Annotated in this window: 43 protein-coding genes and 2 tRNA genes; 2 read left to right on the forward strand and 43 right to left on the reverse strand. The window is 40.7% G+C overall.

Features of this window, described 5'->3' with window-relative positions; genetic code table 11:
• Positions 1 to 398 precede the first annotated feature (398 nt).
• From lysS to spoIIE, 16 genes are all read right to left on the reverse strand, one after another.
• Complete coding sequence (gene lysS / locus AB1471_RS13965; RefSeq protein WP_437342370.1) at positions 399 to 1886, reverse strand: lysine--tRNA ligase; 1488 nt, start codon at positions 1884 to 1886, stop codon at positions 399 to 401.
• 187 nt (positions 1887 to 2073) lie between these two features.
• On the reverse strand, positions 2074 to 3072 hold the full coding sequence (gene dusB / locus AB1471_RS13970) for a tRNA dihydrouridine synthase DusB (RefSeq protein ID WP_367780388.1): 999 nt from the start codon (positions 3070 to 3072) through the stop codon (positions 2074 to 2076).
• Between the two features lie 106 nt (positions 3073 to 3178).
• Positions 3179 to 3736, reverse strand: a complete 558-nt coding sequence (gene folK / locus AB1471_RS13975) for a 2-amino-4-hydroxy-6-hydroxymethyldihydropteridine diphosphokinase (RefSeq protein ID WP_367780389.1) — start codon at positions 3734 to 3736, stop codon at positions 3179 to 3181.
• Between the two features lies 1 nt (position 3737).
• Complete coding sequence (gene folB / locus AB1471_RS13980) at positions 3738 to 4100, reverse strand: dihydroneopterin aldolase (protein ID WP_367780390.1); 363 nt, start codon at positions 4098 to 4100, stop codon at positions 3738 to 3740.
• Positions 4093 to 4923: a dihydropteroate synthase gene (gene folP, locus AB1471_RS13985; protein WP_367780391.1), complete on the reverse strand. Its 831-nt coding sequence runs from the start codon at positions 4921 to 4923 to the stop codon at positions 4093 to 4095. The genes folB and folP overlap by 8 nt, the downstream gene beginning before the upstream one ends.
• Positions 4924 to 4938: 15 nt before the next feature.
• Complete coding sequence (gene pabC / locus AB1471_RS13990) at positions 4939 to 5802, reverse strand: aminodeoxychorismate lyase (protein ID WP_367780392.1); 864 nt, start codon at positions 5800 to 5802, stop codon at positions 4939 to 4941.
• Positions 5799 to 6395, reverse strand: a complete 597-nt coding sequence (gene pabA / locus AB1471_RS13995; protein WP_367780393.1) for an aminodeoxychorismate/anthranilate synthase component II — start codon at positions 6393 to 6395, stop codon at positions 5799 to 5801. The genes pabC and pabA overlap by 4 nt, the downstream gene beginning before the upstream one ends.
• Positions 6392 to 7807: an anthranilate synthase component I family protein gene (locus AB1471_RS14000; RefSeq protein WP_367780394.1), complete on the reverse strand. Its 1416-nt coding sequence runs from the start codon at positions 7805 to 7807 to the stop codon at positions 6392 to 6394. The genes pabA and AB1471_RS14000 overlap by 4 nt, the downstream gene beginning before the upstream one ends.
• A 246-nt stretch (positions 7808 to 8053) precedes the next feature.
• Positions 8054 to 8980, reverse strand: coding sequence for a cysteine synthase A (gene cysK, locus AB1471_RS14005; protein WP_367780395.1), 927 nt, complete (start codon positions 8978 to 8980; stop codon positions 8054 to 8056).
• A gap of 183 nt (positions 8981 to 9163) precedes the next feature.
• Positions 9164 to 10069, reverse strand: a complete 906-nt coding sequence (locus AB1471_RS14010) for a peptidyl-prolyl cis-trans isomerase (protein WP_367780396.1) — start codon at positions 10067 to 10069, stop codon at positions 9164 to 9166.
• Positions 10070 to 10075: 6 nt separating this feature from the next.
• The gene (gene hslO / locus AB1471_RS14015; protein ID WP_367780397.1) at positions 10076 to 10954 is read right to left on the reverse strand and encodes an Hsp33 family molecular chaperone HslO; all 879 of its coding nucleotides are present in this window, start codon (positions 10952 to 10954) and stop codon (positions 10076 to 10078) included.
• Positions 10954 to 11739, reverse strand: coding sequence for a type III pantothenate kinase (locus tag AB1471_RS14020; protein ID WP_367780398.1), 786 nt, complete (start codon positions 11737 to 11739; stop codon positions 10954 to 10956). The genes hslO and AB1471_RS14020 overlap by 1 nt, the downstream gene beginning before the upstream one ends.
• A gap of 148 nt (positions 11740 to 11887) precedes the next feature.
• Positions 11888 to 13936, reverse strand: a complete 2049-nt coding sequence (ftsH, locus tag AB1471_RS14025) for an ATP-dependent zinc metalloprotease FtsH (protein ID WP_367780399.1) — start codon at positions 13934 to 13936, stop codon at positions 11888 to 11890.
• Between the two features lie 120 nt (positions 13937 to 14056).
• Positions 14057 to 14605 carry a hypoxanthine phosphoribosyltransferase gene (gene hpt, locus AB1471_RS14030; RefSeq protein ID WP_367780400.1) on the reverse strand — a complete coding sequence of 183 codons (549 nt, stop codon included), beginning with the start codon at positions 14603 to 14605 and terminating at the stop codon, positions 14057 to 14059.
• A complete protein-coding gene (gene tilS, locus AB1471_RS14035) occupies positions 14599 to 16020 on the reverse strand; it encodes a tRNA lysidine(34) synthetase TilS (protein ID WP_367780401.1) in 1422 nt (473 codons plus the stop codon). Before tilS ends, hpt begins: the two co-directional genes overlap by 7 nt.
• Positions 16021 to 16119: 99 nt before the next feature.
• Positions 16120 to 18567, reverse strand: a complete 2448-nt coding sequence (gene spoIIE, locus AB1471_RS14040) for a stage II sporulation protein E (RefSeq protein ID WP_367780402.1) — start codon at positions 18565 to 18567, stop codon at positions 16120 to 16122.
• Between the two features lie 633 nt (positions 18568 to 19200).
• On the opposite strand from spoIIE, the gene AB1471_RS14045 reads away from it, so the two are divergent.
• A tRNA-Met gene (locus tag AB1471_RS14045) sits at positions 19201 to 19277 on the forward strand.
• 4 nt (positions 19278 to 19281) lie between these two features.
• Positions 19282 to 19353, forward strand: a tRNA-Glu gene (locus AB1471_RS14050).
• A gap of 93 nt (positions 19354 to 19446) precedes the next feature.
• On the opposite strand, the gene AB1471_RS14055 is transcribed toward AB1471_RS14050, so the two are convergent.
• From AB1471_RS14055 to AB1471_RS14185, 27 genes are all read right to left on the reverse strand, one after another.
• Positions 19447 to 19674, reverse strand: a complete 228-nt coding sequence (locus tag AB1471_RS14055; RefSeq protein ID WP_367780403.1) for a hypothetical protein — start codon at positions 19672 to 19674, stop codon at positions 19447 to 19449.
• Between the two features lie 334 nt (positions 19675 to 20008).
• A complete protein-coding gene (locus AB1471_RS14060; protein ID WP_367780404.1) occupies positions 20009 to 20440 on the reverse strand; it encodes a S1 domain-containing RNA-binding protein in 432 nt (143 codons plus the stop codon).
• Between the two features lie 107 nt (positions 20441 to 20547).
• A complete protein-coding gene (locus tag AB1471_RS14065) occupies positions 20548 to 20967 on the reverse strand; it encodes an FtsB family cell division protein (protein WP_367780405.1) in 420 nt (139 codons plus the stop codon).
• Positions 20968 to 21024: 57 nt separating this feature from the next.
• Positions 21025 to 21561 carry a spore cortex biosynthesis protein YabQ gene (yabQ, locus tag AB1471_RS14070; protein WP_367780406.1) on the reverse strand — a complete coding sequence of 179 codons (537 nt, stop codon included), beginning with the start codon at positions 21559 to 21561 and terminating at the stop codon, positions 21025 to 21027.
• Positions 21558 to 21851 (reverse strand): sporulation protein YabP, encoded by a 294-nt coding sequence (yabP, locus tag AB1471_RS14075; RefSeq protein WP_367780407.1) that lies wholly within the window; start codon positions 21849 to 21851, stop codon positions 21558 to 21560. The genes yabQ and yabP overlap by 4 nt, the downstream gene beginning before the upstream one ends.
• 98 nt (positions 21852 to 21949) lie before the next feature.
• A complete protein-coding gene (locus AB1471_RS14080; protein ID WP_367780408.1) occupies positions 21950 to 22216 on the reverse strand; it encodes an RNA-binding S4 domain-containing protein in 267 nt (88 codons plus the stop codon).
• 16 nt (positions 22217 to 22232) lie between these two features.
• Entirely contained in the window at positions 22233 to 23699 is a 1467-nt protein-coding gene (gene yabN / locus AB1471_RS14085) for a bifunctional methyltransferase/pyrophosphohydrolase YabN (RefSeq protein WP_367780409.1), read from the reverse strand.
• A gap of 50 nt (positions 23700 to 23749) precedes the next feature.
• Complete coding sequence (locus AB1471_RS14090; protein ID WP_367780410.1) at positions 23750 to 25351, reverse strand: putative polysaccharide biosynthesis protein; 1602 nt, start codon at positions 25349 to 25351, stop codon at positions 23750 to 23752.
• A 249-nt stretch (positions 25352 to 25600) separates the two neighbouring features.
• Complete coding sequence (gene spoVT, locus AB1471_RS14095) at positions 25601 to 26137, reverse strand: stage V sporulation protein T (protein ID WP_367780411.1); 537 nt, start codon at positions 26135 to 26137, stop codon at positions 25601 to 25603.
• A 280-nt stretch (positions 26138 to 26417) separates the two neighbouring features.
• On the reverse strand, positions 26418 to 29966 hold the full coding sequence (gene mfd / locus AB1471_RS14100) for a transcription-repair coupling factor (protein ID WP_367780412.1): 3549 nt from the start codon (positions 29964 to 29966) through the stop codon (positions 26418 to 26420).
• 98 nt (positions 29967 to 30064) lie between these two features.
• Positions 30065 to 30295 (reverse strand): anti-sigma-F factor Fin, encoded by a 231-nt coding sequence (gene fin / locus AB1471_RS14105; RefSeq protein ID WP_367780413.1) that lies wholly within the window; start codon positions 30293 to 30295, stop codon positions 30065 to 30067.
• Positions 30296 to 30360: 65 nt separating this feature from the next.
• A complete protein-coding gene (gene pth, locus AB1471_RS14110) occupies positions 30361 to 30924 on the reverse strand; it encodes an aminoacyl-tRNA hydrolase (protein ID WP_367780414.1) in 564 nt (187 codons plus the stop codon).
• Between the two features lie 105 nt (positions 30925 to 31029).
• A complete protein-coding gene (locus AB1471_RS14115; protein ID WP_367780415.1) occupies positions 31030 to 31659 on the reverse strand; it encodes a 50S ribosomal protein L25/general stress protein Ctc in 630 nt (209 codons plus the stop codon).
• A 201-nt stretch (positions 31660 to 31860) separates the two neighbouring features.
• Positions 31861 to 32820 carry a ribose-phosphate diphosphokinase gene (locus AB1471_RS14120; protein ID WP_367780416.1) on the reverse strand — a complete coding sequence of 320 codons (960 nt, stop codon included), beginning with the start codon at positions 32818 to 32820 and terminating at the stop codon, positions 31861 to 31863.
• A gap of 12 nt (positions 32821 to 32832) precedes the next feature.
• On the reverse strand, positions 32833 to 34206 hold the full coding sequence (gene glmU / locus AB1471_RS14125; protein ID WP_367780417.1) for a bifunctional UDP-N-acetylglucosamine diphosphorylase/glucosamine-1-phosphate N-acetyltransferase GlmU: 1374 nt from the start codon (positions 34204 to 34206) through the stop codon (positions 32833 to 32835).
• Positions 34207 to 34486: 280 nt separating this feature from the next.
• Positions 34487 to 34780: a septation regulator SpoVG gene (gene spoVG, locus AB1471_RS14130; protein ID WP_367780418.1), complete on the reverse strand. Its 294-nt coding sequence runs from the start codon at positions 34778 to 34780 to the stop codon at positions 34487 to 34489.
• 323 nt (positions 34781 to 35103) lie between these two features.
• Positions 35104 to 35949, reverse strand: coding sequence for a pur operon repressor (purR, locus tag AB1471_RS14135; protein WP_367780419.1), 846 nt, complete (start codon positions 35947 to 35949; stop codon positions 35104 to 35106).
• Positions 35950 to 36010: 61 nt separating this feature from the next.
• On the reverse strand, positions 36011 to 36880 hold the full coding sequence (ispE, locus tag AB1471_RS14140; protein WP_367780420.1) for a 4-(cytidine 5'-diphospho)-2-C-methyl-D-erythritol kinase: 870 nt from the start codon (positions 36878 to 36880) through the stop codon (positions 36011 to 36013).
• A gap of 482 nt (positions 36881 to 37362) precedes the next feature.
• Positions 37363 to 37536, reverse strand: coding sequence for a small, acid-soluble spore protein, alpha/beta type (locus AB1471_RS14145; protein WP_367780421.1), 174 nt, complete (start codon positions 37534 to 37536; stop codon positions 37363 to 37365).
• Positions 37537 to 37644: 108 nt separating this feature from the next.
• Positions 37645 to 37908, reverse strand: a complete 264-nt coding sequence (gene veg, locus AB1471_RS14150; RefSeq protein ID WP_367780422.1) for a biofilm formation stimulator Veg — start codon at positions 37906 to 37908, stop codon at positions 37645 to 37647.
• An 89-nt stretch (positions 37909 to 37997) separates the two neighbouring features.
• Complete coding sequence (gene yabG / locus AB1471_RS14155; RefSeq protein ID WP_367780423.1) at positions 37998 to 38930, reverse strand: sporulation peptidase YabG; 933 nt, start codon at positions 38928 to 38930, stop codon at positions 37998 to 38000.
• A 193-nt stretch (positions 38931 to 39123) separates the two neighbouring features.
• Positions 39124 to 40002, reverse strand: coding sequence for a 16S rRNA (adenine(1518)-N(6)/adenine(1519)-N(6))-dimethyltransferase RsmA (gene rsmA, locus AB1471_RS14160; RefSeq protein WP_367780424.1), 879 nt, complete (start codon positions 40000 to 40002; stop codon positions 39124 to 39126).
• Positions 39995 to 40555 carry a ribonuclease M5 gene (rnmV, locus tag AB1471_RS14165; RefSeq protein ID WP_367780425.1) on the reverse strand — a complete coding sequence of 187 codons (561 nt, stop codon included), beginning with the start codon at positions 40553 to 40555 and terminating at the stop codon, positions 39995 to 39997. Before rnmV ends, rsmA begins: the two co-directional genes overlap by 8 nt.
• A gap of 224 nt (positions 40556 to 40779) precedes the next feature.
• Complete coding sequence (locus tag AB1471_RS14170; RefSeq protein WP_367780426.1) at positions 40780 to 41991, reverse strand: resuscitation-promoting factor; 1212 nt, start codon at positions 41989 to 41991, stop codon at positions 40780 to 40782.
• A 246-nt stretch (positions 41992 to 42237) separates the two neighbouring features.
• On the reverse strand, positions 42238 to 43002 hold the full coding sequence (locus AB1471_RS14175; RefSeq protein ID WP_367780427.1) for a TatD family hydrolase: 765 nt from the start codon (positions 43000 to 43002) through the stop codon (positions 42238 to 42240).
• Between the two features lie 429 nt (positions 43003 to 43431).
• Positions 43432 to 45417 carry a methionine--tRNA ligase gene (gene metG / locus AB1471_RS14180; RefSeq protein WP_367780428.1) on the reverse strand — a complete coding sequence of 662 codons (1986 nt, stop codon included), beginning with the start codon at positions 45415 to 45417 and terminating at the stop codon, positions 43432 to 43434.
• 570 nt (positions 45418 to 45987) lie between these two features.
• On the reverse strand, positions 45988 to 46104 hold the full coding sequence (locus tag AB1471_RS14185; RefSeq protein ID WP_367780429.1) for an FCD domain-containing protein: 117 nt from the start codon (positions 46102 to 46104) through the stop codon (positions 45988 to 45990).
• Between the last annotated feature and the right edge of the window lie 23 nt (positions 46105 to 46127).

Below are 46127 nucleotides of genomic sequence, written 5' to 3' on the forward strand. Positions count from 1 at the left end.
ATCAAGAATTAACGTTGACGTTTTAGGTTGTTTAGTTTTCAAGGTTCAAGGTGTTTCGTTTTCGTTGCGTCGTTTTTAGCGACCTTTTAATCATAACACTTTTCAAATGCTGTTGTCAACAACTTTTTTTAAAATGTTTTCGGTGCTTGTTGTTTCCTTAGCAACGAATAATAATATAACACGCTTAAAACACTATGACAATAGTTTTCTATAAAAAAGATTAATTTAATTTTAAGAGTGATGAGATCGAACATCAAAAATGATAAACATCCCTTTTATTCATCTCAAACCTTCCAAAAACCTTACAGCTATCAAAACTCCTCTTCTTTTATATAGAAGAAATCTCTCCACAAAAAAAGACTGCCCCGCGAAGGACAGACTCTTAGATGTTGGAACGCTTAGTCGCGATGACGCATTAGCGGGAACAGCAATACATCTCTAATCGACGGTGAGTTTGTTAGTAGCATAACGAGACGATCGACCCCTATGCCTAGTCCACCTGTAGGCGGCATGCCGTATTCAAGTGCTTCTACAAAGTCATCATCCATTTCGTGCGCTTCGTCGTTCCCAGCTTCTTTCTCTGCAAGTTGCGCTTGGAAACGTTCACGTTGGTCGATTGGGTCGTTCAGCTCAGTAAAGGCATTTGCGTATTCACGACCTACAATGAATAGCTCAAAACGGTCCGTGAAGCGTGGATCTTCTGGGTTTTTCTTTGCCAAAGGAGAAATTTCTACTGGGTGACCGAAAATAAACGTCGGTTGTACCAATGTTTCTTCAACTTTTTGTTCAAAGAATTCGTTTACGATATGTCCGTATTCCATTGTATCTTTCACGTCGATGCCATGTTCTTTTGCGAGAGCGTGAGCTTCTTCGTTAGTCATTTCTTTCCAGAAATCTACACCTGTTACGTCTTTGATTGCATCGACCATGTGGAGACGAGCCCATTTAGGTGTTAAGTCTACTTCATGACCCCCGTAAGGAACAACAGTTGTACCGAGTACTTCTTTCGCGATATGAGCAATAAGGTTTTCTGTTAGGTTCATGATGTCTTGGTAATCAGCGTATGCTTCATACAGCTCGATCATCGTGAATTCTGGGTTGTGACGCGTTGATACTCCTTCATTACGGAATACACGGCCGATTTCATATACTTTTTCTAGACCGCCAACGATAAGTCGTTTTAAGTGAAGCTCGATTGCGATACGTAGATACAACTCCATGTCTAGTGCATTGTGGTGCGTGATAAATGGACGTGCTGCAGCACCACCTGCGATTGAGTGTAGCATCGGTGTTTCCACTTCAAGGTAGCCGTTGTTATCTAGGTAACGACGCATCGCTTGGATGATTCTGCTGCGCAAGATAAATGTGTTTTTACTTTCTTCGCTTGTAATGAGGTCAAGGTAACGCTGACGATAACGTTGCTCAACGTCTTTAAGACCATGGAATTTTTCTGGTAGCGGGCACAGTGATTTAGATAGAAGATCAAAGCTTGTCACTTTAATTGAAAGTTCGCCTACATTGGTACGGAACACAATCCCACTAACACCAACGATATCACCTAGATCAGAAGTGTTAAATAGTTCATATGCGTCGTCTCCGATCATATCCTTGCGTACGTATAATTGAATTTGTCCTTGTAGGTCTTGAATGTGGGCAAATCCCGCTTTCCCTTTACCACGCTTTGTCATAATACGTCCGGCAGTTGATACCGTGATTGGTGTTTCTGCTAGTTGTTCTTTTGTATGCTCACTGAATTGAGATTTAATATCTGCAGAACCATGCGAGCGGTCGAAACTTTTACCAAATGGATCATTTCCTTTTTCGCGGATGGCTTCCATTTTGTCGCGTCTTACGCGAAATTGGTCATTCATTTCTTCGTGGCTCATTCCTTCACTCCTCATACTTAGTTTCTATGGATCAAGGTCTATCGACCGGATTCACAACTTTACTTATCTATTTTACACAATATAGAGAGTGGGTACACCCCTAAAGTCTATCTATCCAGAACTTGCTCCCTAATATTAAAAAAACTGCCGATAATGAGATCGACAGTTTTTTGCGTTTAGGTTTCGATTAACTTACGCTGATAGCTGCTTCTTTGGCCATTGATTCATCAGCAAAATCATTTAGAAGAGTGACAAGTTCACTGCGTGTATCGCAAAGGTTGATACCATTGCGGACTTTCGCGTTTCCCCGAATACCTTTTAGGTACCACGATGCATGTTTGCGCATTTCGCGAACAGCAACGTCTTCGTTCTTTAACTTGATTAGTCGATCAAGGTGTAAAATCGCAACATCCATCTTTTCGCGAATGGATGGTTCAGCAGCAAGTTCGCCAGTTTCTAAATATTTCACTGTACGGTAGATCATCCATGGATTGCCTAGTGCTGCACGTCCGATCATCACGCCATCTACACCTGTTTCGTCAAGCATGCGTTTCGCATCTTGTGGTGTTTGAACATCTCCGTTACCGATGACAGGAATATTCACAGATTGTTTTACTTCGCGGATGATGTCCCAATTAGCATGACCTTCATACATCTGAACACGTGTACGTCCGTGAAGCGCAACAGCCGATCCTCCAGCCGCTTCAATTGCTTGCGCATTACGAACTGCGTAAATATGATCCTCGTCCCAGCCCATGCGCATTTTTACGGTAACAGGTTTGTCTACTGCCTGAACAGTAGCTGAAACCATTTCATAAATTTTGTCTGGATCAAGTAGCCATTTGGCTCCTGCGTCACATTTCGTGATTTTCGGAACTGGGCAACCCATATTGATGTCGATAATCGCCGCATTCGAGTTTTTATCAACAAACTGAGCTGCTTGAGTAAGTGTTTCTTTTTCTCCGCCAAAAATTTGCAAGCTTAGCGGATACTCACGCTCATCTATATAAAGCATGTTCATCGTTTTTTCGTTTTGAAATACGATTCCTTTATCGCTAACCATTTCAGCACATACAAGACCTGCGCCAAATTCCTTCACCGTTAAACGGAAAGCCGAGTTACATACACCGGCCATCGGTGCAAGAACAACTTGGTTATCCATTTTAATATCGCCGATTTTAAGCATCGGACGTTCCTCCTTCTGCATGCATCTCTCTACATGCTTTCTATCGATTTTCACGTGGCTCAAAGCATTTAGTCAGTATTACTTATATAATAACAAACGATTCATTCTAAAAAGTTGCCTCCGCCTTAGAATGAAACCTTTTAGTCTTCAAAAACTCAGATACATTCCCCTCGTTGATCGTTTTCCATAACCGAATCCCATCTTGGTCACCTAAAGACTGTTGAATGTCGATAATCGGCTCATTTAAAACAGGATGGATGATGGAAGAATTAAGATCAAGTAGTGGAATTAGAACAAAGCTACGCTCATGCATTCGCGGATGCGGAATGACTAAGCTCTCTGTTTTCATATTGTCGGCATTATACAATAAAATGTCAAGGTCTATCGTACGCGGTCCCCACCTGATGACGCGTTTGCGCCCTAGTTTCCCTTCAACTGAAAGGCATTTATCCAACAACGCTTCGGCCGAAAGATTTGTTTCCACTTCTACCACCATATTCAAAAATGCTGCTTGATCTGTTAATCCAACAGGATCTGTTTCGTATATGGACGATACACGCGCAACCGTAATTTCCTCTGGTTGAGTTAAATAATGAACCGCTTGTTTTAAATAGGAAAAAGAATCTCCTACATTTGACCCTAAAGAAAGATATGCTATCGCCATCTTACCCGCGTCCTCTTGTAATTTCTATCGCAACCGAATTGTAGTGACCTGGGATCGGCGGGTCTGGTTTGATGACTTCAATTGTGCATTGCTGAAGTTTCTCAAATTGAGCAAACAAGCAAATAGCAATTTGATCCGCTACGGCTTCAACTAAATTGAGCGACTCACCTTCAACAATTTCTTTACACACATTGTAAACATCAGCGTAATTGATGGAGTCTTCAACATTATCAGAAGCACCCGCTTTAGTTAAATCAAGTTCCAGCGTCGCATTTACCCGAAAACGCTGTCCAAGCCTATTTTCTTCCTTAAATACACCATGATAACCATAAAACTCCATGTTGTTGACTTTAATTTTATCCATCCGACTCAACCTTTCCGATTAGTGCGTCCATCACTTTGGACATACGGCTCATTTCCTTGACATCATGCACCCGAACGATATGACAACCTTTTTGAATGCCAAAGCATACAGTGGCCCCCGTCCCTTCCATGCGTTCCGTCGTTGGCAAATCTAAAATATTTCCGATCATTGATTTTCTTGACGTACCGAGCAAAACAGGATAGCCCATTTCGACTAGGCAATCAAGACTGCGCATCATTTCTATATTTTGTGCATGTGATTTAACAAAGCCAATACCTGGATCTAAAATGATCTGTTCCTTTTGCAAGCCTGCTCGCTCAGCAATGGCAATACTTTCTTGCAAATCTTTCCACACTTCGTCTATAAATTGTTCATAGTTGCGATTTTTACGATTGTGCATGAGTACGATCGGTACGCCAAACCGAGCCGCCACTTTTGCAATGTCAGGATCACGCTTTGAACCCCACACATCATTAATAATGGTGGCGCCTGCTTCAACAGCTGCTTCAGCCGTACTCGCTTTGTATGTATCGATCGAAACCGGCACATCAACTTCCTTTACTATCGCTCTTATGATTGGCACAACACGACGTATTTCTTCCTCTGCAGATACAGGTTCATGTCCAGGGCGAGTCGATTCACCGCCAATGTCAATAATATCAGCCCCGTCAGCAACCATTTCTTTTGCTCTCGCAACCGCTTGGCTCACTTCATCAAACTGTCCGCCATCTGAGAAAGAATCAGGTGTTGCATTTAATATGCCCATAATGATTGTTTTTTTCGATAAATCTAGTGCATAATGCCCGCACGTCAAAACTGTCATGTCGTCTACCTTCTTTCATAAAATCGATCTTTCTTCGACGCGCAAAAGAGAGTGGTTATATTTTCTGTATCGCTGATGAATCGCCGTTGTCCATTTCCCATCAAAACCCGCAAATCCACTGTCCTCAATGGAATGAATCGGAACAATTTCTTGAACTGAATTCGTGACAAACACTTCATCCGCCGCCATAACTGTATCCTTCGTGTATAGCCCCTCTTTAATACTTAAACCCAAATCACCAGCGATCGCTAACACCATTTTCCTCGTCACACCAGCTAAAATACCTGTCGAGAGTGCCGGCGTATATAGACAATCTTGGCTAACCCAGAAAATATTCGATGTCACACCTTCTGCCACATACCCTTCTTTCGTCAAAAATACTCCTTCAATCACAACACCGTTTGCAATTTCTCGTCGCCCTGCAATGTTATTAAAATAATGATGAGACTTTAGGCGAGTCGCTGTTTCCGGTGTATTTCGTGGCGTCGAAAGCCACTGTCCACTTTTTCCGCCTGTTAATTGAGTGGGCAATGTTTTTTGTAACAGCATGACAGTCGGTTTTTCATATGGTTCGGGAAATAACCCCACTTGTCGTACACCCGCAGATACATTTAAACGAAAATAACCATCCTCACCGCCATTCGCTGTCTGAAGTTCCCTTACTAAACGAGTCGCATCTTCCACTTTTAGCTCAAACTGAATCTCCATTTCCTCCAGTGATTGGTGTAACCGTTCTAAATGGTCCCCAAGCAAAAATGGATGCCCATCATACGTTCTGAAAGTTTCAAACACACCAAGCCCATATAAATATCCATGATCAAACGGTGAAATGGTCGCTTCCTCTTCCTTTACGATCGCTCCATTTAGCCAAATGTTCATGTCACATCAACTGTCGGGACAAATGATTGGTATGTTTTAAGGAAGTTTCGCAAAAGCACCTTGCCTTGTTCGGTCATAATGGATTCAGGGTGAAACTGAACGCCTTCCACAGCTAGTTCGCGATGTCTCAAGCCCATGATTTCCCCTTGGTCTGTCCAAGACGTAACAATAAGTTCATCAGGTACACTATCTTTTTCCACGATCAACGAATGATAACGTGTTGCTGTAAAAGGACTCGGCATATTTTGATATACCGTTTGTGCATTATGATAAATAAGCGACGTTTTACCATGCATCAAGCGTTCCGCTCGAACCACTCGCCCACCGAAAACTTGTGCAATCGATTGGTGACCAAGACACACACCAAAAATCGGAATCACGCCTGCAAATGTTCGAATCACTTCAAGGCTAACTCCCGCTTCGTTCGGACTGCAAGGACCAGGTGAAATCATCAAGTATTTAGGATTCATTTCAACGATTTCTTGGATCGTAATGTCATCATTTCGACGAACAACAAGTTCTTCTCCTAGCTCCCCTAAAAATTGCACAAGATTGTACGTAAACGAATCGTAGTTATCGATCATTAAAATCATGGTTGGTCCTCCTCACTTTCCGCTAAGTCCATTGCATGCCATAACGCTTTTGCTTTTTTCAATGATTCTTTGTATTCTCTTTCAGGATGCGAGTCAATTACCACACCCGCTCCCGCTTGCACATGACCAATGCCTTCTTTAACAAGCATTGTTCGGATCACAATATTTAATTCCATATCACCATTAAAGCCAATCCAGCCAATCGATCCTGTGTAGAGCCCCCTTCGAACAGGCTCTAGTTCTTCAATAATTTCCATTGTCCTCACTTTTGGTGCACCTGTAATCGTGCCACCAGGGAACACCGCTCGAATTACATCCGACTCATTGTAGGATGGATCTAATTGCCCTTGAACATTCGACACGATGTGCATCACATGTGAATATTTTTCAATGACCATAAATTCATTTACTTCAACGGTGCCGTATTGACTTACTCGCCCAAGATCATTTCGTTCAAGATCAACAAGCATGACATGTTCTGCTCGTTCTTTTTCATTATGAATGAGCTCATCTGCTAAAAGTTGGTCTTCGATTTCGTTTTCCCCTCTTGAACGGGTGCCGGCAATCGGCCGTGTGCTAAGCTGTTGATCGGCTTTTTTTATTAAAAGTTCTGGTGAAGCTGAAACAATTTGGACGTCAGGCCATTTCATAAAGGACATGTACGGCGATGGATTAAATGAACGCAGTTGCTTATAAATATCAAGTGGTGTTGTAGCCAGTTTTTTGGATTGACGTACAGAAAGGTTCACTTGGAATACGTCACCTTGAGCAATATAAGAACGAATCGCTTCAGCAGCTTCACTAAATGATGGTTCATCCATCGATACCATCATGTCATCACTTGGTTGTAGGTTCGTTGCCGAATGCTCATTGTTCGCATTATCTTCCGTTACTTTCTGCCAACCTTTCACCCATTGATCCAACGCAGAATCAACATTACTTTCTACGTCATGTAACATCATAAAATAAAGTTCATTCGTTTGTTGATCAAAAACAAGCCACTTGTCAAACAACATAAAGCAAATATCTGGTAAACCATGATCATCTTCAGCAAGCGTTGGTAATTTTTCAATTGAACGAACGTAGTCATAACTAATGTAACCAATTGCACCTCCTTGAAAATCAGGAAGCGAAGGAATACGGTCTATTTTATATTGTTTCATCCAGTCAATTAAACTGCTGAGCGGATCACCTTTTAAATGAAGTTCCTTGCCTTGTTCAAATACAGTTAGCTCGTCCTCTTTGCCAATCGCCCAAGCAAACGGATGAATACCCGCCATGCTGTAACGACCTCCACGACCACTTTCTAAGAAAATGTGTCGTGTTTCACCTTTGCTCATGTGTGTATATGTATTAAAAAACGATTCACGATTCGTTTCGATCGTTCGATAGGATAGTGTGTAATGATTCATAGATGATGTCACTCCTAAGCTCTAGTCTCACCCTTAATCATACACGATACCGGCGGTGGATTCATCGAAAAAACTCTCCTGTTCTAAAGCGATTACGGGTCATAGGTCGTTTGGAAATGCTCTATCCTTCAGTGATGACCTTCTACCTTCTCGCAAAAAGTTCTTCCATTCTAATCAAAACTTTTTTCCACTCTGTTTTTAACCATAAAAAAGATCCCCAACAAATTGAGGATCTACCAAAATGTACTACTCTTCAAATTTATAAAGAGGTGTGCTCAAGTAACGTTCACCATTACTCGGAATAATCGCTAACACTTTTTTTCCTTTACCTAACTCTTTTGCAACTTTTAGTGCTGCAAAAATTGCTGCACCAGATGAAATACCACATAGAAGCCCTTCTTCTTTTGCTGCTTTTCGTGCCATTTCAAACGATTGATCATTTGTTATTTGAATAACACTATCATAAATTTTTGTATTTAAGATATTAGGAATAAACCCGGCGCCGATCCCTTGAATTTTATGTGGTCCCGGCTTTCCACCTGAGAGAATAGCTGAATCAGCGGGTTCAACCGCATAAATTTTAATGTCGCTATATTTTTCACGAAGAACCTGACCAGCACCTGTAATCGTTCCGCCAGTACCGATACCAGATACGAAAGCGTCTAGCTGATCACCCATTTGTTCAACGATTTCTTTCCCAGTTGTTCGTCGATGAACTTCAGGGTTTGCTTCATTATTAAACTGCTGTGGCATAAAATAGCCTTTCTCTTGTGCTATTTCTTCCGATTTCGTAATAGCGCCTTTCATACCTTCCGGCCCTGGAGTTAATACAAGTTCTGCACCATAAGCACGCAACAAATTACGGCGTTCCATACTCATCGTTTCAGGCATAACAAGTACGGTTCGATACCCTTTTGCTGCAGCAATCATCGCAAGTCCAATGCCAGTGTTACCACTTGTCGGTTCAATAATTGTGTCTCCTGGCTTTAAATCACCTGATTCTTCAGCAGCTTCGATCATCGCAAGTGCAATGCGGTCTTTTACGCTACTACCTGGGTTCATGTACTCAAGCTTTAAATAGACATCTGCTGAATCTTTATCCACCAGTCTATTCAATTTAACAATTGGTGTTTGGCCTACTAATTCTGAAATGTTATTTGCAATACGTACCATCTCTTCACTCCTAATCCCTAGTATTATGATCGGCATTGTGCCATATGCCAAATTTACCAATTTTTCAGAATGACTTCAACTGATTTGTTTGTAAAACCCTTCTTTCGACAAAATTACTTATTACCTTCAAATAAAAGAGACACTGAGTCGTGTTCCCCAAATCACATACCAGTGTCTCTCTTATTACTCCATCGATCCGTAAAACCATGAGATCGGAAAATCACCCCAAAATGACTCAGCAGTAACCGGAACATTTAATTGTTCAAGTGCAAGCTGACGTTCAATGCGCGACTTCACATCTTCAAAACTGAACTCGGCACCTTCTGTTTTTTCATGCAAAAACGAAATAACAAATCCATCTTCCGTTTGCACCGGTTGAGACCATTCATCAGTCTTTAGTGAACGAATCGCAGTTAACACATTTTCATCAACAGACGTTGAGTTGTCTAATACATAACCAAGCTCACCACCTAGGCTTGCTGTTCCAGGGTCAATTGATCGTTCACGCGCAAGCGCTCCAAATGAAGAATTATTCTTTAACTCACCCATCACTTGCTGAGCTTCATCTTCATCCGCCACCACAATTTGCGATAGTCTATACGTCACCGGAATCGAATACTGTGATTTATTCTCTTCATAGTACGCTTGAAGATCACTTTCTGAAAAATCAACTTCACTCGTGATCAATTTTTCTAAAATAAGCTCAGTTTTTAACTGCTCTTTTAATACCTCTTCATCTTTTAAAGAAGCTTGGTCGTTCACATTTAAAACAGGACGCAACAATGAAAATTCTTGATCAAGCTCTTCTTGTGAAATTTCCAAGCCATACTCTTGGGCAGATTGCTCCATGACCGACTGGTTGATGAGATTTTGCAAGACTTCCTTTCCATGACTCAGCTCAATGGCATGAAGCCATTCTTGGCGAGAAATTTCTTCTTCTCCGACTGTCGCAACAATTTCTGAAGAATCTTGTGTACCATCCTTTGAGACCCAAGCTATCAGCGTGAGGAAATTTGTGACAAGTAAGAATCCTATAATATATACGAGAGGCTTAGCTTTTAGACGTCTATTACGCAATTCTGTCAACATCGTCGATTACTTTGCCTTTTGAATAAAGTTTGCTAATTCTTGTTTATCAAAATGATACGTTTCATGACAGAAGTGACACTGCGCTTCTGCTTGTCCATCTTCATCGATCATTTCTTGAATTTCTGTTACACCTAGGCTGATAATCGCTGCACCAAATCTTTCTTTTGAGCATTTGCATTGAAACGCAACAGGTAGCTTGTCGAGTATACGCACGTTTTCTTCTCCAAGAATAGTGTATAAAATTTGTTCAGGTGTTAGTCCTTGTTTGATCAGGTTTGAAATTGGCGGGATAGTGCTCAAACGCTTTTCAATCGCATCAATTGTTGAATTGTCCGCACCAGGCATGAGCTGAACAATAAAACCTCCAGCTGCTAAAATAGTGTTGTCTGGATTCACCAAAACGCCAACTCCCACTGAAGATGGCACTTGTTCGGACGAAGCGAAATAGTATGTGAAATCTTCTCCAAGCTCACCCGATACAAGTGGTACTTGCCCTGTAAAATTTTCGCGCATACCCAGGTCTTTGATAACGGTAAGAGATCCTTCTGTACCAACTACGCCTCGTACATCAAGCTTTCCTCGTTCATTTAAGTCCAAATGAGTTTGGGGGTTTGTCACGTAACCTCTAACTTCGCCCTTTGCGTTGCTGTCAACAAGGATCGGCCCAAGCGGACCATTTCCTTCAATTTTAATTGTAATGCTGTTGTCACCTTTAAGCATAGCACCCATCATAACCCCAGCTGTCATTGTACGACCAAGAGCAGCTGATGCTGTTGGCCATGTATAGTGACGGCTCTGTGCTTCTTGCACTGTCGCGGTTGTATTTACTGCATAAGCACGAACCTGATCGTTGTAACCAAGCGCGCGAACCATATAATCTTTCATCAAGCATTCTCCTTTCGATCTTCCATATTCCGTTTATAAATCAACTGCAGTCCTTTTAGAGTTAAAAAAGAATCCACGTGATCGATGATGTCTGATTCTTTCGCGATAAGTGACGCTAAACCACCTGTTGCGATTACTTTGACTGAACAGTTCGCTTCTTTTTTCATTCTGGAAACAATACCTTCGACTTGTCCAACATAGCCATAAACAATTCCTGCTTGCATCGCTGCTACTGTGCTTTTACCTATAACTTGCTCTGGACGAGCAATTTCAATACGAGGAAGCTTCGCTGCTTTTGAATAAAGCGCTTCAGTCGAAATACCAATACCAGGCGCAATTACACCACCCATATATTGACGCCGCTCATTGATATAGCAATACGTTGTCGCTGTTCCGAAATCAACTATAATGAGTGAACCGCCATGATCTTGAATACCAGCAACAGCATTCACAATACGGTCGGCACCGACTTCTTTCGGGTTTTCATATTTAATATTTAAACCTGTCTTAACGCCTGGCCCAACGACCAATGGCTTCAGATTAAAGTATTTTTGGCACATTCGTTCTAACGGAAACATAATGGGCGGAACGACAGACGAGATGATCACTCCATCAAACTGATCAAACGTAAGACCTACGTATTCAAATAAGTTTTTTACTAGCATACCGTATTCATCTTCGGTTTTATTGCGATTTGTTTCGACACGCCAATGATGACTTAATTGATCTTCCTCATATACACCAAGTACGGTATTTGTGTTCCCAACATCCAATACAAATATCATTTTTTTCACCACGCCTAAAGAATTATTCACACTGCAAATATCATACCATTTTGAAAAGAAAAGCAGAAGTGTGAGACGTTCTACAGTTCAATCGAATTCATCGACACTTAGGCAAAAAAAGACGCCGAAATATTCGGCGTCTTTTGAATTAATCTTCTTTTTTATCAGTTGGTCCTAATTTCTTAGGGTGTTCACTATCAGTTGTTTGATCAACTTTGGATTCTTTTAAAAGTTGTTCAGAAGATTTTTCAGATGGATCCGCTTCAAGCGATTCGACTACATCATCATCTTTAGATTCAGACGTTTCTGTTGTCGCAGGTTCTTGATTGGTCTCCTCATTGTCCTTACCATAATCTCGTTCTGGAAGCTCACCGTGATCAAATAGATGCTTAATTTGTTCGGCATCTAATGTTTCAATTTCTAACAGTGTTTCTGCGATTAGCTCTAGCTTTTCACGATTTTCTGTTAGGATCGTTTTTGCTCTTTCATAACACTCTTTTATAATGGCTTGAATTTCAACGTCAATTTCATAAGCAATACGATCTGAGTAGTTTTGCTCATTATTAAAGTCACGTCCCAAGAACACTTGTCCTCCTTGAGCTTGACCAAATTGCAGTGTACCAAGCTTTTCACTCATACCAAATTCCGTAACCATCCGACGAGCGATTCCTGTTGCACGTTGGAAGTCGTTCGAGGCACCTGTAGAGGCTTCACCGAAAATGACATCCTCTGCAACACGACCACCAAGTAAACCAGTGATTTTATCCAGGAGTTCAGGTCTCGTCATAAAGTAACGATCTTCTTTTGGTAGCATAACCGCGTAACCGCCCGCTTGACCACGTGGAACAATAGTTACTTTGTGAACGATGTCTGCTTCGTCTAGCACAACACCAATGATCGTGTGTCCCGCTTCATGGAAGGCTACAATTTTGCGTTCTTTTTTCGAAATCACTCGATTTTTCTTCGCTGGTCCCGCAATCACACGATCAGCAGCTTCATCCATGTCGCTCATATCAATCGTTTTTTTATCGCGTCTCGCAGCAACAAGTGCAGCTTCATTTAACAGGTTTTCTAAATCAGCACCCGAGAAGCCTGGTGTTCGTTGTGCAATCGCTTTAAGATCAATATGGTCTGCTAACGGTTTGTTTCGAGCATGCACTTGCAATACCGCTTCACGACCTGTTACATCCGGTCGTTCAACCGTAATTTGACGGTCAAAACGTCCTGGACGTAGTAAAGCCGGATCAAGAATATCTGGTCGGTTAGTTGCAGCAATCATAATGATTCCTTCATTCCCACCAAAGCCATCCATTTCAACTAATAGCTGGTTCAAGGTTTGCTCACGCTCATCGTGACCTCCACCAAGACCTGCTCCACGTTGACGACCTACCGCATCGATCTCATCAATAAAGATAATACACGGTGCGTTTTTCTTTGCATTTTCAAACAAATCACGAACACGAGATGCACCGACCCCAACAAACATTTCAACAAAGTCAGAACCCGAAATCGAGAAGAACGGTACGCCCGCTTCACCAGCTGCAGCACGCGCAAGTAATGTTTTACCTGTACCAGGAGGACCTACAAGCAGAATCCCTTTTGGTATACGTGCACCAACATCTGTGAATTTACGAGGATCTTTAAGGAACTCAACAACTTCCACAAGTTCCCCCTTCTCTTCATCGGCACCTGCCACGTCTTTAAAACGAACTTTTTTCTTTTCTTCTGTATAAAGCTTTGCCTTACTCTTACCAAAGTTCATGACACGGCCACCGCCGCCACCTTGAGCTTGGTTCAATAAGAAGAAGAATAAGATAAAAATAATAACAAAAGGAATAATGGCCGTTAAGAACGTCACCCATCCACTTGTCTCAGGAGCCTCTAAGTAGTTAACTTCTGTTTGATTTTGAGAGGCCACATCTTTTACACTCTGAAGTACTGATTGATCCTCTAAAGGAATGTTTGTGATAAAAAATTCATCTTCACCGTAGCTTTTTAATTGTCCACTAACATTAAAGACACTGCGGTTCGGTTGTATGTCAATTTCCGTTACCTCACCATTTTCTAGTGAATTAATAAATTCACCGTATGTGAGTTCATGGTTTGGTTGATTTCCATTATTAAACAAACCAACAATTCCAATAATAACCAAAAATACTAATAGATAAAAAATCGTATTACGAAATATCCGGTTCATCCCTTACCTCCTCCCACGTCAAAGAAACTAATACCAATAGTATCATAGTGAAATAAAGCATGACAACCATTTAGAACCGTGGTTGCACACTTTGTTTTCGATGCATTCCAGCAACGTTTATTACTCTGTATCTGTATAAATTTCAGGCTTTAAAATACCGATATATGGGAGGTTTCTATAGCGTTCTGCGTAATCCAATCCATATCCAACAACAAAGGCATCCGGCACAATAAACCCAACATAATCTGCTTTAATATCCGCTTTTCTGCCAGAAGGCTTATCAAGAAGCGTTACGATTTTAATTGATTTTGCTTTACGGTATTTGAAAAGGTCGACTAAATAGCTAAGCGTAAGTCCGCTGTCGATGATATCCTCTAAAATCAGGATGTCTCTGCCTTCTACTTTTGTATTTAAATCTTTGATGATCTTGACTTCACCTGACGACACAGTTGAATTTCCGTAGCTTGATACATCCATGAAGTCCATTTCCAAATAAACATCCATGCGCTTGATCAAATCAGCCATAAAAGGAAGTGCACCTTTTAATACGCCAATTGCCAGCGGATAGCTGTCTTTGTACGCTTCTGTTAACTCACTGCCAAGTTCTTTAATTTTTTCTTGAAGCTGTTCTTCGGTATACAATACTTTTTCAATATCTTGATTCAACACAAACTATGTCCCCCTAGAAGATCCTTATAATAAATTAACGTAAATGCACGGTTTCCTTTTAATGGTTTATCGACACCATGTGCGGTGCGGATCCCCGGAATCCAGAGTACCTTTCCACTTGCATCTGTTACAATCGGCCATTGCACCCGAAGATGGAGTGGGATTTTCGCCTCCATAAATACATCTTTGATCTTTTTTGAACCGCTCATTCCTTTAAGTTGAATACGATCGCCATCTCGTCTGTTTCGGACAATTAGCGGCAACTCAACTTGTGATAAGTCAATCCAACAACAGTCAATCGAAGAATCTGGTGGCCCCTTCACACCCTCTACTAAACGCATTTTAACCCCATTATAGAGTGTATACATTTGCCCAATCTCCAATTCAATTTTGTATGGAGAAGCAGGTTCGTTTTTTTGGACAAAGTAAAAGGTAACAGTTGAATACGAACGCGACACAATCAAACCTTGGGGCAAATGAAGTTCACCCGAGGGATGAGGTTGACCAAACAACTTGGTAATCGCGACTGTATGAGCGGCAGATAAGGAAGTAGGTACTTTTGTATAAAGATAGTTCAATATTAGATGAATCATTCTTCTTTGTAAAGGGGGAGCCTCATTGCAAAACATTTGTTGATCCAACTTAAAAAATTGGTCAGAGTGAGCAATCGTCAACGCCTCTAGTCTCCGTCCAGCTTCTTTCTCCAACCACGCTTCATCTTCTGTTACCTCTTTATTATAGCGAACTATATGTTGATGAAGGGATGGATTTTCTTCTTTCAATAAAGGAATCACATGATGACGTAGTCGATTTCTGGTGTAGTCATCCTTCGCATTGCTTGGATCTTGACGAGGAATAATGTGATGTCGCTCACAATATTGTTCGATTTCTTCCTTTGTCAACGCCAGCAATGGGCGCACGATAAAACTGTTGCCAAAAGGACGTTTCGGTTGAATGCCTGCACGCCCCTTCCCTGTTGAACCACGTATCAAGCGAAAAAGGACTGTCTCGATTTGATCGTCTGCATGATGACCCAGCACAAGCTTCGATGCTTGCGCGCGAGTCATCACGTCTACTAAAAATTCATAACGAACCTCTCTCGCCGTTTCTTGTAACCCTTTTCTTGCTTTTCTCATGCGCTCTTTTACATCTATAGAAGCAACGTGACAACGAACGCTGTGCTTGTCACAAAAAGTTTGTACATAACGAAGGTCTTCTGCCGATTCTTCCCCCCTCAGCATGTGATTGAGATGAGCAACCTCGACCTGTAAGCCAAATTGCGTTTCGTTCAATAAATAATGAAGGATTGCCATTGAATCTGGTCCTCCCGACACCGCAACGATGACCTTTTCTCCATACTCAAACAAACTGTGCTGATCGCAATATGAGCGAATAATTGATTCAAAATGATCCATGCTATTTCACCTTTTCTAAACCCTTTCGATGAATAAAAGACTGAGTAACTCTATTGTATCAATATTGCGCTGCGATCCCTACTATTTTAGCGCATTTCTTTAACCTGTTTTTGTGATTGCTGGAATAGCTGCCCACTTAGGTAGTTCATGTTGGATCTGCACCGTTAAAATTGTCATATCATCTTCAATCACGCCACCAGAGGTTCGAACAGCCGCTTCCATTAAAATATCCGCTACCTCTTGTGGTTCGGTCGTTTTTAATTCAGCGATTTGTCTCTTTAACCACCTTTCTGGATTTTCAATAAAGCGATGTCCATCCAGTACACCATCGCTTAGCATAATCAATAGATCTCCTGCTTTTAACTGGTCCTCAAGTACTTCCATATCTAGATCTCTGAAAAAGCCCATTGGTAAATTACTCGCTTCGATCGTCTTTACTTGCTTGCCTCGTTTAATATAGCTAGGCACCGACCCCACTTTTAAAAACTTCGCTTTCGCACTTTGTAGGTCAATCATCGCAAGGTCAACAGTTGAGTACATATCACCAGTCCTTTTCACTGTTAAAATCGAATTGACCGATTTGATCGCGAGTTCCTCTTCAATTCCAGCTTGAAGCATTTGCCGTAAAAGTTGAATGGTTTCGTCACTTTCCATGCGCGCTTTTTCTCCGTTCCCCATTCCATCGCTAATCGCAACTGCATATTTCCCTCCGTGAAGGTGAACCGCTGCGTGACTATCACCTGAAATTAGTCCGCCACCATGAGCAGCAAGCGCAATTCCTACGCTGACCTTATATGCTTTAGAGGACCTGAATGTCACAACCATCCCTTCGTATGGAGAAGCCCTTTCAACTTTTTGATGTACGACAATCGTTTCTTGTAAAATAGATGACAACATTGGTGCAATTAACTTTTCACATTCTCCGTGATGTTCAACAAATGGCAGCATCACATCAACGTCAATATGCCCATATTCCAAGCTCTGTATGTCCACATGATCTACATGTATGCCAAAATCAACCAGCGCTTGAAGCATCTCATCCTCCTGTTTATCATGCTTTTCCGTTTCTCGCTGAAGATCATAGGCAAAGTCTTTCATAACGGTGGATAACCCTTGTAGCTGATTTGAGACAAATTGATTGCTCTCCATCATTTGTTTTTTCATTTGCAATTGATGTTCACGATTCATCTCTTCTTCATCAAACGCCTCTTGAACCTGGTCCGCTTTCACACAATATTTTTGCCATGTTATTGGGGGGTGATTTGGTTCAGGTGTCGCCAGCTCTTGCATCCAATTGTAGGTTTGATCAAAATGTGAGGTCCAGCAATATTCCTTTTTAAAGCATTGCTGACACGTTCGTTCCGTTACACGACTAATTGTGTCATCGATTGAGGCAGGTGTTTCAATCGATTCAATTTCTTGATCCGTGCATTCAAAGTTTTTCGCTAACGTTTCAAACATATCTGAAAATTTCTCCACTTTTTCTGATGTAACATCACGTACCTTACGTGCATAAAGCTGCTGCTCATCTACGTGCTCATCAGACCCTGGAATATGTCGTGCGAGTGCTGAGATCCAGCTTTTAGGAGTGATAAATAACACAAGCGCAGCGAGCGCGGACTCATAAAGCGAAATCTCTAGCTGTGCACCTTGATTCGTAAAAAGCCCCATCAATAGTGTGGCCATCATGAGCCCAAGCGTAACACCTATTGCTCTTCCACTCTTCATCAAGCCTCCTAAGAGTCCGGCTACCGCTAAAACCGCTACTTCTGGCAAATGAGCCACTGATGCTAAACAAAAAACTAGCCCCGTAACGATTCCAACTGTTGACCCAACCATCGATCCTGCCGCAAGCGCTCCTACAATGACAACATAGCGAGTAATGACATGGTCCACTGCAAGCCCAGCAACCGTCCACCCTATAAGCCCTGTCGCAATTGATGCAACAACAATTGCAATCGCAACCATCTCCTCGGGGGCATAGGTTCGCTTACGTGCTTTTGTCATTAACTGCATACCTTGAAGAAATACTAAGGTTAAAATTCCAGCAAGAATAGCTTCAAACCCAATCATTACTCCGTCTACCCACGTTAAAGGTGTTGGTAACTGAAACGTGAGATAAATTGTTCTGGCGATCGCCACGGAACCGGCTACAACACCGGCCAAAACGAGACGATTAGCCTTCATCCTCCTTTTCATCATCAAATGAGCCGAATAAAACAAAGCAATCGTGCCAGCTGTATACACTCCTTGCCATATACCGAGTGTCGATGCACCCGCTATAAGCCCAGCTGTCACAATAAATGATTTATCTCGGCTCACCATAAAGATCACAGCAAACATCGGCAAAGCAAAAGGAGTAAATTGAGATAAAAATAAGGCTCGTCCCAATAAAATACTAACGAGAAGATGAAGAATACCTTTGTGAAACATCCAATGGGCAAAGAACAAACTGGCACGATTTTTCCATCGCGGAATTTTCTTTTTCGCGTGAATCACTGAAATAGAATTCGTCACATCAAGATTAACTCCATGCACATTCCCCATTTACTCCACTCCCTAATTGTTTCGTTGCGAGTAATTATAGTAGATTTATTCTATTAGAGTTTGTCAAAATGCAGGAGGTAATTATCAGAATCGTTCGACTTATTTTTGATATAGGCACCTTTTCGAGAAACCTTTCTTGAATTCGCACTCTTGTTTTTCTTAAACGAGTCGAAAAGTGGTCATTTCACTCGGAAGCAGAAGAAAGAAATGATGTTTATTTATAGAAAAGCGGAAGCGGCTCGTTTAGCCACGACAAGTATAAAGGCATTATCGAAGTCTGCCCGATTGTAAGAAAAAGTGCGTGAAGGTATGAATCACCTCCGTCCGTATATGAATCCAGTGCCATTGTGAAATTTGTATACAAATACGCTCAAATTCATCATTTTGTTCACTATTATTTTTAATGGGAGAAAACCTTCTACCTTAGATTGAATGTTTTACCCTCCACAATAAAATTTCTACCATTTCATACAAAACGTCTGCCCAGTTTCAAGCTTTGGTGAGGGTAGAACAAAAAAACAAAAAAAAGATTGACACTCTTTCCGATGCTATGTATTATATAACTTGTGCTTCATCGTATCTTGTAGCTTTTTTACATCGCTGCAGTGATGTAGCAACTCAATATTTTTATTTGGCGGCGTAGCTCAGCTGGCTAGAGCGTACGGTTCATACCCGTGAGGTCGGGGGTTCGATCCCCTCTGCCGCCACCATTTAGGCCCGTTGGTCAAGCGGTTAAGACACCGCCCTTTCACGGCGGTAACACGGGTTCGAATCCCGTACGGGTCATCCATTAGATTAATAAGAAAAAACACATTAGCACTTTGCTAATGTGTTTTTTTGTATACAAAGAGAAACAAACCCTCCCTAACCAGTTATACATTAAGACAATCGCTTATCCTCTTTGAAATCTTCAAGGTTTCTCTGTTCCAATTCAAGCTTTAACTTTTGTGTTTCCATAACATAGTTTTCATGCTTCAGTTTTTCGAGCTCTAGTTCATCCTTTAACATATTGCGTTTTGCTTTTGTTTGGCTTTGGAAATGGCTTGTGATTATCCCAATAATAGGAATGGATAAACCCATAATGGTAGCAATTATTCCAGCAGTCATGTGCGTTCCTCCTTTAGCTGATTACCATACTTATTTAAATTATACTATATTTGGTACCTAATGAACCATTAAAGAGAAGAACTTGTCCCACACCTGCAAACGCTGGCGGCAATTGATAACCCACGAAAAATCTTAATCCCTCGGTTTACTTAGCTATTTTACGATGAACCGGAGTGAAATTTCTTCGTTTATTAAAAATATGAACCAAACCATGTGTTGTTGTTTCAGTGATTCATCAAAAAAATGGAGTTAGCTCAACGCTAACCCCATGATGCTCTGTAAATAGATAGATCAAAATTATTGATGCCATCTGGAAATACGAATTGACAGCTTGTTATCCTTTTTTTGCTCCTCGGCCGCCACGTTTTGATTCTGTGCTGCGCTTTAGAGTTGTCAAGCGATCCTCACTATCCTTAAGGAATCGAGCCATCTTTTGTTCAAATGTTTCTCTTCCTGCGGGTCCACCGCTATTGTTGCCACGACTATTAACTCGGTTAGTTCTAGGACGTTGTGTTGTTTGTTGCTGTGGTTGATCTTTTGCTTTACGAATCGACAAACCAATCTTGCCATCCTTCTCCACATTTAAGATCTTTACTTCTACTTCGGCGCCTACTGTTAGGTGCTCGTTGATGTCCTTGACATAGTTATCCGCAACTTCACTGATATGCACAAGTCCTGTTGAACCCCCAGGTAATTCAACGAATGCCCCGAAATGAGTGATGCCTGTCACTTTACCTTGTACCTTGCTGCCTACTTCGATTGACATAAAAAAAATGATCCTCCTTAGAAAAATAAAAAATAGACCTTACTTTATATTATAGCGAACATAAAAAAAGAGTGTCAATATAACAACACTCAAAAATGTAAATTATTCTATTCTGATAAATCCGTATCCGCTTCTTTATCGAGACTAGAAGAGGCTTCAGCCTCTTCCGGCAAGTTAAAATTAATTTCATTCTTCCCTGTTAAGAAATAGTCTTTTCTAGCTAATTTCGCTATGTATTCATCATCATTGAGTTTTTCAATGTCGCTTTCATGCTTTTTTTCTTCTAATTCAAGTTGGACAATTTGTTCTTCAAGCACAGCTTTTTCGGCTAATTTGTCTTCAAGTGCATTTGCACGAGTGACCATAGAAGAAACTAATAGACCGCCTATGGCCACGGCGAAAACTAAGAAAAAAGAGAGTCGTCGAATGAGTCTTTTTTTATGCTGGACTTTTCGTTGTTCGTTTTGTGTTTGTTCGATTGTATATTGGTTATCTATTGATGTAACCGTTTTGCGCGGATTTGCCATGTGCGATCTTCCCCCTTCTTGTTATCATCTCGCATGTCATCCTCTGAGAGTATCGGATTATTCCCTATTATATAACAAATTAAGCCACTTTTTTATCTTTTTTGGAAAGAAAGCCAATTTTTTTAGAGAATTTTGTAAGAAAGAATCGAAAGGCCTATACAAGAACCTTGCAATCACCAAAACACTAGACAAAAGAACCCTGCCAATCGCTCGTACCAAACGCCAGATCATAAGGACAGGTGTCACGATCAAAATCGATAGGGTGAAAGCAATAACTCGTCCAAACCACTTAATGATATTGTCAATTACAGTTAAGACCGATAGAATGATTTTTTTAACACATGCTTCGTACGTTGCAAATCCACACACAATTGATAACAACACATACATCCGCCACTCTCCGCCATTTACTTGAAACAGCAAGAGGAATACGACGAAAGCTTGTACACACCAAAATATTCCATCTGTTATCCAACGCCAGCCTGAAGACTTTGAGCGGATGATGTAACGATCATATACCGTTAAATTGAGACCGATGAGTGAACCAGCCCCAATCATGGTCATCATCACTTGAAGCTGCAGATCTACTATCATCGAAACAGCTTGCTAAAGAGCCCTTTCGCTTCTTGCGGGCCCGGTTCATCAATGTATAAGAGGTCATCTATTTTTCCTTTTAGCGAGACATGACCCTTATCTACGTCGAGGTTAACCATTTGCAGCTGTTTTCCTTTGATTGATAAATAACCTTCCACCGTTTCAAGTAAGAATTCCTGGTTATCAAAGCTTTCCACATGGCGAACCCCAGTAATCGAGAGCGTTTCCCTTTTACTCATAGTGACTTCGTGTTCTGGTTTATCTGTTCTTGGACCATTTGAATAAGGCATCTATCCACCCCGCTTTGTAGTTCAAACTGTTACTTAGCACATTGTATGCACAAAGCGGGAAATGTATGACGGTACATTTTTATATGGACTTTTTTAGGTTACTCTTCTGCGGTGACATGGTCTTCTTTGATAATCGTATACATTGTCGAAGCTTCTTCTTTTCGTGATGTTTCTTGCAGTCGGTCAACCGATACTGTTACGACACGTTGTCCAAAGCGTATCGTTAATTCGTCGCCTAGTTTAATCACTGAGCTTGCTTTCGCTTGCTGTCCATTCACTATAATGCGCCCTTTGTCTGCTACTTCTTTCGCCAGCGTTCTGCGTTTGATGAGGCGAGAAACCTTCAAAAATTTATCTAATCTCATTGTCCATCCCTACTTTCTACATCCCTCGTTTTTTTGCTTCTTTCCAAAAATCGTCTAATTCCCCCAAATTAAAAGACTGAAAAGACTTGCCTGATTCTTTCACCTTTTTTTCGACAAAGGAGAAACGTGTAATGAATTTTTGGTTCGCCATAATAAGTGCTTCTTCTGGATAAATATTGTGAAAACGAGAAACATTTACGAGTGCAAACAACACATCGCCAAATTCTTTTAAACTTTCTTCTTTATTACCGTTCGCTACTTCTTCTTGGAACTCCTGCCATTCTTCTTCAAGCTTATCCCATGCACCAGAAGAGTCATCCCAATCGAAGCCTACTTTTGCCGCTTTCTTTTGGATCTCCATTGCTTGGATGAGGGCCGGTTGACCAGCCCCAATTCCTTTTAAAAGAGGTCTATCTTCTTCTGAGATCCCTTTTTCCTCTTGCTTGATCATTTGCCAGTTTTTCATAACGTCGTCTGCCGTTTTTGCTGTTACATCACTAAATACGTGAGGATGCCTACGTACCATTTTTTCAGATACATGATGAAGTACGTCTTGAATGGTAAAATAGCCATTGTCTTCCCCTATTTGGGCATGTAATAGTACCTGCAGCAATACATCACCGAGTTCTTCGGTTATATGGTCGATGTCATCGTTATCGATTGCTTCAAGGAGTTCGTATACTTCTTCAATTAAATAGCGCTTTAACGATTCATGTGTTTGTTCGCGATCCCACGGGCAGCCTTCAGGGCTACGCAACTTTTCAATAATTTGACGCAGTTTGAAAAATTCTCTATAAAGTAACTCATCTTCTTTCATTGGTGGAATGTATAGGCTTGTTAAATTACTCAGTTCCATGCCATGATCGATTTCAAACAGCGGGACGGTTTTCATCGTTTGTTGACTGCTCCCTGCTGCTGTTACAATCGTCACAGGAAATTCATCTGGGTATTTTTCCATCAGCGTAAGTTTAACCTCAGACGCAACGTGTGCATCGTACACTTGCCCAACGATGACATGCTGCATAACGTGCAGATCATCTCGATGGAGAGCCGTGCCATCTAACAGTTGAAACCCTTCGATTGGATCGATGCCAACGGCTGTAAACAAATCATCTAAAAAGCTTTGTCCCCCAGCGACTGTAACTGTAATCTTGCCTTCTTTTTGTAAAGACAAAAGAAGTTGAACCGTTTGTTCTGCTACTAAAGGGTGTCCTGGTACTGCATACGTAACGGGGACTTCTTTCGCTCGATTCACTAAATTTTCTACGATTTTTTGATAAACGTCTTCAAAACGATCGTGCGCTTCGTATACATGGTCGAAAGATGTAAAATCGACACCTTCAGCTTGGAGCGCCTCGATAACAGGATGAGACAGCGTTCGCGCCATGACCTGTGTTGAGCTTTTTAGCTTTTTATAAACACCGAGAGGAAGCTGATCTAAGTCGCCTGCACCAAGTCCAATAATTTCTATTCTATGTGTCATACAACCGTCTCCTTAAGGGGATATATGTTTTCTAGTCTCACTTGAGAAGATTAGTTTATTTCTCCAAACATACGCTCAAGTTTTTTGCCTAGTGGAATTTGCCCAACTTCTTTTGTTGTGAAAAGTCCTTTTCGCCAGGTTAAGTAGAAAAATAACCATGCGCCAATCACGACGCCAATGAGTGTGATCAGACTTGAGAATGTCCGGCTGCTTGTCCAATCAAAAGGGAGTAAAATCACGAATAAGAACTGAAGCGCAAGCGTCATCCCAATCAAACCAGTAACTAATCTTAAATAAAATAATCGATCTAGTAAAAAGCCAACCTTTTTTCGAAGCCTCCACATGACAACTATCAAAACAAAAAGCAGCGCAATCAATGTAGCTACAGCCGCTCCCAACGTTTCAAAACGAGGTACGAGAAGCTGGTTTGCACCATATTTAATCGCGAGACTGACAACAATCGCCCATGCAGCAAAATGAAAATCACCCATCCCCTGCAACACGGCACTAACGCTTAAAATGATCGATGCGAACAAAACAGCGAACACATATACAGCTAACATTTCAGAGTCTACAGCATCTTGAAAGAGCATGATATTAAGCGGTTTGATGATGTTCATCAGTCCAACTGCCGCTGCTCCACCAAACAATAATGCTATTTTAAGTGCAAGCCTTGCCTTTTCTATAACTACTTCAATTTGTTGTTTTTGAAAAGCAGCTGTTACCATCGGAACAATCGTTAATGACAAAGATGTTGCTACCACAACACCCATTTGCACAAGGGGCTGCCCTCTGTCGTAGACACCCTTTACAACTTTAGCTTCTTCTTCCCCCATTCCATTCGAGACAAGTAGCGCATATACATTTAACGCGTCCATCAACTGGTACAAAACAAGCATCATACTTCCCATACCGATCGCGCTTCCTGTGATCGTGAGCTGTTTGAAAATTCGCCAGTCGCTGCGTTTAACTGTAAATGTCCGAAGCATCAAAATGGTAAACCCTTGTTTTTTCATATAGATCATGAGAATCACAACACCGGCAATAGCGCCCACGACCGAACCAAATACGGCTCCTTTTCCGACATCATAAAGGCTCGCTTCAATTGACATGAGCCCAATGGAAAAACCTAAGATCGCTACAACACGCACAAGCTGTTCAAGTGCTTGTGAAAAGGCTGAAGGTACCATGTTTTGATGGGCCTGAAACCAACCTTTAGATGCTGATAAAATAGGCAGGAGCAAAAAGGGATATGCCATTAAGGAGATTAAAGGGGCTAATGAACGATCACCCATCCAAAGTGCAATCGTTTCTGCACCAAAGCGTAGGAACATAAACCAGCCAACACCCACAACGGTTAAAAAAAGAAAGGAAAGCTTTAGAACACGCATCACTTCTTTTTTTGAATCGATCAGTCTCTTTTCCGCGATAATTTTTGAGATCATAACAGGAAATGCATATGTACACAGTGCTAGCATGATACCGTAAAATGGGTATACTTGTTGATAAATATAAAAGCCCGTATCACCTACTATATTTTGAAAGGGAACGCGATACAAAGCGCTAAGTATTTTAGAAAAAATAGCTGCTATCGTTAAAATGGCCGCTCCTTTAATCATTTCGTTTGAAGATCGATCCATCGTTGTTGCCACTCGCCTTTCGCTCCGCCCAAAGTTGCATATAAAAATTATTATACCAAAATGACAAGATGATGTCTTTGTGGGGGTGGTAAACTTCAATTTAGTTGTTCTACACTACAGTAGAGACTCTCTACACTTCAACAAACGCCTACATTACTGACAAATGGAAAAACCGCAGCCTAACAGCTGCGGTTTTTGTGTTCTGCTCCTAATTGTACAGGACATTTTTTACTTATCACAGCTGTATGAGCCTACTAGACTTTAGCTCTCCATCTGTTTACCCAAAAAGCCCGCTGCGGTTTCGGAGGATTTTTGTTCGACTTCTCCAAGTGTACGATCTTTCGAAAAAATAATGACGCTGCCAATCGGATCGCCTGATGAGATAATTGGTGCTACAACATAGGACGCAAGCTCCTCATCTTGATGCTCAATAATGCCAAGATTGCTTTGCTTTACTGAGAGAATGTTTTTTCTAGCTGTCATGATTTCTTCAAGACCCGTACCAATACGACGGTTTAGGTATTCCTTTTTCGACGCACCAGCAATCGCTACAACATTATCTCGATCGCAAATGAATACAGGGTGCCCTAAACTATCGTGCAAGGCTTCCGCATACTCTTTTGCGAAATTACCTAGCTCATTGATTGGTGAATACTTCTTCAAAATTACTTCACCTTCTCGATCAACAAAGATCTCGAGTGGGTCTCCTTCTCTAATTCGGAGCGTTCGTCTTATTTCTTTTGGAATCACAACTCGTCCAAGGTCATCAATTCGTCGTACAATACCAGTTGCTTTCATCGAAATGCCTCTCTTTCCTCTGGGGAATCATCCATTTCAGTTTTACAGATTGTTGCATAGGATTAGTATTTATTAAATTGTCGTAATTATACCTAATCTACGCAATTTCTCCAAAAAACATTCAACCTTACTACCTTTACCCAGTTAGCGACAATGTTTTTAGGTACGATCCCATTGGAATTCAGTTCCATTTTGATACGCAAACACACTGTTCGAATATACCTTTTACACTATCCTATCGGAAGAGAGACATCATAAAGACTTTAACAAAGATCGTTCATTAAGCTGGTTCTTTAATTGCTCCTGGTAAACGACACACGATATCGTGAACCGTTTCAAACCATTGTTCTGGTTTTTTGTTGCGTATTTGAACAGTAATCTTCAGTTTATTGTTATCCATACCTAGGCCTACACCACGACCATGACTGTTACTAATTTCAAATGCTTTTGCTCCATCAATATAACTTGTTCCAATTTCGCTAAGTTCCATTTGAATCGAATCTTTCGTTTGGTGAATCGCTTGTAGCCCAATGCGATTACCATATGCTTTTATTTCAGCGATTTGAAATAGCGTATGCACTTCTTGTGGATAGTCGCCGAACCGATCGATCATTTCATCTTTTAACTCTGTCACTTCTTCTACTTCTGCAATGGCACGGAATTTTTTGTACATCTCGATTTTTTGATGACCGTCAGGAATATAACTTTCGGGAATATAGGCATCCTGCTTCACATCAAGATTAATTTCCACGGATGGCTTTTGCTCCGTTTTATTTTGCATAGATGCCGGCAATAGATTTTTTCGATCTTCAATGGCTTCTTGTAGCATTTGAGAATACAGATCAAAGCCGACTGAGTCGATAAAGCCGTGTTGTTGTGAACCTAAAAGGTTTCCGGCTCCTCGAATCGATAAGTCACGCATCGCAATTTTAAAGCCTGAGCCAAGCTCAGTAAATTCCTTGATAGATTGCAGTCGATTTTCTGCTACCTCTGTTAGGACCTTATCTTTGCGATACGTAAAGTAAGAATAAGCCACTCGGTTTGAGCGTCCTACACGACCGCGTAATTGATATAACTGTGACAGACCCATCCGATCTGCATCAAACACAATTAGCGTGTTAACGTTTGGAATGTCGACACCTGTTTCTATAATGGTTGTCGTAACAAGCACGTCATATTCTCCTTCTAAAAATTGCACAATAACTGACTCTAGCTCTGTTTCACTCATTCGACCATGCGCAACGGCAACTCTAGCATTGGGCACAAGTGTTGAAATCTCATCCGCTTTCTTTGTGATATCTTCCACTCGGTTATAAAGAAAATAAACTTGTCCGTTACGTGCAAGCTCACGTTCAATTGCCTCACGAATAAGTACTCCGTTGTATTCCATAACATAAGTTTGAACAGGAAAGCGATTTTCAGGTGGTGTTTCAATAACAGATAAATCACGCACTCCAAGCATTGACATGTGAAGTGTTCGCGGAATTGGCGTCGCTGTTAAAGTCAAAACATCAATATTCGTTTTAAGCTGCTTAATTTTTTCTTTATGCGTTACACCAAAACGTTGTTCTTCATCGATAATTAACAAGCCGATATCGCGGTACTTAATACTTTTCGACAACAAGCGGTGCGTTCCAATGACAACATCAATCGTGCCTGCCGCTAGTCCTTTTATCGTTTCTTGTTGTTGTTTACGTGTTCTGAAGCGACTTAACATGCCAATATTTACTGGAAAGTCCTGCATACGATCCATCAATGTTTCATAATGTTGTTGAGCTAGGATCGTTGTTGGAACTAAAATGGCCACTTGCTTACCATCCATAATGGCTTTAAAGGCCGCTCGAATCGCTACCTCTGTTTTTCCGTACCCAACATCCCCACACAGCAGTCGATCCATCGGACGGTCTCGCTGCATATCTTTTTTAATTTCTTCAATTGAACGAAGCTGATCTTCTGTTTCTTGGTATGGAAATACTGATTCAAATTCTTGTTGTTCATTTGTATCTTTTGTAAATGCAAAGCCTTTAGCAGATTCTCGATCCGCATAAAGCTTGATTAAATCGTCTGCGATATCTGCAACAGATGATTGGACCTTGTTTTTAACTCGTTTCCAGTCAGTACCACCAAGCTTATACAGCTTGGGTTCTTTCCCTTCTGATCCAACGTATTTTTGTACAAGCTCAATTTGATCTACCGGTACATACAGTTGGTCATTACCTTGGTAACGTACATTTAAATAGTCTTTGTGCAGGCCGTTAATTTCTAAGGTTTCAACCCCTAAGTATTTACCTATACCATGATTCACGTGAACAACGTAGTCGCCAATTTTCAATTCAGAGTAGTTCTTAATTCGCTCTGCGTTTGATAGCTTCTGTGCGCGTTTTTTCTTCCGTGTCTTTTGACGAAACAGCTCTTCTTCAGTCATGACAGCGATTTTATGCATCGGTAATTCAAAACCTGATTGCAGACTGCCATTTACAATTTGAATGGCATGTGGAATTAGCGGTTGTCTCTCTTGAACAATCGCGACATCAATATCATAATCTGCTAGCACACGTTCAAATTTTTGTAGGCGCTGTCCATCTGGGGCAAGAAGCACGACAGTATATTTGCTATTTTTCCACCGATCCAGTTCCGCTTTCAATACATTCATTTGACCGTGGAAGCTTTGCATCGGCTTACAAGAGAATGTATGAATCTTTTGTGGGTTCGTATGTGGAATCTGTCTTGTAAATAAAGAAAAATAAACCATCTTCCTTTTTCCACGCGCAAGAATTTGTGCCAGACTGTTTGAAACTGGCACGTCATGAATGATTTTTCCGTCTTCTAGTAAAGACAAATACCATTCCATCTCTTCCTTTTCAAGCGTCTCATCCGTCTCGTGAATGCGGCTCATTTCATCAAAAAATAACACTCCATCTTCTGGTAAGTATTCTACTAAACTCACGACTTCATCGTATGCGAAAGATTGATATTTAAATAGCTGTTCGGGCTTCTGTCCATTTTTCAGTAAGCCAATTTCATATTCTGCTTGTTCAGCCATGGCTTCTTTAATTGATGCTTTCTTGACTTTTTTCAAGCTGTTTTTCAGACGATTAGATAATTCAGCTGCAACTCGCTCAAAGTTATCTTTTTCCATAATAACCTCACTAGCAGGTCCTATCGATACCTGTTGAAGTGTATCCATGGAACGTTGGTCATCAGCTGAAAACGTTCGGATAGAGTCTACCTCAGTATCAAACAGTTCGATTCGCACGGGGTGCTGTAAGGTAAGAGGATAAATATCAATAATGCCTCCGCGTATACTAAATTCACCCGGACTACTTACCATTTCTGCCCGATAATATCCCATTTTTACAAGTGATGAAAGAATTTCTTGCAACTTGATTTCATCGCCTGTATTTAATGTAAATTGATAAACGTTCCATTTGTCTTTTGGTGGAACGATTTTTCTAAGTCCAGCTATAGGAACAATGTATAGTCCTCTCCCATTTGTCGCTAAATGATTCATCGCCTCCAGTCGTTGAGCAAGAAGCTCAGGACTGGCAATGCTCATTTCCGCTGCAATAAGTTCATTTGCAGGATAAAGGAACAAATCTTCCTCTCGAATAAATTGAGACAAATCTTCATATAGGCGCTGAGCTTGGAGCAGGTTGTGGGTAACAACCATCATCGGGCGGTCTAACTTTTGATATATACCTGCCATAAATGAACTGCGTGCAGAGCCCGAAAGACCCGACAAAAGTTGTTCACGCACCCCATTTTCAATGTCTTGTATTACTGAATCAAATTGCTTATCGTTCAGTAAACCATTTAATAACGAATTCAACAGTCTCTCTCCTCCTATATTAAAAGCGCAAGCGGCGTGCCGCAGCAACTAGAGGTTGTAATAGCAAAAAATGCCTTGGATGAGCCATCCAAAGCTTCTTACTGTATAAATTGATCTAATTCATGGTAATCAGGGTTTCGTTCAAGCGACTCTTGGCAATCCTCGCAGATTGTCTGAATCTGAACATGCCCATCGTTTGTATAGGATACCATGCTTTGCCGTTCTTCGTTTGATAGCTTATGAATGCCAAGCTTTTCCGAGTTTACAGAGTGGTTATCTAATTTTCCAACTGAATTTCCACAATGGCGGCAGTTGTAATGAATGGCCATATATGCCAGCTCCCTTCATGCAGCTTGATAACTTAGTATAAGCCGCTGGTGCAAGAGATATTCATTTACCGGCCATTAAATTCATTCATTACTTCTAAAAATGGTTTTTCAAGAAATGTTTCGCATGCATCTGCACTTTTTTTAATAACATCCTGCATCGCAGCCCAATCTTCGTCTGAAAATCGGCTCAGAACATAATCCGGTACCTTCATTCCTTGCGGTGGACGGTTAATGCCGATTCTAATACGATTAAAGTTCTGTGTTCCGACATGAGAAATCGTGCTTTTTATGCCATTGTGGCCACCCGCACTGCCTTTTTGTCTTAGACGCAAAGAACCTGTTGGCAAATCAAGGTCATCATAAAGCACAACTAAGTCCTCTGTTTGAATATCATAATAATCCATCAGCGGACGAATACTTTCTCCTGAAAGATTCATGTACGTTAGTGGCTTTAGCAAAATGACTTTTTCACCATTTTTATGAACTGTACTAAACGCTCCTTTAAACTTACTTTGTAAAAGTGGAGCATCCCAGCGGGCGGCAAGCTCATCAATCACTGAAAAGCCGATATTGTGCTTTGTTTTATCATATTGTTTCCCTGGATTTCCTAAACCAACAATCAATTTCATGTTTGATACACCTCATCGTAATACGAAGAAATTAGTTCAATCCTCTTTATCCATCATAAACTATTTCGGGCGTAACCTAAATGGTTACGCCCGAAATATTTATTATTAAGCCTGTTCTTCTTTTTCTTCACCAACATGTTCGGACTCTTGTGTCTCTTCATCGGTCTCTTCTGGCTCTTGTTCAATACGAGGAGTAAGAACTGTAACGATTGATTCATCATCTTCGTGGTTAATCATAATTTTTTTATAATCTTCACGGATTTCACTAACTGGAATTGTTTCACCTACCTCCAGTTTACTTACATCCACTTCAATATATTCAGGGATATCGGTCGGTTTAGCTGTAACAGATAATTCATGAAGAATTGATTGAACAATACCACCTTCCTTAGTACCCGCAGCATCACCTGTTAGATGAATGGTTACATCTACATTAAGCTCTGAAGACATGTCAATCGCTAGGAAGTCGGCGTGAATAATTTCACCTTTCAAAAAATCTGATTGATAATCACTTAGAACGACCTTTTGTTTTTTTCCTTCGATTTCAAGATCAATAATCCCGTTACGTCCAACTTCACGAATGCTCTTCACCAATTCGAGCTCGTTAATAGAAATTGATGTATTTTCAACTTTATAACCATATACAACAGCTGGTAACTTCCCTTCGTTGCGTAGCTCAGTTAGATCGGACTTTTTAAATCTTTCACGTTTTGCTGCTTTTAATAACGAACTCATAGTTTAATCACCCTCCAAAGTTAATTTCACATTTTTTTCATACTTTAAACTTACCCCAGAGTTTTAGTGCTTAAACCTCTTGTACCCAAGATAGTAGAAGATTTTTATCATTTATTAAAAAAGACGTTACAACCGCCAAAAAACCGACTTCACAAGGAAGTCGGTTTTTTAATCATTCAGCGCGAGCCGCTAGCGCTTAATTTAATCAAAAAGCATGCTTACTGATTTTTCTTCGTAAACACGAATGATCGCTTCAGCAAGTAGGTTGGCAACAGAAAGCTCAACAATTTTGCCACCTTTTTTTTCTTCATCTAATGCAATTGAATTTGTTACAACAAGTTCTTTTATTGCCGAATTATTGATTCGCTCGATTGCTGGGCCAGATAAAACAGGATGCGTACAGCTTGCGTATACTTCTTTTGCGCCACTTTCGATCAACGCATTAGCCGCAAGTGTGATCGTACCTGCCGTATCAATAATATCATCAATCAAGATCACCGTTTTTCCTTCTACATTTCCGACGATGTTCATGATTTCAGCCACGTTTGGTTTAGGTCGGCGTTTATCAATAATCGCAATCGGTGCTTTTAAACGATCAGCTAATTTACGCGTACGTGTTACACCACCGTGATCTGGAGAAACAATGACAATTTCTTCCGGATTAAAATTCTTTTCTAAGAAATATTCTGCAATAATCGGAACGCCACGAAGGTGGTCAATTAAGATATCAAAAAAGCCTTGGATTTGTGGAGCGTGTAGATCTAGCGTGATCACTCGTGTTGCTCCGGCTGTCTCAAGTAAGTTCGCAATAAGCTTTGCAGTGATTGGTTCACGTGCACGTGCTTTGCGGTCTTGACGTCCATAGCCGTAGTATGGCATTACAATGTTAATCGTTTTCGCTGATGCACGTTTAAGTGCATCCACCATGATTAATAACTCCATTAAGTTTTCATTTACAGGTGTCGATGTTGACTGAACAACGAATACGTCACATCCACGAATACTTTCTTCTATATTGATTTGTATTTCACCGTCACTAAAGCTTGTTACTGAACATTTTCCAAGGTCTGTTCCTATCGCTGATGCAATATCCTTCGCTAATTCTTCGTTTGAATTAAGAGAAAATATTTTCAGTTTGGAATTGCAATATTTTTTAGACATGATGGCCTCCAATTAATTTTTAGGGTGAATCTTGCTTGCGTATCCCTCTTTGTTTTCTTGACGCGCTCTGGCAATGGATAATGCTTCACCTGGCACGTCTTTTGTGATCGTAGATCCCGCTGCAACGTATGCACCTTTTCCTACTGTGACAGGTGCAACAAGGTTTGAATTACACCCTACAAATACGTTATCTTCAATTGTAGTTAGATATTTATTTTTACCATCATAATTAACTGTAATAGAACCGCAACCAATATTTACATCAGTGCCCACTTCTGCATCTCCAATATAACTTAGATGCGAAGCTTTACTGCCTCTTCTGAAATTTGTTTTTTTGATTTCAACAAAATTACCGATTTTCACTTCATCTGAAATGTTTGATTGAGGACGAACGTGGGCAAACGGTCCAATGTTCACATCTGACCCTACCGCACTATTATGCACTACGGATTGCTTGATTACAGTACGATCAGCCACTGTACTGTTCTTAATCTCGCTATTGGGACCGATTATGCAATCCTCTCCAATTGTCGTTTCACCCTCAATGACAGTGCCTGGGTAAACAACTGTATCGCGGCCGATAACTGCTTCACTGCTAATGTACGTGTTCACCGGATCAATCAATGAAACGCCATTCCGCATGTGCTGCTCATTAATTCGCGTACGCATTAATTGCTCTGCTTTAGATAAAGCCACACGGTCGTTAACTCCTAACGTTTCACTTGCAAGCGGCGTTTGAAATGCAGCAATTGTTTCCCCTTGTGATTGAAGAATTTCAATCACATCCGGCAAATAATACTCCCCTTGAACATTGTCATTATTGACTTTTTCAATTGCTTCGAACAGTGCTCGATTGTCAAAACAGTACGTTCCTGTATTGACTTCCTGCACGGTAAGTTCCGCTTCATTCGCATCCTTATGTTCGACAATTCGCTTAACCAGACCTCTATCATCACGAATCATTCGTCCGTAGCCACCTGGATTGTCTTGGTGAGCAGTTAAAATTGTCACCTTCGCCTGTTGCTCCTCATGATGCTGAATAAGAGAAGACATGGTTTCAGCTGTAATCAACGGTGTGTCCCCACATACGACTAACGTGATTCCATCTTTATCTTGCAAACGATCTTTAGCTTGCATCACAGCATGAGCGGTTCCTAACTGCTCTGCCTGTAATACAAATTCTGAACGATCGCCAAGCTGAGCTTGTACGAGTTCAGCACCATGACCAACAACGGTTACAACTTCACTCATATTTACTTTTTTCACTTGTTCCACCACATGTTCCACCATCGGCTTTCCACATACTGGATGCAATACTTTATACAACTTAGACTGCATGCGTGTACCCTGGCCCGCAGCTAAAATTACCGCATATCGATTCGACATCGTCGGTCCTCCAGTCAACATTTTTCCCCTTCAAATATATATAAAAAATTGCACCATTTCAAGGAATCTACTTATTTCAGAACAATCTGTTATTACATTGCCGTGTTCGAATAGAAATCCTCTAGGAAATCACTTCTTTTACTTTAAATTTATGGAAGTTAAGTTTATCTTCTGTTCTTGTTCGTCTTTCTACGCTCCAATGTCATCAGAGTACGTTAAAAAAAACCTAACTGATAATCAGCTAGGTCTCCCCAAAAAACATATCTTCATAATAATTTTATTAAACGCCCGCTTTTTCAAATTGCTCAACTTCCTCTATTTCTCCAGCACGCTGGTATTCATCAAGAATTGAGTCTTGAATCATTTCTCGTGTGCTAGAATTTATTGGGTGAGCAATATCCCGAAATTCACCATTAGGTGTTCGCTTACTTGGCATTGCAACAAATAGTCCGTTATTCCCATCAATCACTCGAATATCATGAACAACAAACTCATTATCCAATGTTATTGAAGCGATCGCCCTCATACGGCCATCGGTGCTAACTAGACGCAATCTCACATCTGTAACTTCCACGGAATCTCCACCACCTTTCTCCCTAGACGACTCTCCTTCTATCAATTCGTCATAGGGGGCTAAATTTCCTACATAAATTATTAGATTTTTTTAATAATTATAAATTTACACTATTAACATACGTATTTCAATGGTTTTTAACACCTAAAAAAACCTCTGGCTGATAAGCCAAAAGGTCTATTTTCTATATTTATGCTTTTACTAGCGCAACAACTTTAATTTCGATTACGACACCTTTAGGAAGTTTCGACACTTCCACGTACTAGCTAGTTGGACGATGTTCGCCAAACTATCACCGTAAAGCTTATTTACTTCAGATTCGCTTATTCATTAGTACTCAGAAATGATTGGACTTGATCAAAGTAATTTCCTGTCGTTACTCTAATCGTTTTATCTTTCTCATCGACCCCTGCTAACTTCAGTAAAGAGATGTAGTCATCCACTAGATGCTCTTCCCTATATTCAGATTCGATAAAAATACCTATTCCTGCAACCGTCGCGGAAAACTCATCTAATAAACTCTTCATTCCCGCAGCTGTTCCACCAGCTCGCATAAAGTCATCCACGATTAATACACGTGAACCTTGTGCAAGGCTTCGTTTCGATAATAGCATTGTTTGAATTCGTTTAGACGAACCTGATACATAATTAATGCTTACCGTTGAACCTTCAGTCACCTTGCTATCACGCCTTACAACCACCACTGGCACTCCAAGGTAGCGAGCGACAGCATGGGCAATGCCGATTCCCTTCGTCGCGACGGTCATAATGACATCAATATCTTGGTCGGCAAATGCAGCAGCAAAAAGCTTTCCTATATGATTCATTAAATGAATGTCACCAAGGATATCCGTCAAGTACAAATAACCACCAGGTAATAAACGATCAGAATGCGAAACGTGTTCACGTAACGTATCAATTAATTCTTCTGCCTGCTTCCGTTTGATTCCTGGAATGTATTTCACGCCACCCGCTGCACCTGAAACGGTTTGTAGCGTTCCAACACCTCGTAGTTTAAAGCTTTCCTTGACAATCACTAAATCTTCACTGATCGATGATTTAGCTGATTGAAAACGATCTGCGAAAAAAGTGAGCGGTACTAATTTCCGTGGATGCTCCACCAAATAATGTGTCATATCAATAAGCCGTTCACTGCGCTTGACCTTCATTTTCGTCAAAACCTCCCTAAAACCCGAATAAATAAAGTAACTATATCATTATCATACGGATTTAAGCAAGAGGGTTTCGGTCACCTAGTATCCTTACCGCAAATACCTGATCACAAAACCCACGCAACCCGTTATAAACGCGCTGAACCTTTGATTCATACTCAACAAGCCCAAAAACAGTCGGTCCACTCCCGCTCATTAGCACAGCGTCCGCACCAAAACGTTCCATTTGCTCTTTAATATGAGCCACTTCCGGATGCATTTTTAATGTAACACTTTCAAGTGCATTACCTAGGTTCTCACACATTCCTTTGTAATCCTGCTCTTTGATCGCTTTCACCATACCTTCTGTGTTGGGGTGGTTATCTTTATCCACCTTAAAAGAATGATAAACATCCGCTGTCGAAACACCTATTGATGGTTTTGCAAGAATCACCCAACACTTTGGCGGGGCAGGGAGTTCCTGAATGACTTCACCTCTCCCGGTTGCAAGAGCGGTTCCTCCATAAATACAGAAAGATACATCTGATCCAATTTCTGCTCCAACTTCAGCCAGCTCATCGATCGGAATGCGTAAATCCCAAAGCGTGTTTAACCCGCGAAGTGTAGCAGCCGCATCGCTACTACCTCCAGCTAAACCAGCTGCAACGGGTATCTGCTTTTGAATTGTTATCGCCACCCCTTGCGTCACATTGTACCGCTTACGGAGAAGATCCGCTGCTTTATACGCGAGATTACGATGATCTCCAGGAACAAAGCGATCGTGAGATAAAATGTGGATCATGCCATCATCCACCAATTCCAACTCAATGCGATCAGCTAAATCCACCATCGTCATCACCATCTTGACCTCATGAAATCCATCCGATCTTTTACTAAGCACATCTAACGACAAATTAATCTTCGCAGGTGCTTTCACCAACATCTTCAACCTAGATCACCTCACACTAACAGTTCAATGAAGCTATTGTAGCATAAATGAAGAAAAGTGAAAGCGAGCGTTCAGACTGTACAGGAGGAAGAGGAAGGCAAGTAGGCCCTTTTTAGCCACCACAACACGAACTCTTACGACCCAAGAGCCTGCCCGTACAACTGGACAAGGACAGGAGGAACTAGATATTGGGGGCTCTCGTTTTTTCTTACCTCTCAATAGTTTAATTTATTTTACCAATTCTAATATAATTCTTACAGCTAATTACTTCTTTCTCACAAACGCCTTTTATTGTGCGGACCTCTTCACGTACGTACCCAACCCAACACTTTCTTGAACATTGAAAAATCCAGCGAGAGAACATTCTTCGCTGGATTTTTTCAGGCAGGTACTATTTATTCACATATATGAATCTACACTCACCTTAGCAACCTGAGAAGCTTCGTTAAAGAAAAGTTCCTACTCCGTTGTCATAGTAGTCACTATTTATTCGTTAACTGTCTCTCTGCCATTTCGATGGCTCGTTTCACCATGTTACCGGCGTCTCGAGATTTTATGCCGCCCCAGCCTTCTCGCTTAACGGTGTCATAAAAACCGAGCTCTGTGGCGATTTCTTCTTTGAGTTGATCAGACATAATACTTCTTCGTCTACCCATGTCAGACATCCCCCTCCAGATAAGTACCGCCATTCGTTAATATGTACAAAACCGTGTAGCATATACGCTACACGGCCAAATAAAAAAGCAGTAAACGACTGTCCACTGCTAGCTTACGGTAATTGCTTCCGCACCTTCATCCATAAATGTTATTTCTACAGATTCAGTAAGTACATCGGTGTAGCTATACGATACCCGCTCAAAAGCATGCTCATCCTGATCCAATTCCACGATAAAAATGGACGGATACGTTTCAGTTAGAACTCCTGAACGCTCGATTGTCTTGCGTCTTCCACCATTGGCTTTTAACATTAGACGTTTCCCAAGATTTAAATCAAGTGCCTTTTTAATGTCGGCTAAAGTTTTTGGCATTCCGCTTCCACCTCACTGCCAGTAGTATAACACATTGGTACTACGAGGTCAAATAAAAGTATCATTTTATCAATGATTGAATGAATATGTCAATGATTTTTATTATGCAAATACCGATTATTTTCGCTATCCACTATCCTTTCATCTTGCTCAACATACATTTCAGCTTTATAAGGCGTCCCTGTTCGAAGGACACCTTTCGTTTCAACCCCTCCAATACCATCTTCATCTGCTAATGTATGACGAAGGATATCACTAACATCCACCGAATCTTTGAACGATGTGTAACTTATTTTACCCACTGTATAAACTGGATCGAGCGCATGAATATTTACTCGTAGTGGTGAGCTCGCAAAGTTGGCGCCCCCGTGGATGAGTGATTCAAAATGAGATTGACAAGCACCTGCAAAGATAACAAGCTGATCTAAGCTAGGCATTTTTCTCCTTGCTTCTTGTACGGCTTTAACATAAAAGCTGGAGTTCCGATAGGATCGCACATCGTTCTTTTTCCCTCGTGACGGCAAGTACGCATCGTGTCCGGTTAACACAAGAATTTGCGGCTGATAGCGTTCGATCAGTAAAGAAACTCTTTCTGGCATTTCTTTTTCTGGACAATGTACACCCACGACCGGAACGCTTAATGAGGTGTAGGCATCTATGCATTTTGTTAAATATTTAGAGTCGCCATCAAGATGAAGAACACGTCCTGGCAAGTGAAAAGCTAGAACTGAGGAAGAGTCTTCTCGCTGATTCTCATTTTTTGTATCATTTGTAAACGAATGAAAAGACTCTTCCTCTTGGTTTCTCCACTCTTCTTCAATTCGTTCGATTTCTTTTTCTGTCATACACACGAGATCGTTAACAGGCGCATCTGCTATGAGACGAATATCCGATCCATACAAAATGGCAGTTTCTACGCCTTCCTTTTCCACAACATCTACTACACGAAAAAGCACATCACATCCATAGGATTTCCGCCCAACCAACTGGTTGATCCATTCCATCACATGGCCTCCCGTCATTATGACCTCCCTTTACTGTATGCAAAAGCCTACTAGACTGTTCACACAAAGAGGCAAGCAGTTCGTTCAATTCCGACAAGCACAAGGGATCACTGACGGAAGCCTACTAGGTTTCGGTAACTTACGGCATCAATGAAAATCACCTATACAAAAAACCCGATTGCACTCAACGGCAATCAGGCGAATTATTTGGCTAGTTAAAATATGGATACAGCGCGTCTGCTAACGCACCAAATTCCGGAATAGATAAACTTTCTCCACGGCGGGTCGGATCAATGTTTGCTTCTTCTAACGCAGAAAGGATACTTTCTTTCTTTGCTTTACCTTCTGGAAGCTGGCTCGTTAAGTTATTTAAAATCGTTTTTCTTCTCTGAGAAAAAGAAGAGCGAGTGATGACGAAGAAAAATTCTTCATCTTTAACTTCCACTGCTGGCTTAGCTCGTTTCATTAACTTTATAACAGCCGAATCGACATTTGGTTGTGGCATAAACACAGTCTTTGGAACTGTCATAACGGTTGCAGCTTCTGTGTAGTACTGAATGGCAATTGAAAGAGAACCGTAGTTTTTCGATCCTGGAGCAGCAGCGATTCGGTCTGCTACTTCTTTTTGAAGCATGATCACAAGACCTTTAATTGGAAGATTTTCAGTTAGGAACTTTAAAATAATCGGTGTTGTAACGTAGTAAGGAAGATTTGCAACGACCATTACATCCTCCGTTCCTGCAAATTCCTCTTCAATAACACTTCCTATATTCGCTTTTAGCACATCAGATTGTAAGATTTTGATGTTGTCGTATGGTGACAGAGTATCCTCCAAGATCGGTAACAGACGCTGATCAATTTCAAATGAAACAACTTTTTTTGACGCACGAGCTAGGTGTTCTGTCAGCGCTCCAATTCCAGGACCGATCTCAATTGCCCCCTGTTCCTTTGTTAGGCCTGCGTGATCAACAATATTATGAAGGATATTCGGGTCAATCAAGAAGTTTTGACCTAAGCTCTTCTTAAATGAAAAACCATATTTCTTCATTATCTCTTTCGTGCGAATAGGTGTTGCTATATCCTTAGACATCTTGCTCCTCCTGTAGTATACGTGTCATCTCACTGATAAACTCTTCTTTTGAAATTTGGAACATCAACAAACGGTTGTACAATTGCTTTCCGTTCGTATATCCTATGTTCAAACTTACCCCTAATTTTTCTCTTCGTACTTTCGCTTTTGATCCACCGATTAGACCCGCTTCAATCAAATCTTCTTTTGAAATCTGTTCAAGCGGTTCTTCTGCCATGGTATGGGCTTGTTTGAGCGCCTTACGAATGACATCTGGTGAAGCATGCTCCACACCAAGCCCACGCCCTTTCTTTCTCAGTGCGTCTTGACGGTCGATAAAAGCATGCTTGCAGCCTGGTACATGATCAGAAACGATTTGGCGGATTCGCTGACCTGGATAATCTGGATCAGTAAGGATGATAACGCCTCTTTTACCTTGTGCATGCTGAATTCGTTCAAGCACGCTCAATGGAACCGCTGAGCCATTTGTTTCGATTGTATCTGCATTGACTGCGCGCTTGATTGCAGTTGTATCGTCGCGCCCCTCCACGACAATAATTTCTTTTATTTTCATTAGAGCCTCCAGCCTTTTCTTTCCTGTTACTTCTATTATAATGCCTTACATAACTCGTTTTCACACAAGGTCAAATCATTCATCTCTTTAGTATAAATCAAAACACCAAAAAACACACAAAAAACAGGGAGATTACTCCCCCTGCTTCCAATTAAACATAATCAATTAGGTAGACCTCTCCGGCTTTCTTACGATTTTTAATACAGGATGCCGCCTTTAACCTTCTAGGGTAACACGGTAATTAATACTCGTCTATTTCCCCAACGATACGCCTCTTCTTGTGTTGGAATGAAGACGTCGATCTTGTTTCCTTTGACTGCACCACCAGTGTCGGCAGCAATAGCATAACCGTAGCCTTCTACATATACTTCAGACCCAAGCGGAATGACAGATGGATCGACAGCAATTACTTTAACGTTTGGATTCGCTTTCAGATTAATACCTGTAGTTGTAATACCCGAGCACCCATTACAATAAGAAGTGTAAGCAGTTGATGATACATACATCTCTGTTCCTTCACTTGCTGTTTGTGTTGCTTTTGTTCCACGTGAAACGTCAGCAACTACCTTTGTACCAACAGAAACAACTTCATTTTTGCTTTCTTTTACGGTTTTTTCACTTATTAATTCACGAGAAATTTCTTTCTCATTTTCCATTACAATCTCATACGTTTTTTCAATTAGGCCTTCTTCACCCTCTTGAATAACTTCTTCCGTTCCCGTGGTAAGATCTTCATCTTTTCTCGTTTCAACGGCGAAGTCTTTTGTTTCTTCCAACACATCGGTGACTTTTTCAACACGGATGATCGTCACAGAGGCACCCTTCACTAGTGTAGTGTTTAGTGCAGGCTCTATTCGATCATCTTTTTTCAGCTTGATATTATGCTGTTTTAAAAAGTCAGCGACGGTGATCGAAGTTGACCATACTTCTTGATCATTCAAACCATCAACTAAAGTCCAAGCAAATGCTTGATCTAATGATATTGTCATATTTTCTTCGATCTTATCTTTTAAATCATGGGACAGTTCATCATGATCCCCGATTTTTATTTTTTGTTTACGAAGAAATTCTTCTACTGTCTCTGCTGTGGTCATCAGTTGTTGAGTTTCTTTCCCTATATCAAATGACACCTGTTTCGCTTCTCTCCACCGGACTTTCATATCGTGATAGACCGCTGAGTCGCCTGAGGGAGAAAGATAGTCTTGAGTCTGCAAATCTAACTCTAATTCTTGAAATATGTCTTTTACGGTTGACGCGTGTGTGCGCACCAATTGCTCTTCACCATTGAGAGAAAGGGTAACAGTCTTTTTCGTTCCTTCATGAAATAAAAAGCTAACGACTACTACAAATAACGTAATAGTCACCAAACTATTGACCCAATTCCTCTTACTCATAGACTTCGGAAACAGGTTTTTCATGTTATTTTTCAGTTGCATGAAAAACTCCTCCTTTACTCCGAGTGATTATAAAGACTATTGATGTGGCTTGTCAATCTCTGAATTTATGACTATATATTCCCTGCGCAGGGGAGGTATGTCCCATTATGCATACGAGAAACTGTCTTGAAAAGAGTTTTTTATCGACAAGTCTATCATTCTTAATGGTGAATTCTTAGGCATTATGTCGTAGATTTCATCACAATCCGTTGAAGAAAATCCCATGGTGTCTTGACACACCGCAATTTATAATTTAAATAATTTTTTAGCATTTTGTGTCGTTTGTTTTCCGACTTCTTCGTACGTAATCCCTTTAAGATCAGCAATCTGTTCAGCGACTAGTTTTACATAACCTGGCTCATTTCGTTTCCCTCTGTATGGATGAGGCGCTAAAAACGGTGCGTCTGTTTCGATCAACAAGTGCTCTAAAGGAATTTCAACTGCTACTTCTTTGGGCTTTTTAGCATTTTTAAATGTGACAGGACCACCAAGAGAAATCATAAAATTCATGCCTATGCATTGTTTTGCAACTTCCACACTGCCACCATAGCAGTGCATAATTCCACCCACTTCATCGGCACCCTCTGATTTTAAAATATCGATCACATCTTGTGTTGCGTCTCGGTTATGTATAACAATCGGTAACTTTACACGTTTGGCTAATTGAATTTGTTTTCTAAAAACATCTTTTTGAATATCATGTGGTGATTTTTCCCAGTGATAATCAAGCCCCATTTCACCAATTGCTACGACCTTCGGATGGGCAGCCAGTTCTTCAATCCAAGCTAAATCTTCATCCGTCATATCAATAGCATCAACCGGGTGCCACCCAACAGAAGCATAAATAAAATCATACTCCTCAACTAGCTCGAGTGCTTTCTTAATTGACAGGCGGTCACACCCTACGACTGTCATCCACTCAATCCCGTTTTCTTTCGCTCGGTTAATTACTTCAGCGACATCTTCTTCAAATTGCTCAGCGTTCAAATGGACATGTGTATCAAACAACATAAAGTTCTCTCCTTTAGTAGTTTTAGTGTATAAAAAAATTCTGTAACAAGCATCTCACTAATGTAACAATCACATAACATTTTTGTCACAAACTTAATGTGAAATATTCACAATGCTTCCTCATGAAATTCAATCCTACCTTATATATAGAATAAATATATTATTACTATAGTAATACAAAAAACCAAACCCTTAATTAGCAATAGATTAATGGGACTATCTCAAATTAAAATATATATTACAATATTATTTCACGTGAATATCATCTAGAAGAGGCTATACTAATTAACTTGCTAACACAATAATATTAAAGTGAACCTTTTCCTCTGTTACTGTTTCGTTACACAAATGTAACACATGATTTTTTGTGAAAAGGAAAAAGAGAGACGTCATAATAACACGTTCTCTCCCTATCATTCCTCTATTTATTTATTTTACTCTTGCACCATTTTGGAGCGATTGGGCAACTTGTGCTAATGCCAGTACTCCATCTTTTTCTCCAGCTAAGATCATTCCTTGAGAAAGTTCTCCTCGAAGTTTCACTGGTTTTAAGTTTGTCACGCAGATCACTTTCTTACCCACGAGATCTTCTGGTTGATAAAATTTTGCAATTCCCGAAACGACTTGGCGTTGTTCAAATCCTAAATCAAGCTGTAATTTCATCAGTTTATCCGTTTTTTTAACAGGTTCAGCTTTTGTAACGGTAGCGACACGCAAGTCCACTTTCATGAAGTCATCAATGACGATCTCTTCTTCAAGCTCGACGATTTCTTCAGTTTCTTCTGCTTGAACAGATCCCGTCATTTTCTCTTGAATGTAAGCTACTTCGTCTTCCACTTCAAGTCTTGGAAAAATCGGCTCTCCTTTACCAATAACCTTTGTTCCCTCTGGAATTACACCGAATTCATCTAAGCTTTCCCAAGATAAGAATCGTTCATCTATAAGCTGAAGCTGTTGTAAAATATGAGCTGGCGTCCTTGTTAAAAATGGTTGAAGTAGAACAGCTATGCGTCGCAATGTTTCTGCTAAGTGATTCATCACATGACCAAGCTCACCTTTTCTAGCTTCATCCTTCGCCAACATCCATGGTTGTGTTTCATCAATGTATTTATTCGTTCGGCTAATTAGCTGCCAAATGGTTGAGAGCGCAACTGAGAATTCCATCTTCTCCATTGAATCTTGGTATTTTAAAATAGTCTCATGGTTTAGTGAGAGTAATTGTTGGTCAAACGTACCATCTGATCCTTTATACGTTGGAATTTCACCATCAAAATACTTATTAATCATCGCAACTGTGCGATTTAGCAAGTTCCCGAGATCATTTGCCAGATCAAAATTGATTCGCTCAACAAAGCCCTCTGGTGTAAAAATGCCGTCAGAACCAAATGGAACTTCTCGTAGTAGATAATAACGTAACGCATCAAGACCGTAACGATCAATTAACGTCACTGGGTCCACGACATTCCCTTTAGATTTAGACATTTTACCGTCTTTCATTAATAGCCAACCATGAGCGAATACCTTTTTCGGTAGCGGTAGATCTAGCGCCATCAACATAATCGGCCAGTATATCGTATGAAAACGAACGATTTCTTTACTCATTAAATGAACATTAGCTGGCCAAAATTGTTTGAAACGTTCATCATTTTCAGAACCGTAGCCAAGTGCAGTAATGTAGTTTGATAATGCATCAATCCAAACGTACACAACATGCTTCGGATCACCAGGAACTTTCACGCCCCAGTCAAATGTCGTTCGAGATACTGCTAAATCTTCAAGACCTGGTTTGATAAAGTTATTGATCATTTCGTTTTTACGTGATTCAGGTTGAATGAATTCTGTATTATCTTCGTAATACTTCATCAAACGCTCAGCGTATTTTCCCATTCTGAAGAAATACGACTCTTCACGAACCTTTTCAACGGGGTGACCACTATCAGGGCTGTTCCCGCCTATAACATTACCTGCTTCGTCCAGTTTTTTATCAACAAGTTGCGTTTCCGTGTAAAACGTTTCATCAGGAATCGAGTACCAACCTTCGTATTCACCTAAATAAATATCACCTTGGTCCAAAAGCTGTTTGAAAATTTTCTCAACTACTTCTTTATGTCGTGTTTCCGTTGTACGAATAAAATCATCATACGATATATCCATTTTATTCCACAACTTTTGGATACCTTCAACGATTTCATCTACATACAGTTGAGGAGAAATCCCTTTTTCATTGGCTTTCTCTTGGATTTTCTGACCATGTTCATCCGTTCCAGTCAGATACATCACATCAAAACCACGTAATCGCTTGTACCTCGCCATCGCATCGCCAGCCACCGTTGTATAGGCGTGACCGATGTGCAACTTACCACTCGGGTAATAAATAGGGGTCGTAATGTAAAAAGTCTTATTAGACTGACTCACCGAAAATCCTCCTCACGTCGCTTCTCATTTACCGTCAGAAAACCAGTTCCGACACGCATTCATATGCTAAAAAATATACCCGAAAACAAAGGTTAATGCAACTAAGAAAAGTAAGCAACTCGTTACCCTACAAGTCAGCGTGCCTTCTAACCTCGAGGGGCTAGCTGCTGTAGCTAAGCGGCTCGGAACAATTGGCCAATGTGTTATATAAAATAATAAATGAACGAGGGGTTCAAAACGTTGATTATCAAACAGAGGCACAATTAGAGAAAAATATGATCGGGCAACTGACGAGACAAAGGATGAAACAGTGCAATTATCAGATTATGATGTGCTGGTTAAAACATCCGAACCCAAGTCAATCGGTTTAATGAAAATTCGGACTTGCTACCAAACAACCTCGACCAAAAACCATCCTTTTTTCCCTCAGCAGCTGAAGCAATCTGTATGATTGATTTTCGTGTTAGTCCCTTTCCTCAAGCGAATGGAAGTGTTTGATAAGAAAAAAAAGCATAAAACAAATAAAACAAAAAACGGTGAGCACTCAAATGACGAGGCCCAACGCTTTTTTTACAAAAAATGAATCGAAAAATCTAAATCGGCTTTTAAATGCTGCCGCATCAGTTTTTCAGCTTTATCCGTATCGCACTGCTTAATGGCATCGTAAATCTCTTGGTGCTCATCGATTAAAAAAGGACGCTTATGATAGA

Source organism: Jeotgalibacillus marinus, assembly GCF_040801915.1.
GTDB classification, from domain to species: Bacteria; Bacillota; Bacilli; order Bacillales; family Jeotgalibacillaceae; genus Jeotgalibacillus; species Jeotgalibacillus marinus.

Excerpts from the sequence above, each read along its gene's own strand:
- ftsH (WP_367780399.1), bottom strand. The coding sequence starts at position 13,936 with ATGAACCGGATATTTCGTAATACGATTTTTTATCTATTAGTATTTTTG.
- pth (WP_367780414.1), bottom strand. The coding sequence starts at position 30,924 with ATGAAATTGATTGTTGGTTTAGGAAATCCAGGGAAACAATATGATAAA.
- folB (WP_367780390.1), bottom strand. The coding sequence starts at position 4,100 with ATGGATAAAATTAAAGTCAACAACATGGAGTTTTATGGTTATCATGGT.
- AB1471_RS14055 (WP_367780403.1), bottom strand. The coding sequence starts at position 19,674 with ATGACTGCTGGAATAATTGCTACCATTATGGGTTTATCCATTCCTATT.
- AB1471_RS14170 (WP_367780426.1), bottom strand. The coding sequence starts at position 41,991 with ATGCAACTGAAAAATAACATGAAAAACCTGTTTCCGAAGTCTATGAGT.
- AB1471_RS14065 (WP_367780405.1), bottom strand. The coding sequence starts at position 20,967 with ATGGCAAATCCGCGCAAAACGGTTACATCAATAGATAACCAATATACA.
- yabG (WP_367780423.1), bottom strand. The coding sequence starts at position 38,930 with ATGACGGGAGGCCATGTGATGGAATGGATCAACCAGTTGGTTGGGCGG.
- glmU (WP_367780417.1), bottom strand. The coding sequence starts at position 34,206 with ATGTCGAATCGATATGCGGTAATTTTAGCTGCGGGCCAGGGTACACGC.
- AB1471_RS14145 (WP_367780421.1), bottom strand. The coding sequence starts at position 37,536 with ATGGGTAGACGAAGAAGTATTATGTCTGATCAACTCAAAGAAGAAATC.
- dusB (WP_367780388.1), bottom strand. The coding sequence starts at position 3,072 with ATGCTTAAAATCGGCGATATTAAAATGGATAACCAAGTTGTTCTTGCA.
- tilS (WP_367780401.1), bottom strand. The coding sequence starts at position 16,020 with ATGGATCATTTTGAATCAATTATTCGCTCATATTGCGATCAGCACAGT.
- folK (WP_367780389.1), bottom strand. The coding sequence starts at position 3,736 with ATGGCGATAGCATATCTTTCTTTAGGGTCAAATGTAGGAGATTCTTTT.
- veg (WP_367780422.1), bottom strand. The coding sequence starts at position 37,908 with ATGCCAAAAACTTTAGCCGACATTAAAAAGGCACTTGATTTAAATCTT.
- folP (WP_367780391.1), bottom strand. The coding sequence starts at position 4,923 with ATGACAGTTTTGACGTGCGGGCATTATGCACTAGATTTATCGAAAAAA.
- yabQ (WP_367780406.1), bottom strand. The coding sequence starts at position 21,561 with ATGATAGTAGATCTGCAGCTTCAAGTGATGATGACCATGATTGGGGCT.
- cysK (WP_367780395.1), bottom strand. The coding sequence starts at position 8,980 with ATGGTACGTATTGCAAATAACATTTCAGAATTAGTAGGCCAAACACCA.
- AB1471_RS14120 (WP_367780416.1), bottom strand. The coding sequence starts at position 32,820 with ATGTCTAAAAAATATTGCAATTCCAAACTGAAAATATTTTCTCTTAAT.
- pabA (WP_367780393.1), bottom strand. The coding sequence starts at position 6,395 with ATGATTTTAATGATCGATAACTACGATTCGTTTACGTACAATCTTGTG.
- purR (WP_367780419.1), bottom strand. The coding sequence starts at position 35,949 with ATGAAGGTCAAGCGCAGTGAACGGCTTATTGATATGACACATTATTTG.
- AB1471_RS14000 (WP_367780394.1), bottom strand. The coding sequence starts at position 7,807 with ATGAATCATTACACACTATCCTATCGAACGATCGAAACGAATCGTGAA.
- AB1471_RS14020 (WP_367780398.1), bottom strand. The coding sequence starts at position 11,739 with ATGATATTTGTATTGGATGTTGGGAACACAAATACCGTACTTGGTGTA.
- AB1471_RS14080 (WP_367780408.1), bottom strand. The coding sequence starts at position 22,216 with ATGAGATTAGATAAATTTTTGAAGGTTTCTCGCCTCATCAAACGCAGA.
- rsmA (WP_367780424.1), bottom strand. The coding sequence starts at position 40,002 with ATGTCTAAGGATATAGCAACACCTATTCGCACGAAAGAGATAATGAAG.
- rnmV (WP_367780425.1), bottom strand. The coding sequence starts at position 40,555 with ATGAAAATAAAAGAAATTATTGTCGTGGAGGGGCGCGACGATACAACT.
- spoVT (WP_367780411.1), bottom strand. The coding sequence starts at position 26,137 with ATGAAAGCAACTGGTATTGTACGACGAATTGATGACCTTGGACGAGTT.
- yabP (WP_367780407.1), bottom strand. The coding sequence starts at position 21,851 with ATGCCTTATTCAAATGGTCCAAGAACAGATAAACCAGAACACGAAGTC.
- spoIIE (WP_367780402.1), bottom strand. The coding sequence starts at position 18,567 with ATGGGGAATGTGCATGGAGTTAATCTTGATGTGACGAATTCTATTTCA.
- AB1471_RS14175 (WP_367780427.1), bottom strand. The coding sequence starts at position 43,002 with ATGTTGTTTGATACACATGTCCATTTGAACGCTGAGCAATTTGAAGAA.
- hslO (WP_367780397.1), bottom strand. The coding sequence starts at position 10,954 with ATGAAAGATTATATGGTTCGCGCGCTTGGTTACAACGATCAGGTTCGT.
- AB1471_RS14060 (WP_367780404.1), bottom strand. The coding sequence starts at position 20,440 with ATGTCAATCGAAGTAGGCAGCAAGGTACAAGGTAAAGTGACAGGCATC.
- pabC (WP_367780392.1), bottom strand. The coding sequence starts at position 5,802 with ATGAACATTTGGCTAAATGGAGCGATCGTAAAGGAAGAGGAAGCGACC.
- AB1471_RS14115 (WP_367780415.1), bottom strand. The coding sequence starts at position 31,659 with ATGAGTTCGTTATTAAAAGCAGCAAAACGTGAAAGATTTAAAAAGTCC.
- AB1471_RS14010 (WP_367780396.1), bottom strand. The coding sequence starts at position 10,069 with ATGTTGACAGAATTGCGTAATAGACGTCTAAAAGCTAAGCCTCTCGTA.
- fin (WP_367780413.1), bottom strand. The coding sequence starts at position 30,295 with ATGGCCATTCATTACAACTGCCGCCATTGTGGAAATTCAGTTGGAAAA.
- lysS (WP_437342370.1), bottom strand. The coding sequence starts at position 1,886 with ATGAGCCACGAAGAAATGAATGACCAATTTCGCGTAAGACGCGACAAA.
- yabN (WP_367780409.1), bottom strand. The coding sequence starts at position 23,699 with ATGACACATAGAATAGAAATTATTGGACTTGGTGCAGGCGACTTAGAT.